This window comes from Epibacterium sp. ABZ3_068 (assembly GCF_056159265.1).
This window is the reverse complement of record NZ_JBSWUV010000001.1, coordinates 3,820,349-3,873,253: the sequence shown is the minus strand read 5'-3', so window position 1 is coordinate 3,873,253 and position 52,905 is coordinate 3,820,349. Positions and strand designations below refer to the sequence as shown.

General features: G+C 57.3%; 64 protein-coding genes and 2 tRNA genes (2 of these 66 only partly in view). 30 read left to right on the top strand and 36 right to left on the bottom strand.

From position 1 onward, the window contains the following. The 7 genes from ACXAEW_RS18715 to ACXAEW_RS18685 all read left to right on the top strand — a co-directional run. Positions 1–124, top strand: the 3' portion of a protein-coding gene (locus ACXAEW_RS18715; protein WP_014880597.1) for a hypothetical protein. The gene continues 80 nt to the left of window position 1, outside the view; the window shows 124 of its 204 coding nt (coding positions 81–204); its start codon lies beyond the left edge, outside the window; its stop codon occupies positions 122–124. Beyond that, complete coding sequence (locus ACXAEW_RS18710; protein WP_474942769.1) at positions 121–345, top strand: hypothetical protein; 225 nt, start codon at positions 121–123, stop codon at positions 343–345. Before ACXAEW_RS18715 ends, ACXAEW_RS18710 begins: the two co-directional genes overlap by 4 nt. Next, entirely contained in the window at positions 332–613 is a 282-nt protein-coding gene (locus ACXAEW_RS18705; RefSeq protein WP_474942768.1) for a hypothetical protein, read from the top strand. Before ACXAEW_RS18710 ends, ACXAEW_RS18705 begins: the two co-directional genes overlap by 14 nt. Positions 614–787: 174 nt before the next feature. After that, entirely contained in the window at positions 788–1,378 is a 591-nt protein-coding gene (locus tag ACXAEW_RS18700; protein WP_474942767.1) for a hypothetical protein, read from the top strand. Further along, positions 1,365–3,173 (top strand): relaxase/mobilization nuclease domain-containing protein, encoded by a 1,809-nt coding sequence (locus ACXAEW_RS18695; protein ID WP_474942766.1) that lies wholly within the window; start codon positions 1,365–1,367, stop codon positions 3,171–3,173. Before ACXAEW_RS18700 ends, ACXAEW_RS18695 begins: the two co-directional genes overlap by 14 nt. After that, positions 3,166–5,058 (top strand): type IV secretory system conjugative DNA transfer family protein, encoded by a 1,893-nt coding sequence (locus tag ACXAEW_RS18690; protein ID WP_474942765.1) that lies wholly within the window; start codon positions 3,166–3,168, stop codon positions 5,056–5,058. Before ACXAEW_RS18695 ends, ACXAEW_RS18690 begins: the two co-directional genes overlap by 8 nt. Before the next feature lie 258 nt (positions 5,059–5,316). Further along, the gene (locus ACXAEW_RS18685; protein ID WP_474942764.1) at positions 5,317–7,959 is read left to right on the top strand and encodes a TrlF family AAA-like ATPase; all 2,643 of its coding nucleotides are present in this window, start codon (positions 5,317–5,319) and stop codon (positions 7,957–7,959) included. 229 nt (positions 7,960–8,188) lie between these two features. Here ACXAEW_RS18685 and ACXAEW_RS18680 read toward each other — a convergent pair whose 3' ends face one another. The 15 genes from ACXAEW_RS18680 to ACXAEW_RS18610 form a co-directional block, all read right to left on the bottom strand. Next, positions 8,189–9,187, bottom strand: a complete 999-nt coding sequence (locus ACXAEW_RS18680) for a TrbL/VirB6 family protein (protein ID WP_474942763.1) — start codon at positions 9,185–9,187, stop codon at positions 8,189–8,191. A gap of 21 nt (positions 9,188–9,208) precedes the next feature. After that, positions 9,209–9,385: a DUF4177 domain-containing protein gene (locus ACXAEW_RS18675; RefSeq protein ID WP_257600370.1), complete on the bottom strand. Its 177-nt coding sequence runs from the start codon at positions 9,383–9,385 to the stop codon at positions 9,209–9,211. Continuing rightward, on the bottom strand, positions 9,378–10,373 hold the full coding sequence (locus ACXAEW_RS18670; RefSeq protein ID WP_474942762.1) for an ATPase, T2SS/T4P/T4SS family: 996 nt from the start codon (positions 10,371–10,373) through the stop codon (positions 9,378–9,380). Before ACXAEW_RS18670 ends, ACXAEW_RS18675 begins: the two co-directional genes overlap by 8 nt. 2 nt (positions 10,374–10,375) lie before the next feature. Further along, entirely contained in the window at positions 10,376–11,686 is a 1,311-nt protein-coding gene (locus ACXAEW_RS18665) for a TraB/TrbI/VirB10 family type IV secretion system protein (RefSeq protein WP_474942761.1), read from the bottom strand. Continuing rightward, positions 11,679–12,374: a TrbG/VirB9 family P-type conjugative transfer protein gene (locus ACXAEW_RS18660; RefSeq protein WP_474942760.1), complete on the bottom strand. Its 696-nt coding sequence runs from the start codon at positions 12,372–12,374 to the stop codon at positions 11,679–11,681. The genes ACXAEW_RS18665 and ACXAEW_RS18660 overlap by 8 nt, the downstream gene beginning before the upstream one ends. A gap of 3 nt (positions 12,375–12,377) precedes the next feature. Continuing rightward, complete coding sequence (locus ACXAEW_RS18655; protein ID WP_474942759.1) at positions 12,378–13,028, bottom strand: VirB8 family type IV secretion system protein; 651 nt, start codon at positions 13,026–13,028, stop codon at positions 12,378–12,380. A gap of 3 nt (positions 13,029–13,031) precedes the next feature. Next, complete coding sequence (locus tag ACXAEW_RS18650; RefSeq protein WP_474942758.1) at positions 13,032–13,811, bottom strand: type IV secretion system protein; 780 nt, start codon at positions 13,809–13,811, stop codon at positions 13,032–13,034. Then, positions 13,808–14,902: a lytic transglycosylase domain-containing protein gene (locus ACXAEW_RS18645; RefSeq protein WP_474942757.1), complete on the bottom strand. Its 1,095-nt coding sequence runs from the start codon at positions 14,900–14,902 to the stop codon at positions 13,808–13,810. Before ACXAEW_RS18645 ends, ACXAEW_RS18650 begins: the two co-directional genes overlap by 4 nt. 46 nt (positions 14,903–14,948) lie before the next feature. Then, positions 14,949–15,107 (bottom strand): hypothetical protein, encoded by a 159-nt coding sequence (locus ACXAEW_RS18640; protein ID WP_024096575.1) that lies wholly within the window; start codon positions 15,105–15,107, stop codon positions 14,949–14,951. Next, on the bottom strand, positions 15,100–17,466 hold the full coding sequence (locus tag ACXAEW_RS18635) for a VirB4 family type IV secretion/conjugal transfer ATPase (protein WP_474942756.1): 2,367 nt from the start codon (positions 17,464–17,466) through the stop codon (positions 15,100–15,102). Before ACXAEW_RS18635 ends, ACXAEW_RS18640 begins: the two co-directional genes overlap by 8 nt. Then, positions 17,456–17,734, bottom strand: coding sequence for a VirB3 family type IV secretion system protein (locus ACXAEW_RS18630; protein ID WP_024096577.1), 279 nt, complete (start codon positions 17,732–17,734; stop codon positions 17,456–17,458). The genes ACXAEW_RS18635 and ACXAEW_RS18630 overlap by 11 nt, the downstream gene beginning before the upstream one ends. Positions 17,735–17,741: 7 nt before the next feature. Next, complete coding sequence (locus ACXAEW_RS18625; RefSeq protein ID WP_114885057.1) at positions 17,742–18,032, bottom strand: TrbC/VirB2 family type IV secretion system protein; 291 nt, start codon at positions 18,030–18,032, stop codon at positions 17,742–17,744. Next, positions 18,032–18,610: a lytic transglycosylase domain-containing protein gene (locus ACXAEW_RS18620; protein WP_474942755.1), complete on the bottom strand. Its 579-nt coding sequence runs from the start codon at positions 18,608–18,610 to the stop codon at positions 18,032–18,034. The genes ACXAEW_RS18625 and ACXAEW_RS18620 overlap by 1 nt, the downstream gene beginning before the upstream one ends. 64 nt (positions 18,611–18,674) lie before the next feature. After that, the gene (locus ACXAEW_RS18615; RefSeq protein WP_050673810.1) at positions 18,675–19,001 is read right to left on the bottom strand and encodes a hypothetical protein; all 327 of its coding nucleotides are present in this window, start codon (positions 18,999–19,001) and stop codon (positions 18,675–18,677) included. Between the two features lie 489 nt (positions 19,002–19,490). Further along, the gene (locus ACXAEW_RS18610; protein ID WP_474942754.1) at positions 19,491–19,955 is read right to left on the bottom strand and encodes a hypothetical protein; all 465 of its coding nucleotides are present in this window, start codon (positions 19,953–19,955) and stop codon (positions 19,491–19,493) included. 185 nt (positions 19,956–20,140) lie between these two features. Here ACXAEW_RS18610 and ACXAEW_RS18605 point away from each other — a divergent pair, with 185 nt between their 5' ends. Next, entirely contained in the window at positions 20,141–20,665 is a 525-nt protein-coding gene (locus ACXAEW_RS18605) for a Crp/Fnr family transcriptional regulator (protein WP_474942753.1), read from the top strand. A gap of 30 nt (positions 20,666–20,695) precedes the next feature. Here the strand turns inward: ACXAEW_RS18605 and ACXAEW_RS18600 are convergent, their stop codons facing one another. From ACXAEW_RS18600 to ACXAEW_RS18570, 7 genes are all read right to left on the bottom strand, one after another. After that, on the bottom strand, positions 20,696–21,151 hold the full coding sequence (locus tag ACXAEW_RS18600; protein WP_474942752.1) for a YHS domain-containing (seleno)protein: 456 nt from the start codon (positions 21,149–21,151) through the stop codon (positions 20,696–20,698). Positions 21,152–21,253: 102 nt separating this feature from the next. Further along, positions 21,254–21,685 carry a c-type cytochrome gene (locus ACXAEW_RS18595; RefSeq protein ID WP_474942751.1) on the bottom strand — a complete coding sequence of 144 codons (432 nt, stop codon included), beginning with the start codon at positions 21,683–21,685 and terminating at the stop codon, positions 21,254–21,256. Beyond that, positions 21,682–22,977: a multicopper oxidase family protein gene (locus ACXAEW_RS18590; protein WP_474942750.1), complete on the bottom strand. Its 1,296-nt coding sequence runs from the start codon at positions 22,975–22,977 to the stop codon at positions 21,682–21,684. Before ACXAEW_RS18590 ends, ACXAEW_RS18595 begins: the two co-directional genes overlap by 4 nt. 8 nt (positions 22,978–22,985) lie before the next feature. Continuing rightward, a complete protein-coding gene (locus ACXAEW_RS18585; RefSeq protein ID WP_474942749.1) occupies positions 22,986–23,864 on the bottom strand; it encodes a copper resistance D family protein in 879 nt (292 codons plus the stop codon). Between the two features lie 2 nt (positions 23,865–23,866). Next, positions 23,867–24,208, bottom strand: coding sequence for a copper resistance CopC family protein (locus ACXAEW_RS18580; RefSeq protein ID WP_474942748.1), 342 nt, complete (start codon positions 24,206–24,208; stop codon positions 23,867–23,869). Positions 24,209–24,219: 11 nt separating this feature from the next. After that, the gene (locus ACXAEW_RS18575) at positions 24,220–24,675 is read right to left on the bottom strand and encodes a c-type cytochrome (RefSeq protein WP_474942747.1); all 456 of its coding nucleotides are present in this window, start codon (positions 24,673–24,675) and stop codon (positions 24,220–24,222) included. Between the two features lie 495 nt (positions 24,676–25,170). Next, positions 25,171–25,920 (bottom strand): MauE/DoxX family redox-associated membrane protein, encoded by a 750-nt coding sequence (locus ACXAEW_RS18570; RefSeq protein WP_474942746.1) that lies wholly within the window; start codon positions 25,918–25,920, stop codon positions 25,171–25,173. 96 nt (positions 25,921–26,016) lie between these two features. Here ACXAEW_RS18570 and cueR point away from each other — a divergent pair, with 96 nt between their 5' ends. After that, positions 26,017–26,400, top strand: coding sequence for a Cu(I)-responsive transcriptional regulator (cueR, locus tag ACXAEW_RS18565; protein ID WP_474942745.1), 384 nt, complete (start codon positions 26,017–26,019; stop codon positions 26,398–26,400). Between the two features lie 85 nt (positions 26,401–26,485). Here cueR and ACXAEW_RS18560 read toward each other — a convergent pair whose 3' ends face one another. After that, positions 26,486–26,917, bottom strand: coding sequence for a MerR family transcriptional regulator (locus ACXAEW_RS18560; RefSeq protein WP_259937980.1), 432 nt, complete (start codon positions 26,915–26,917; stop codon positions 26,486–26,488). Between the two features lie 72 nt (positions 26,918–26,989). On the opposite strand from ACXAEW_RS18560, the gene ACXAEW_RS18555 reads away from it, so the two are divergent. From ACXAEW_RS18555 to ACXAEW_RS18545, 3 genes are read left to right on the top strand one after another with little or no spacing between them, the layout of a single operon-like run. Further along, positions 26,990–27,760: a transglutaminase-like domain-containing protein gene (locus tag ACXAEW_RS18555; RefSeq protein ID WP_474942744.1), complete on the top strand. Its 771-nt coding sequence runs from the start codon at positions 26,990–26,992 to the stop codon at positions 27,758–27,760. Next, positions 27,760–28,395 carry a cation efflux transmembrane domain-containing protein gene (locus ACXAEW_RS18550; RefSeq protein WP_474942743.1) on the top strand — a complete coding sequence of 212 codons (636 nt, stop codon included), beginning with the start codon at positions 27,760–27,762 and terminating at the stop codon, positions 28,393–28,395. Before ACXAEW_RS18555 ends, ACXAEW_RS18550 begins: the two co-directional genes overlap by 1 nt. Next, the gene (locus tag ACXAEW_RS18545) at positions 28,392–28,943 is read left to right on the top strand and encodes a methyltransferase family protein (RefSeq protein ID WP_474942742.1); all 552 of its coding nucleotides are present in this window, start codon (positions 28,392–28,394) and stop codon (positions 28,941–28,943) included. Before ACXAEW_RS18550 ends, ACXAEW_RS18545 begins: the two co-directional genes overlap by 4 nt. 56 nt (positions 28,944–28,999) lie before the next feature. On the opposite strand, the gene ACXAEW_RS18540 is transcribed toward ACXAEW_RS18545, so the two are convergent. Then, complete coding sequence (locus ACXAEW_RS18540; protein ID WP_259937974.1) at positions 29,000–29,200, bottom strand: hypothetical protein; 201 nt, start codon at positions 29,198–29,200, stop codon at positions 29,000–29,002. 2 nt (positions 29,201–29,202) lie between these two features. Beyond that, positions 29,203–29,415, bottom strand: a complete 213-nt coding sequence (locus ACXAEW_RS18535; RefSeq protein WP_259937972.1) for a helix-turn-helix domain-containing protein — start codon at positions 29,413–29,415, stop codon at positions 29,203–29,205. Between the two features lie 157 nt (positions 29,416–29,572). Between ACXAEW_RS18535 and ACXAEW_RS18530 the strand changes: the two genes are divergently transcribed. After that, positions 29,573–30,214, top strand: coding sequence for a hypothetical protein (locus tag ACXAEW_RS18530; RefSeq protein ID WP_474942741.1), 642 nt, complete (start codon positions 29,573–29,575; stop codon positions 30,212–30,214). A 2-nt stretch (positions 30,215–30,216) separates the two neighbouring features. On the opposite strand, the gene ACXAEW_RS18525 is transcribed toward ACXAEW_RS18530, so the two are convergent. Further along, entirely contained in the window at positions 30,217–30,531 is a 315-nt protein-coding gene (locus tag ACXAEW_RS18525) for an Arc family DNA-binding protein (protein ID WP_259937969.1), read from the bottom strand. Between the two features lie 84 nt (positions 30,532–30,615). Between ACXAEW_RS18525 and ACXAEW_RS18520 the strand changes: the two genes are divergently transcribed. The 3 genes from ACXAEW_RS18520 to ACXAEW_RS18510 are packed head-to-tail and all read left to right on the top strand — an operon-like array spanning position 30,616 to position 32,053. Then, a complete protein-coding gene (locus tag ACXAEW_RS18520; protein ID WP_474942740.1) occupies positions 30,616–30,810 on the top strand; it encodes an Arc family DNA-binding protein in 195 nt (64 codons plus the stop codon). A 23-nt stretch (positions 30,811–30,833) separates the two neighbouring features. Beyond that, positions 30,834–31,025 (top strand): hypothetical protein, encoded by a 192-nt coding sequence (locus ACXAEW_RS18515; RefSeq protein ID WP_432691011.1) that lies wholly within the window; start codon positions 30,834–30,836, stop codon positions 31,023–31,025. Further along, a complete protein-coding gene (locus tag ACXAEW_RS18510) occupies positions 31,022–32,053 on the top strand; it encodes a site-specific integrase (protein WP_474942739.1) in 1,032 nt (343 codons plus the stop codon). The genes ACXAEW_RS18515 and ACXAEW_RS18510 overlap by 4 nt, the downstream gene beginning before the upstream one ends. Positions 32,054–32,121: 68 nt before the next feature. Here the strand turns inward: ACXAEW_RS18510 and ACXAEW_RS18505 are convergent. Together ACXAEW_RS18505 and ACXAEW_RS18500 are read right to left on the bottom strand one after the other, a co-directional pair. Further along, positions 32,122–32,195, bottom strand: a tRNA-Cys gene (locus ACXAEW_RS18505). Positions 32,196–32,300: 105 nt separating this feature from the next. Next, positions 32,301–32,987 carry a CbiX/SirB N-terminal domain-containing protein gene (locus ACXAEW_RS18500; RefSeq protein WP_474942738.1) on the bottom strand — a complete coding sequence of 229 codons (687 nt, stop codon included), beginning with the start codon at positions 32,985–32,987 and terminating at the stop codon, positions 32,301–32,303. Positions 32,988–33,197: 210 nt separating this feature from the next. On the opposite strand from ACXAEW_RS18500, the gene ACXAEW_RS18495 reads away from it, so the two are divergent. From ACXAEW_RS18495 to ACXAEW_RS18480, 4 genes are all read left to right on the top strand, one after another. Next, positions 33,198–33,271 (top strand) — tRNA-Gly (locus tag ACXAEW_RS18495). 179 nt (positions 33,272–33,450) lie between these two features. Next, complete coding sequence (locus ACXAEW_RS18490) at positions 33,451–35,250, top strand: ABC transporter transmembrane domain-containing protein (protein WP_474942737.1); 1,800 nt, start codon at positions 33,451–33,453, stop codon at positions 35,248–35,250. A gap of 173 nt (positions 35,251–35,423) precedes the next feature. Beyond that, positions 35,424–37,310, top strand: a complete 1,887-nt coding sequence (locus ACXAEW_RS18485) for an acyl-CoA synthetase (protein WP_474942736.1) — start codon at positions 35,424–35,426, stop codon at positions 37,308–37,310. A 72-nt stretch (positions 37,311–37,382) separates the two neighbouring features. Then, entirely contained in the window at positions 37,383–38,306 is a 924-nt protein-coding gene (locus tag ACXAEW_RS18480) for an alpha/beta hydrolase (RefSeq protein WP_474942735.1), read from the top strand. A gap of 13 nt (positions 38,307–38,319) precedes the next feature. Here the strand turns inward: ACXAEW_RS18480 and dtd are convergent, their stop codons facing one another. The 7 genes from dtd to ACXAEW_RS18445 form a co-directional block, all read right to left on the bottom strand. Then, positions 38,320–38,766, bottom strand: a complete 447-nt coding sequence (dtd, locus tag ACXAEW_RS18475) for a D-aminoacyl-tRNA deacylase (RefSeq protein ID WP_474942734.1) — start codon at positions 38,764–38,766, stop codon at positions 38,320–38,322. 11 nt (positions 38,767–38,777) lie between these two features. After that, a complete protein-coding gene (locus ACXAEW_RS18470) occupies positions 38,778–39,917 on the bottom strand; it encodes a primosomal protein N' (replication factor Y) - superfamily II helicase (protein WP_474942733.1) in 1,140 nt (379 codons plus the stop codon). Positions 39,918–39,990: 73 nt separating this feature from the next. Beyond that, complete coding sequence (locus ACXAEW_RS18465; RefSeq protein ID WP_474942732.1) at positions 39,991–41,166, bottom strand: SPFH domain-containing protein; 1,176 nt, start codon at positions 41,164–41,166, stop codon at positions 39,991–39,993. A gap of 40 nt (positions 41,167–41,206) precedes the next feature. After that, positions 41,207–42,208, bottom strand: a complete 1,002-nt coding sequence (locus tag ACXAEW_RS18460; RefSeq protein WP_474942731.1) for a DUF2927 domain-containing protein — start codon at positions 42,206–42,208, stop codon at positions 41,207–41,209. Then, complete coding sequence (locus tag ACXAEW_RS18455; RefSeq protein WP_474942730.1) at positions 42,168–43,358, bottom strand: toxic anion resistance protein; 1,191 nt, start codon at positions 43,356–43,358, stop codon at positions 42,168–42,170. Before ACXAEW_RS18455 ends, ACXAEW_RS18460 begins: the two co-directional genes overlap by 41 nt. A 33-nt stretch (positions 43,359–43,391) precedes the next feature. Beyond that, positions 43,392–44,288: a 5-bromo-4-chloroindolyl phosphate hydrolysis family protein gene (locus tag ACXAEW_RS18450; protein ID WP_474942729.1), complete on the bottom strand. Its 897-nt coding sequence runs from the start codon at positions 44,286–44,288 to the stop codon at positions 43,392–43,394. A 176-nt stretch (positions 44,289–44,464) separates the two neighbouring features. Continuing rightward, positions 44,465–45,493 carry a pseudouridine synthase gene (locus ACXAEW_RS18445; RefSeq protein ID WP_474942728.1) on the bottom strand — a complete coding sequence of 343 codons (1,029 nt, stop codon included), beginning with the start codon at positions 45,491–45,493 and terminating at the stop codon, positions 44,465–44,467. Between the two features lie 44 nt (positions 45,494–45,537). On the opposite strand from ACXAEW_RS18445, the gene ACXAEW_RS18440 reads away from it, so the two are divergent. The 5 genes from ACXAEW_RS18440 to ACXAEW_RS18420 all read left to right on the top strand — a co-directional run bounded on the left by ACXAEW_RS18440 (position 45,538) and on the right by ACXAEW_RS18420 (position 48,400). After that, on the top strand, positions 45,538–45,996 hold the full coding sequence (locus ACXAEW_RS18440) for a nucleoside deaminase (protein ID WP_474942727.1): 459 nt from the start codon (positions 45,538–45,540) through the stop codon (positions 45,994–45,996). Further along, entirely contained in the window at positions 45,993–46,829 is an 837-nt protein-coding gene (locus ACXAEW_RS18435; protein WP_474942726.1) for an aminoglycoside phosphotransferase family protein, read from the top strand. Before ACXAEW_RS18440 ends, ACXAEW_RS18435 begins: the two co-directional genes overlap by 4 nt. A 75-nt stretch (positions 46,830–46,904) precedes the next feature. Next, positions 46,905–47,486: a TetR/AcrR family transcriptional regulator gene (locus ACXAEW_RS18430; protein WP_474942725.1), complete on the top strand. Its 582-nt coding sequence runs from the start codon at positions 46,905–46,907 to the stop codon at positions 47,484–47,486. A 2-nt stretch (positions 47,487–47,488) separates the two neighbouring features. Then, entirely contained in the window at positions 47,489–47,779 is a 291-nt protein-coding gene (locus ACXAEW_RS18425) for a YciI family protein (protein WP_474942724.1), read from the top strand. A gap of 3 nt (positions 47,780–47,782) precedes the next feature. Beyond that, positions 47,783–48,400, top strand: a complete 618-nt coding sequence (locus ACXAEW_RS18420; protein ID WP_474942723.1) for a DNA-3-methyladenine glycosylase I — start codon at positions 47,783–47,785, stop codon at positions 48,398–48,400. Here ACXAEW_RS18420 and ACXAEW_RS18415 read toward each other — a convergent pair. Continuing rightward, positions 48,390–49,082 carry a metal-dependent hydrolase gene (locus tag ACXAEW_RS18415; RefSeq protein ID WP_474942722.1) on the bottom strand — a complete coding sequence of 231 codons (693 nt, stop codon included), beginning with the start codon at positions 49,080–49,082 and terminating at the stop codon, positions 48,390–48,392. The two genes, ACXAEW_RS18420 and ACXAEW_RS18415, sit on opposite strands and share 11 nt — an antisense overlap. A gap of 68 nt (positions 49,083–49,150) precedes the next feature. Here ACXAEW_RS18415 and ACXAEW_RS18410 point away from each other — a divergent pair, with 68 nt between their 5' ends. The 5 genes in view from ACXAEW_RS18410 to ACXAEW_RS18390 are tightly spaced (at most 55 nt apart) and all read left to right on the top strand, a layout consistent with a single transcriptional unit that may run on beyond the window. Beyond that, positions 49,151–49,846 carry a ceramidase domain-containing protein gene (locus ACXAEW_RS18410; RefSeq protein ID WP_474942721.1) on the top strand — a complete coding sequence of 232 codons (696 nt, stop codon included), beginning with the start codon at positions 49,151–49,153 and terminating at the stop codon, positions 49,844–49,846. A gap of 30 nt (positions 49,847–49,876) precedes the next feature. After that, entirely contained in the window at positions 49,877–50,164 is a 288-nt protein-coding gene (gene gatC / locus ACXAEW_RS18405) for an Asp-tRNA(Asn)/Glu-tRNA(Gln) amidotransferase subunit GatC (protein ID WP_474942720.1), read from the top strand. Positions 50,165–50,167: 3 nt separating this feature from the next. After that, a complete protein-coding gene (gene gatA / locus ACXAEW_RS18400) occupies positions 50,168–51,655 on the top strand; it encodes an Asp-tRNA(Asn)/Glu-tRNA(Gln) amidotransferase subunit GatA (RefSeq protein ID WP_474942719.1) in 1,488 nt (495 codons plus the stop codon). 55 nt (positions 51,656–51,710) lie between these two features. Then, positions 51,711–52,514, top strand: coding sequence for an excalibur calcium-binding domain-containing protein (locus ACXAEW_RS18395; RefSeq protein WP_474942718.1), 804 nt, complete (start codon positions 51,711–51,713; stop codon positions 52,512–52,514). After that, positions 52,462–52,905, top strand: the 5' portion of a protein-coding gene (locus tag ACXAEW_RS18390; protein WP_474942717.1) for an N-acetylmuramoyl-L-alanine amidase. Its footprint extends 273 nt past the window's final position; 444 of the gene's 717 nt are visible here — the first part of the coding sequence; the start codon lies at positions 52,462–52,464; the stop codon falls past the right edge of the window. Before ACXAEW_RS18395 ends, ACXAEW_RS18390 begins: the two co-directional genes overlap by 53 nt.

The window sequence follows — 52,905 nt, the reverse complement described above, 5'->3', positions numbered from 1 at the left end:
GGCGCGCGCCACGCTTTACGCGGTGTTGAACCGGCTGGAGCTGAACGATCTGGATGGCGAGGAGCAGCCCTATATCGACGATTGTCTTGGGGCTCTCGCAATCCTTGAGGAGGCGTTGCGATGACTTTGGACGAGATCAAAGCAGCAGTGGACGCGGGTAACCGCGTTCACTGGGTCAACAGCGGGTATGTGGTGACGTGTGATGAACTCGGGCAATACCTCATCACCTTCACGCGGAATGGGTCAGCTATCGGATTGACCAGTCGGGATGGCACCCGCCTGAACGGCAAGCCCGACGAATTTTTCATCGACGAAAGCGCCGAGGATTGCCATGAAGTATTCTGACATCAGGCAGGCGGCCCGAGAGGGCCGCGCCAGCGTGCATCTTCATGGGTTCTGCAATCTGCCCGATGGCGGGCAGGAGTATTGTGATGATCCAGAACTGATTGATGGCTGGGCGATCTATGTCCGAGTTGAGACCCCGGGCGACCAGCAACAGCCCTTTGATCTGCACGAGCTGCCCGATCATCAAACCTATGCCAGCGCTGAAGGCGCGGCCCGCGCAATAGCGCTGCGATTGCTTGGCGATGCTGAGGCGTGGAACCACGATTAGTGGTGCCATGCCTTGCGCATGTGGCCGGGCTTTGCCCAGCGGTCGCAGCCTGTGGCTGCTCCAAACGGAATACAGGCAGTTGATGCAATATTATAATATTGAATCAATTATGGCGAAATGCCATAACAGGGCTGCCTGTATGATGCTGGCAAGAAATAGGGGTGATTACTTCACATGGGCCGACCGCGCGCACCACGGCGCAAGCGACTGACGCAGAACCAGCGTTTTGCCATCGTGCGCAAGCGTGCCGAAGGAGTGCCAATCGAGGATCTGGCCCGCGAATTCGGCGTCACGACCCGAAGCATCTTCTACACGTTGAAGGCCGATCAAAGCCGCAAACTCAACGCGCGCGTGCGCTCCGAACTGGTAAATGTCCGGCTGACGCCAAAGGAGCTCGCGAGCTTCGATGCGGTGCTGACGCGGCATGATATCAACAGCCGCGCCGAGGGGCTGCGGCGGCTGATCTATGCGTCGAACGATCTCTTTGTTCCCGACGATGAACTGGCCAATCAGATGCAGGGTCTGTCGGCTTCTCTTAATCGCACCGGCAACAACGTTAATCAGATTGCGCAGCGCCTGAACGAGGCAAAGCGCCAGGGCAAGACGCCGCCCTATGGCAATTCTGCCCATGGCCAGGTGCGCGCTCTGGCCGGGCTGATCTTCGATATCGCCGACCAGGTGCAGGACATGGCGCAGCGCCGCCGCAGCGCGCTGTCTGGCGAAGTAGCCCGCGTTCTGGGAGGCTTCGCCGATGGTCCGGAATAGCGCCGTCGCTGCCGCGCAGGAGGCCTTCTTCGATCGCGACTGGAGCCGCATTCGCGGCAGCGTGCCGCGTACCCGTGCCAAGCAAATGGCCCGCGCCGCCATGGGGCATTCCCCCGCGATCTTCAAAGCCATTCGCGATGGCGGCACACACAACAAATCGCAGCTGCGCAACCAGCTGGAATACCTGACCACCAAGTCGAGCTTCATCATCGACAGCCGTGGCACCTATGACGGCCAAAGCGTCTTGTCCGCGAAAGAGATCGAGCAGGTCACGCGCCGATTTTCAGCGCAGTGGAATGAGGGGTTCCATCCCAAACTGGGGCATACCTCGCACCTCTTGATGGCCTTTCCGATTGGTACGCGCGGTGAGGATGTCGCCGAGATCACGCGCGAGATCTGCGAGCGGTTCTTTCAAGGCGAAGGCAGCCACTTTGACTATATCGCCGCCGTGCATGAGGACCGGGATCACCCGCACGCGCATATCGTTCTGAACCGGCGCAGCAAGGATGGTGAATTTTTCTTTCTGAAAGAAGGGCACCATTTCAACTACGACAGTTTTCGCGAGGCGATGGTGGAGGTGTCCGACCGCTATGGGCTGCGGCTAGAGGCGACCCGAAAGCTTGAGCGAGGCATCACGACGAAGAGGCCAAGCGATGTAGAACAGCGCCGCGCGGAAGACACGGGAAAGCAGCTAACCGAACGCGAGCGCGTAGGGCCAGAACTCGAACGCGCATTGGCTGAGGTGGCGCAGAACGCGCGGCTTTTTCGCGGCCTGGCTGCCGAGGCCTCGCGCGAGAACCAGCATGACATTGCAGCAGCTTTGGAAAAGGCCGCGACTCTCTTGGCGCAGGGCAAACCGATTGAAGCAGATGGAAAGGTATATGGCATGGCCGAAGAACAGCATTCGTTTGATGAGGTCGTGGATGCCTTCCACGACAAGATCAACCAAGCCGAACGCATTGTGGCGGACGCCCCGGTGGAGCGGCGTGCCGCGCTCGAGCATGAGCTGAACGACATTTATCGTTCTTTGTCACATCTGAGCCCAATGGGAACGCAGTCCCACACCTTGCTTGAGGATGCGTCCAAGAGTGGGATTTATTCGGCCGGGAATATTCAGGCTGAGGCCCAAGGTGCCTTGCGAGATCCAACGCTCGCCGAGCGTCTTGAACAGGCTTTGAAAGGCACCGGCATTGTGGTGCAAGAGGTGACGCGTCGCGTTGAAATTGGTGCAGGTAATGCCGCGCTGGAGCGGCAATGGCTTGGACAGGATTTGAAGGCGATTGCCGAGAAGGACGGCTTTGACTTGTCACGCGCTGATGAGCTCGAGAAAGCTATCGACCGTCTTGACCAGGTTCACAGCGATCTGGGCCGTGTGTTGGCCGAGACGCACGTTCTCAAAGACAGTGGGACGATGGAGACCGACCGGCAGGAAGCCATCATCGACCGGCTGCCTCCGACCACTGCTGAAATCCTGAGCCGTATGAGGGACGACCCAACGGCAGATCCATTCCGAAACGAACAGGAACGCGAGACCTTGCGCTCCGAGCTGGAGGAACTGGTCGGTGAAGAAAGCACCCCGGACTTGGCGATCGGCGATGAGACCGCGCTGGAGGAACATATCGAAGACCGCCTGGATCGGCTCTATGCGGCCAAAGCCTATCTGCAGAGCGATGCCGCTCTGGCGAGCAGCGTGGCGATGGAGCACGTCCTCGACGAGATCGCCAATGAAGAAATAGACGCCAAACGCGAGCGGTATGTCGATAGCGATGGCGAAAAGGGCGTGACGCATGGGTAAGGCGCGGATCGCACTCGGCGTCATGAGCTTTGCTCTTCTGGGCGCGGTGCTGGGGTATGTTCTGGCGTCGGCCTGTTTGACGTTCCGCTGGTTCGGGGTTGGGGCGGACATCGATTTCTTGATGCTGGCACGCAGCTATGGGGCTCTTCGAGCGACCAATCCGGCCGATATGAAGATCGTTCACTTGATCATCGGGATCAGCATGGGTGCTGGCGTTTTGCTCAGCGCTGTGTTGATGAACGACGCGCTGACCAAGTTCGGTGAAACCCACTGGCAGCACATGTCTGAGATGAAGCGCAACGGCTTTTTCGGCAAGCCCGGCCACGGCTTTGTCCTCGGCAAAATGGGAAAGCCTAAGAGTCGCAAACCCTTCGTGATGTCCAAGGTATTCCCCCATGCCTTGATCGTCGCCCCGACCGGACGTGGCAAGACCACGGGTTTCGTCATCCCGAACCTGCTTACCTATCAGGGCAGCGCGGTGGTGTTGGACGTTAAGGGCGAAAATTTCGAGGCAACAGCGCGCCACAGGGCAGCGCAGGGCGACCAGGTGTTCCGGTTTGCGCCCACTGATTGGAAGGATGGCCACTCGCACCGGTACAATCCCTTGCTGCGCATATCGGCGCTGGAAAACGTCGACCGTCAGCAGATGGAGCTGCAACTCCTGGCTTCGCTGTTCCTGCAAGCTGATAATGATCGGGTTCAGGGTCTTCTTGATGGCGGCATTGATTTGTTCGTGGCGGCGGGGCTTTTGGCGTTCGAGCGAAAGCGGCCGACCCTGGGCGAGATCTACCGCATCACCGCGTCTGGCGGGGACAAGCAGAAGGAATATCGCCGCCGCGCCGACGAGGTGGTGAATCCAGCCGCCAAGCTGATCTTCATGCGCATGGCCTCGACCAACAACGACACGCTGACCTCTTATCTGTCGCTCTTGATGACGTCCGGCGTTAAGCAGTGGTCAAACCCCGCCATCGACCGTGCGACCGCAACGTCAGACTTCGATTTCCGCGACATCCGAAAGTCGCCGTTTTCGGTTTATCTCGTGGTCGAACCGCTGATGGTAAAACCGCTCGCGCCGTTGATCCGCTTGTTCTTCTCGGATTTGCTGGCATCGCTTCAAGATCATGAACCCGGCAAGGACGAACCCTGGCCGGTGATGATCATGCTCGATGAGTTCAACCGCCTGGGCAAAATGCCGATCGTTCTGGACAGCATTGAAACCCTGCGATCGTACCGAGCCAATCTTGCGATCGTCACACAGACAATCCCGGCACTTGACGAGATCTATGGTGAAAACGCCCGCCGCGCCTTGCAGGGTAACGCGGGCATCAAGCTCTATCTGACGCCCTCGGATGAGAAGACCGTCGAAGAGCTTAGCAAAGCGGTAGGGAAAACCACAAAGCGCGTCGTGACCCGATCACGCTCCGTCGGCCGCAACCCATTTGCCGGGCGCAGCATGTCTGAACGGACCGAAGAAACCGCGCTGCTGCCCGAGGATGAAGCGCGGCGCATGGACCTTGATGACATCGTCTTGGTCGTCGACGCGCAAATGCCCGTGCGCGCCAAGCGGATAAAATACTATGAAGATCGGTTCTTTAAGCAGATCTTCGACAAGCAGAGTGGCGATCTGCCGTATCCTTCCGCCGGAGACCAAATGCGCGGGCTGCAAGGGCAGATCAAAGCGCTGGAGGCGAAGATTGGGGCGCTTGAGTCGTCTAAGGTGGTTTCAGGTAACGGCTCTGGAGGTGGTGGGAAACGGCGCGATGAGATTGAGGATTTGGCCAATGAAGAGCGGGGTCCGGCGTCAGGCGAAAAGCCTAGTTTGGGCGAGTATAAAGCAGGAGCTGCACGGGTGGAGAGATTTATTGAGGAGGCAGCTCGGGGATGAAGGGCGGGAAGCAGACATTTTCTGCAGGTGCGAAACAGTCACTGCCACGCTGATGTGCAGACATTCAGCAAGCCATTGCAGGCGGCTTGGCGATGTGCCACGGTTCAGATACAAGAGTTTACAAATTTTTGAGCACTAAAAAGCATTGAGAACGTTGCACGAAATTCAGTGACATCATTTTTGAAGAACTGGACAACGGACTTTAGCAGCGAATTCACAAACCATAGCAGGGTGAAACCCTGACGCGGAGAATAAGTTATGAGTGAAGCAGTGGGGGATTTCTTTGCGCACGGTACCAGATGGATTCGAGCCGATTTTCACTTACACACACGGGCAGATAAAGAGTTCAAATTTGACGGCGAGAGTGATCGCTTCGTCTCATCCTACGTTGAGGGGTTACAGGCATCGGGCATCGGTCTTGGGGTAATCACCAACCACAACAAATTCGATGTTGGAGAGTTTAAAGCGCTGCGTAAAAAGGCACGCAAAGCAGGCATCGGGCTGCTTCCTGGAGTCGAGTTGTCTGTCAATGATGGCTCGAACGGTGTCCATACTTTGATCGTGTTTTCAGATGAGTGGCTCGAAGGTGGAAACGACTATATCAATCAGTTTCTCGGGGTCGCATTTTCTGGCAAAGTTCCAAGTCAGTATGAGCAGGAGAACGGTCGCAGCAACGATGATCTTCTTGCGACACTGAAGAAGCTCGAAACCTATGGGCGTGATTTCTTCATTACTTTTGCCCACGTGGAGGCCAATAGCGGCCTGTGGAAGGAGATCAGTGGTGGTCGCATGGGTGAGCTTGCAGCTCACCCACTTATTCAAAAATACACTCTCGGTTTTCAAAAAGTCCGAACACACGACAAGGCTGATGCTGTTTGTCGGACAAAAGTTCAAGGCTGGTGGGGGGATCAGTATCCCGCTGAAGTTGAGGGGTCTGATCCCAAGGTGATCGAAGAAATTGGAAAGGGGCGGAAGAGCTATATCAAGGTTGGCGATCTAGGGTTTGATGCCGTCAAGTTTGCTCTTACCGATCACGAGTTTCGGGTTGCCCGTGAAGTGCCTACCGTCGAACACTCTCATATCAACGCTATCCGTTTTGAAGGTGGGCTTTTGGATGGCAAGCGAGTGACGTTCTCACCCCATCTAAACTGCTTGATCGGTATACAAGGCAGCGGAAAATCCTCGATCCTAGAAAGCCTACGCTATGCCCTAGACGTGCCTTTCGGCGATAAAGCCCAAGATCAGGAATACAAAAAGGGCCTTTTGCCTTTCATCTTGAAGAGTGGAGGCAAGATCGTTGTGGAGGCCACAGATCGCCACGGTACGCACTTCGAGATTAGACGCCTTTTCGGTCACGCGCATGAAGTCTACGTTGACGGTGTGCTCCGACCTGGCGTTTCTATCCGTGAAACCATCATCGCTAAGCCTCTCTACTTTGGCCAGAAAGACCTTTCTGCCGCCGGGAAAGGTTTTGGACACGATCTCGTCGAGAAGCTGATGGGTGATAGTTTGAAGGACGTGCGGCAGAAGATTGAGGAGCGCCGCGATCAGCTTGAGCAGGCCATCGAAGCTCTGAAGTCGGTGCATAGCGATGTAGAAGATAAGGAAACACTGGAAGAGGAGCTTAAGGATGTCGAATTTCGCCTAGAGCAATTCGACAAACATGGCGTCAAAGAAAAGCTGGATAAGCAAGTTGCCTTCAGTAGTGATTTGAGCTTCTGCGAGAGCGTCGATGAGATTGCCACAAAATGGCATGGATCGTTGAATGGGTTGGTCACTGAGGCCGAAGAGGAACTGGCCTCGATCGAAGAGCAGAAATCAGACTACAATGCAGAATTCTTCGAGCGATATGTCAAGAAGATCGAGGCGCTAAAGAAAAGCGTTGGCGATGCGCGTGTGATCGTCGGTTCCGTAGAGGCCGCTAGCGCCGAGCTTGTGGAACTCCGAGAAGAATTGTCGGGTGTGAAAGACGGCCTCAAAGAAGAGTTTGCCGAAGTTGAACGTGAGCTGGTTCAGGCTCTCGAGGAGCAGGGCGTAACGTCAATCGAGACTGATGCCTACATCACGCTGACAGATAGAAAGAACGAGCTGGTTTCCGGGATCTCTGATCTTGAGAAGAAGACCGCAAAAGCTCGCACTAGGCATGATGAGGTGCTGACAACACTCGCTTCGTTGAACGAAGCGTGGCACGAAGAATACAAGCTGATCTCGAAAGCCTTAGCGACCATAAATGAATCGCAAGACTCACTTAAAGTTCAGGGCGTCTTTAAGGGTGATAAGGCGGCATATAAGTCTCACATAGACGGTTTGTTCAAGGGGAGCGGTCAGCGCAAGGAAACTTATGATTTACTTGCGAAGAAGTACCCTGACTTTGGAGAGGTCTTTAAAGACCTAGAGGAAGCATCCAAGCACGCAAAGAGTAAGGCGTCTGCGTTCCGGGAGCTTTTCTTGGGCAGCATCAAGGAGCTTCTGACTTTCCAAATTCCTAACAGCTATGATGTGACATATCACGGTCGGCCTCTGCGGTTGCATTCACTTGGTCAGCGCGCCTCGGCGATGATGCTCTTCCTTTTAAGTCAGAAAGGAAATGACCTTTTGCTCATCGACCAGCCCGAGGACGATCTGGATAGCCAGACAGTTTATGAGGAAGTCGTCAAAATTGTCAGAGCCATTAAGCCGAACCGGCAGTTTATCTTTGCAACCCACAATGCCAATTTTCCGGTACTTGGCGATGCGGAGACCATTACAACCTGTAGCGCCACAGATGAAAAAATAGCGGTCACTGTCGGAAACATCGACGACCCAGCCTGTCAAGAGAAGGTCATCAAGATCATGGAAGGCGGTCCTGAGGCGTTCGAACGTCGAAAAACGATCTATCAAATCTGGAAGCCGCCTTCTTAACACTAAGAAAATTGAATAATTTTTGATATGTTTGGTTTGAACGCTCTGTTGCTCGAGAAAGTTCAGAAAGTACCCAGAGAACTAGCGTACCCCATCATGAATTAATAGCAGCTTCGTCAGCGTAGCTGACGACTACAAATCTCCTGATAACGTCATCACGGTGAAAGTCCGGTTTGACGGGCTGCACTGCAGCATTGAGGTAATTGTGTGGATGGCTGCTGTGGGCCGTTCATTCCAACCTCTTTGCCCGTTCAGCAACTCTCTGAACCATCGAAACAGTAGCTCCACCTGCCTGCCTTATCCCAGCTCCGGCGATCTCAGCATTCGATCTCGTGCCAAACCGTGCCCGCGCCCGTGACCCTTTGGTGCCAATCAAGCCCTTTGCGAACCCGCCGGGACCGGGAATGCTCGGCGGTCCGGCCATCATAAAATTGCCCGAGATGGAGCGGACGATCAGCGGGGTAGCGATGATCATGCCGCCTGCGAGGAACATCATCATGAAGAAGGGCACCAGCGCGCCGATGTTACTTGCACCGGATGGATCTCCGAGTTCGGTCATCAGCGAGCGCGACATGCCGACGACGGTGGAAAACACGCCTGCGATCACGAGGGGGTAGAGCGCGTAGGATACCGTGCTGGACAGCCAACGGTGGAAGTAGTCCTTGCTGGAGTCGAACAGCGAAAGCGCGATCATGATGGGGGCGATGCCAATCATGAAGGCCAGCATGATCTTCGCGAAGATCAGGACAAGGCCGCAGAGTGCGCCGATGACGCCCAAGAGGAATGCGCCGATTGCGCCGATCAGGGCACCGGCCATCCAATGCATGTTGTCTCCGGCCGCGTTCAAATAGTCGCCAAATTCTTCGATGAGATCATCGAAGGCCTCGGCAAAGTAGGATGCACCTGCGCCGCCGCCGCCAAGCCCGGCCACCATGCCGCCCGCGAGCTGGTCGAGCCCGTTGATGAGGGCGCTGGCCACCGCGTTGAATTGGACCCAGTTCATCGCAAAGAGGGAGATCAGCATGAGCTTGAGGGCGAACCAGAACGCGGTCCGCCCATCCATGGATTTGTACTGAAACACCATGTTGAGGAAGACGCCGATCACGGCGAGCGTCGAGGCCACGGCAATGACGCCGCCAAGCTGACTGGCGACGTTGCCAAAGGTGGTTTGAGCCGCATCGTCCAGAAAGTTGTCGGTGGTCTCTACCATCCAGGTGACGACGCCCATCGTGTCCTCCTCGGGTTGGCTTTAGGCGCTCGCGCCCGTGCGCCGCTTCAGGAAGGCCTTCAGAATATGTTCGCCGTCAAAATCCGGCACGACCGAGACCAACTCCCAGCCGTCTTGGCCAAGAGCCGTCAGCTGCGCTTCGATCTTCGGTGGCTTTGTCTTGGCAGTGTTGATCTGTTCAATCTTGTATTCAAACATGGGCTGTTTCCTTTGAATGGGCCGGATCAACCGGCAGGTAGAATTCGGTGATGCCGCGCGCGCCCTCATGGCGTCCGGCCTGGATAATCACATCGATCGAGCGAGTGATGTAGTCGTTCATGTCCTGGTAGGTCATGGGCACATCGGTTTTCAGGGCGGCGATGGCGAGACGCTGAGCCGCCAGCTGAGGGGTTTCAGCGTGAAGCGTGGTGAGTGAGCCGCCATGGCCGGTGTTGATCGCCTCGAGAAAGGTCATGGCCTCTTTGCCGCGTACTTCGCCCAGAACAATCCGGTCCGGCCGCATGCGCAGGGTGGAGGTCAGCAGCACATCAGCGCTGCGCGTGGCTTCGTCGCGGTCAGACGTGAGCGTAACGACATTTGGCTGCGTCGGGCGCAGTTCAGCGGCTTCTTCGATTGTGATGATGCGCTCGTCGCCGGGCACGAAGGAAAGGATTTTGCGTGCAGTGACAGTCTTGCCGGTTGAGGTGCCGCCGGACACGATCATGTTGAGCTTGTGCGTGACACAGAACTTGATCGCGGCGTCGATGTTGCCGGTGGCCACGACATCGCGCAGCTCGGCATTGCGCTTGCGTCGTGCGCCCTCGTTGCTGCGCTCTTTTCCGAAGAGATAGGACAGCTTGACCTGGTCCAATGGCAGGTCCGCGAAGAACCGCAGAGAAATCGCATAGCCGCCATCGACAGCAGGGGGCTGGATGACTTGCGCGCGGATGGGGCGGTCACGGTAGGTGATGCTGACCGACACAATCGGCTTGGTCCGGCTGAGCGTGGTGTTCGCGGCGGACGCGATCTGATTGCCCAAGTCCTTGATCTCGTTTTGCGAGAGCTGTCGATTGACGCGCTGCATAAAGTGATCCCCCTGAAACTCCGCCCACAGCGTGCCGTCAGGGTTGATGCAAAGCTCGATCAGCTTGGGGTCACGAACCTCGGAGATCTTGTCCATCGAGCTTTGCAGATAGCTGGCCGCCATGATCAGAAAATCTCCAGATCGCGGTCGACCATCACGGTGACGCGGGCACCCTGATCCACATAGATCACGGGCGAGACGGAGAGATATTCGCCAATCACGCTTTGCGCGCTGTCTTGCAGGTCTTCTCCAATGCCTTCCAGAACATCAGAGGTGATCTCATCTTCGGTGTTTTGAGCTGCAAGTGCAGGCAAGGCTCCGATCAGAGATATCAGGGCGGCGGACCCGAACCGCGTGCCAAAGCGGCTTTCGACAAAACCGGTCGTGCCGGAGCGTCCCAGTTCGTCGCCACCAAAAGCACTGATTTCAACGGTCTGATTGCTGGGCAGAATGATCCGGTCCCAGGCGACCGTCACGCGTTGCTGGGCGATATCGAGACCGGATTGATACCGCCCGATCAGACGCGCGCCGCGTGGGATCAGGATCCGCGAGCCGTCATATGCGTGGACATCTTCCGATACCATCGCGCGGACCTGACCAGCGAGCGAGCTGTCGATTGCGGTCTCAAGTACGGCCTGGATCATCGTGCCCTGAACAACCGTGTTTGACGGGTTCACGATCACTTGGGCCTGTGTCACCTCAGCAGGTTCAGCGCCATTGCGGACAAAGTCTGTTTCGCCATCCAGCCTTCGCTGCTGCGCGGCGGTTTCACCGCCGCCTCCGGTGCCGCCAAAGGCGATGATGGGGCTGGCGATACGGGCCTGCAGCTCCTCAAGCTCAGCTTGCCGCCGCCGCTCGAGCTCCTGAAGACGCAGCTCCTCAGCCGTGGGGCCTGTTGGTGCGGGCGTGCGCGGGGTTTCTAGGCGTGCAAGTTCCAGATCGTTCTGCAGTCGCTGGATTTGACGGGCGCGTTCTTCCAACTCTTCGCGCAAAGCAGCTTGTGTTGCTGCTGCCTCGCTGCGCAGGGCATCGATTTCTGCGCTCAGGCCATCGAGCGCTTCTGTGTCGACGGAAGGAGCCTCAGGTGCAGGTGCGTTGCGCAGGGCTTCAAGCTCTTCCCGCATAGCGCCCATTTGGGCGCGCAGCTCTTCTGTGTCGCTGGCCGGTTCCGGCTCCGGCAGTGGGGATGTGTCAATCGGTGCAGGCGTGGGCTCGAGCGCACCAAAGCCCGGTCCCGCCGCTTGGAACTCATCTGGAGAGGCGGTTTCCAGGCTGTCGGGTTCAGAGCTGCCAGAGAACAGCAGCATGAGACTACCAAGGGCCGCGATTGCCGCAATGCCCAGGGCGATCGTAACAACAGACGGACGTGCCTTCGAGTTTTGTGGTTTACCTTCAAGCACTTCGAGGCGCTTCTTGAGCTCAGCTGTTTCACTCATTCTGGCTTGCCTCGCTCATCTCTTGGACGCAGATCTCGCCCTCTCCGAGCCTGAGCACCCATCGATCGCTGACACCTGACACGCGGATCACGCCATCTGGCCGAGCGAGCGCATTCACGCTGCGCTCGTTGCCACCGGACCAGCGAAAGATCGCGGGCAGCGGCGCGTTTGCGGCAAAGCGGAAATAGGTGAAGGTGCCGTCGTCCCAAATCTCGCGCGGCGTGATCTCGGATCGCGCGCTGACGCCATAGGCGTGGTTTGCGGGCGCGTTCGCTGCGACACGCGATTGCCTAGGGGCCGCCTCAGGATAGGTGAAGCGGATGACGTAAAACGTCGGCGAGCTCGCCTCGGTCACATTGAAATAGTAACTGCGCCGGTTGGTATAGACGGTGATGTTGGTATGCGCGCCGCGCGAGACTGGCTTGATCGCAAAGGCCTGGCCTCCGGGCACGCCGTCCAAAAGGAAGCCCTCGGTATCGCCCGCAATGATCGAGCGGATGGTCTCGCCTTGGCCGAACTCAATGCTGGTCACGTGGGTCAGGCTGGTGCGGATGCGGTAGACTTGTCCATCCTGGTAGGTCGCCAGCCTGACGCGGGCATCATAGGGCCCCTGGCGCGGCTGAGTTTCGGCGAAAGCCGTGCCAGCAAGCGGAACCAGGAAGACGAGGATCAGTAACAAGCGGCGCATGGGTTACTCCAGACGATCCGAGCGGATCGCGTATTCGGTGACGGTGAAGCCAAAGGGGTTCTGCCAGACATCGTCGATCGACCGGCTATCCTCCGGCCGAAACTCAAACATCAGCGTTGCGGTGAAGAGCCCGTTTTGACTGCCGCGTGGCGAGTTAAGCCGCTTGCGCAGGCGCACCTGGGCACGATTGGCGCTGATATGAGTGATCGAGAGCACCTCGACCTCAAGCCGGGCATCTGTGCCGTAGCTGTCCGGCGGATAGGCCTCATGGCCACTTGTCCAAAGCGCGCGCAGCCCTGCAGCGGCCGCGCCGTCCGACTGGTCCAGGACCCGCCGCACCCGCACGTCATTGTCGAGCTGATCGTATGTCTCTCGATCAATGACATAGCGGTAGACCTGTGCCTCGATGATAGCGGGGCGTTCCGTGAGTGAGACCGCTTCAACCACGGCATTGGGGAGGGCCATGCCGGTTTCGCTATCAAAGGGCACGATCATGGGCGGCGGGTCCACGTCGAACAGGGCAACAAGGGCAGCTGCGAGGCAACCTGCCATGCCAAACGCCATGCCTGTCAGCCCCAGTTTCTGCCACATGAGCTCGCGTCGTCGTGCGCCGTAGACGAGCTCTTCTTCGATGATTTCTGCCTCGCTGTTCATGGGTCAGTCCGCGCGCAGGTCTGGCAGGGTGAAGTCCATGTAGCGGCGCTCTTCGGCCAGCGTGGCGGCATCCGCCACGCCAGATTGGCCAGCGCCGACGGTTTGAATGGCTTCGAGCTCCCACATGCGCGTCATGGCGATGGCCAGCTCGGCCGTGACGCGGGTGTTATGATCGACTGCTTCCTTGAGCGTTTCCATGTCCGGGATCAGTGAGACCAGCTGCTCGACGCGTTCGAGAGATTGCGCGGCCTCTTCATAGCTGTTTTCTGCCGCCGCTGACATAACGGCCCCGGCGCCTGCTTGGCTGGCAATGCGTTCCGCCCCCGGATTGCCGCTGCTGGCCATTTCAGAGAGGGTATCTTGGTCAAAACCTGCGTCCTCCAGGGCTTGCGTCATACGGCCTTCCATCTGAGGGGCCGCGTTGCCGATCAGGCCGCTGAAGTCGCCGTTTTGGATCTGCCGGATGGTGCCAAGAAGATCGCCGAATTCCTGATCGAGAAGCCCGTCGAGATCACCACCCATGGCCATCTCGATGATATCCGTCGCGCCGGTCAGGGCTGCGTAGGTCTCGTTGAGCGTGTCGAGTTGCTGTTGAACCAGGTCGAGTTGTTCGAGAAGCGTGTCGAGCTGGTCGGTCTGGATCCCGAAATCCTCCAGCATCTGCTGCAACTGGCGAATTTCCTGGGCGATGTTGCGGGTGTCGACCGTGGGGACACCTTGGGCAAATAGGGGTGAGGTAACCAACAGCGCGCAAGTGGCAACGGTCGTAAGAAAGCGGATCATCGGAGGGCCTCCAGATCGAATTGCATGAAGTCTTGTTCGCGGGCCTGCGCGGCCACCATGGCCAGCTCTGCCGCGCTGAGCGGGCGGGTATGAACGGCCTTGAGGCGCGTGCGGATCGCGATCAGGCGAGCGAGCTCGGCCCGAGCGTAGGTGTTGAGAGACATGGCCGCGTGAAAGTCGTCGGTTTCACCAATGCGGGTGATGATGTCCTGCACGCGCAGGGCGGCCGCTTGCACCGAGACCAGTGAGTAGTCGCCATAGACACCTGCGCCGAAGGAGGTCAGGCTCAATGTGGAGTTGGCGAGCAAAACCGGATCAATGGTGCCAAGCGCGTCGACGCCGCCCACGCGGGCAAGGTAGAGATTGTAGCGCTCGGGGATCACCTGAACGTAGTGCTGGGTTTCGGCAAAGGGCGGCACGCCGTTGTAGCGCTGCACGTTGCCGGGACCGGCATTGTAGGCGGCGAGCCCGTGTATGATGTTGCCGTCAAACATGGCCAGCATCTGCGCCAGATAGCGTGCGCCGCCCGTGACCTGGATGTAGGGGTTCTCGTAGTAGGCCGGATAAATCCCGAGATCCTGAGCCGTGCCGGGCATGATCTGGGTCAGACCGAACGCGCCGACAGGGGAGCGCGCGCCGATGGTGAAACGGCTTTCTTGCCAGATCAGCGCCTGCAACAGGCAGCGCCATTGCTTGGGCGAAAGGCCCGCCGTACGCACGCCCGACATGTGGTGCGTTTCCTGCGCGGCGCGAATGATCAGCTCTTCAATCGAGCCCGAGGCATCGCCGAACATCTGTGCCGCGCCGGGGTTTGGGTCGATCGGACCGTAGAGCGTCTCTGCGGCGCTCTCAGGCGATGAACCAGCTTCCAGGCTTGTGACCAGTGCGCCTGAGTTCCCACTGGCCAACGTTGTGGCATTGAGGATGTCTTCCAGTGCCTGCAGTTGTTCTTGTTCGAGCGCTTCAAGCTCTTCTTCTTTGGACAGCCGGTCCCGTTGCAGCACCAGATCCTGCTCGCCCTGTTGCAACACGCGCTCGCGCTGCAAGAACATGCCCGCATCGAAGGTCGGCACGCCTTGGGCATAGGCCATTGGCGCGGCGAACCACACCAAGCCCGCAAAGATATGCAGGCAGTGCCTACTCACCGAGACCACCAATCGGCCCAAGCAGCTCGAAATTACAGTTGCTGCGGCTGACTTCGGCAAAGGAGTTGAAGCATTCAGCTTCTGACGGCCGGTATTCCGCGCAGGCTGTCAGGGTCAAAAGGGTGAGGGTCAGCACGCAAAGTCTACGCATCAATCTGTCTCCAAAAATCGGGGTTTTGGCGGTAATCCGCGCCGACCAGCGCCTCGCCTTTTTCCATACCGCCAAGGATCGTGAGGTATGGGCCAAGGGCGCTCAGATCGGCATCGATCACGACCGAGCCTTGATCGTCACGCACCAGCGCCAAACGGGAGTTGCTGCCGGTGCTGAGCAAAACACTGAGCTCTTTCTCCGAAAGGCCCAGCATGGTGTAATCGCTTGCCGAGGCACGAATGTTGGGGAGCAGGAGCTGCGTCGGCACAGCCTCGACAATCGTCTTGCCGGTGCGGGTTTTCTCAAGCTGGCTTGCGTATTGGGTCATCATGACAACGACGGCGTTCTGTTTGCGCGCCGTGACCAGCCAGTTACTGAGCCGATCCGCGAAATACGGGTTATCCAGCGCCTTCCAGGCCTCATCGATGATGATCAGCGTCGGTTTGCGGTCCTCGATCACGCGCTCCACCCGCCGAAACAGGTATGACAGGACAGCCATGCGTTCCTTCTCGCTTTCGCTGTCGAGAATGCCGGTCAGGTCGAACCCCACGACCACACCATCGAGCGAAAATGTGTCGTCAGCGCTTTGCCCGAAGATCCAGCCGTAGCGGCCATCAGCTGTCCATTCCTGTATCCGTTCGAACAGATCCCCTTCATCTGCCCCCGCCACAAAGAGGGAGGCCAAATCCTGCCAGTTGCGCAGGGCGGCATCGCTCGCTCCGGCGTTCTGGCGTACCACTTCCTGAATGCGGTTGATCTGGACCGGGCTCAGGGGCTTGTCGGCGCGATGCAGCAGCGTGGCCAGCCAATCGGAAAGCCAGGCTTGCCCGCGCCCGTCGATTTCCGTGCGGAGCGGGTTGAGACCTGTGGCTTCACCCGCCTTGATGGCGCTGTAACGCCCGCCATTGGCCCGCACGGCCATTTCCATGCCAGCGCGATAGTCAAAGACAAAGACGCGTGCGTCGCAGCGACGGGCTTGGGTCATGAGAAAGGCTGACAAGACCGACTTGCCGGAACCAGGACGACCGAGGATCAAGGTATGCCCGCCGGTCGGTTCTTTGTCTGGCTGACCCGTCTCGTGGTAATTGAACAGGAAACCCGAGCGTTCAGGCGTTGGAAACAGGGTGATCGGTTTGCCCCAAGGCACTTTGTGGCCAGGTTTGCCCAGTTGACCGCGATGCAGTGCTGCGAGGTCGGCAAAGTTCGTGTTCGTGATGGCGGCCTTGCGGCTGCGCATTTGCCCATTGCCCGGATGCTGCGCGAAATAATGTGTGCGCGCCGCGAAGCTTTCGTTCACCAGATTGACGCCTTCACTGGCAGCTATATTGCGGACCTCGGCGGCGATTGCTTCCAGCTTTTCCTCGGTCTCGGCGAAAACCGTGACCGTCATATGATGATCACCAAAGCTGAGCCGCTTGGATTCCAGATCGTCGAGCGCGTCGACCAGTTCTTCTGCGAGAGAAATCGCACCATCATCACTGGCCTTCATCAGACGCTGTTGGCGCTTGATTCGGCTGGCCATGATGTTGCTATTGATAGGCGTAAAGGAATGCGTGACCACCATGTCGACAGGCAAGTTCAGCTCATCAAACATGGTGCAGTTGGTTTTGGCGGGATAGGTCTTGATCGCAAAACTGGTGCCAAACCGCTTGCCCGCCGTCCCGTCGTCGAGCGCAAAACCTCGCCCCTGAAACGTGACGCGGGTGTTGGCTATATCTTCGGCAATGACGCTAAAGCGGGATTTTGCGAAGAGCGGCAGTTCCTGGCCGATGTTGAGTGCCCCGAGGAACCCGAGTAGCTCGCCGGATTCAGCCCCAAGAAGGCGCGGGTTCATTTCGGCAAAGGACGACAGCAGAAACCCAACGACCTCCTCGAGCTTGCGCAGCTGCTTGGCTGTCTGGTCTTTCATCTGTGCGATTGAGTCTGAACGTTTCAGGCGCAGCCGCGCGCCGAGGGGCGGACGTTTCAGCACCGTGAGTGTGAGCGTCTTGTCCCGAAGGCCCGCCTGCGCTATGGCCGCTTGCCAGCGGTTGTCTAGCGTCTGGGCAAACCCCTCATTGGACACTGGTGGCAAGGCGGTCTCGATCGCTTTTGAAACCTTGTGGACGTAGAAACTGTACTCTGGCCCAATCTGCGCGATGATCGCCGCGAAGAGCGCGTGGATCTTCTCCAAATGCGCGTCATCGCTAGTCATGCTGTTGACGCCTTCAAGGCGGATACACTGGAACAGGGCATTGCCGCGCGTGCGGATCGTCACATCATTCACGAGGCTGACATAGGGCAGCATGCAGGCCATGGGCCGCTCTTTACCTGCCCAGTCTGGCAGCGTTGCAAGATCATCCGAGGGGTCATGGAGCATAGCTGTCCCCCGAATGGATCTTGCGGTTCGGGGTGGGCGGCGTTTCCTGGAGGGCGGTGACCATCACTTCAAGAAAGGCCGGATCCCAATCCGCTGCTTTCCACAGCGCGGGATAGGCCAGAGCGGCGATAATGATCACCGGCCAGCTCTGGACCCAAAGAAATAGCAACACAAATCCGAAGAGCCAGACCATGGCGTACATGATCGGCAAGCCGATGAGCTTCGGTGGCCGGATCAGGCCCAGGAAGAGGCGGGTTTGCGTTGCCATACCGAACTTACGCGCCCCAGATGGCGGTCACGATGGTCGGTGCAGCCGCGATGCCTGCAATGGCGACCAACACCCAGAGGGCTTGGCGGAAGTCGAGAATGCCGAAGAGCCAGGAGAGGAACACGCCGATCAGGGCCAAGGTGCCGATCACAATGCCCAAGGGGCCGGTGATCGTGTCGACGATGCCCTGCAAAAGGTTCTGCACCGGCGAGAGGTCGATGCTTTGCGCGAGTGCGGGATTGGCAATCATCAAGCTGGCCAGAGCCAGCGACAGGATCGTGCGGAATTGAATGTGCATCAGGAGGCTCCAGTCAGTCGATCACGCACGGCAATGACGCGGCGCACGTGATTTTGGGTTTCTTGGTAGGGAGGGATGCCGCCAAAACGCGCGACCGCGTCGGGCCCTGCGTTGTAGGCGGCAAGCGCGAGTTCGGGCGTGCCAAACTGCGCCAACATCATCAGGAGGTAACGAGCAGAGCCATCGAGGTTGGCCTGCCAGTCATGCGGGTCAACGCCGAGCTGCGCGGCCGTCGCGGGCATCAACTGTCCCAGGCCGATCGCGCCTGCGGAACTGAGCGCATTCGGGCGGTAGGCACTTTCGATCTCAATATTGGCTTGGAAGAGGGCCTGCCATTCTGTCACCGACAGACCGGCGCGGCGCAACGCCGGGTGCCCGCCATAGCGATGCGCAGTGCTTTCAAGCGCTGCGAGGATTTCGGGGCGGGGAACTGCGCGGTCGGGTGCAGGAGGCGGACCTTCAGGCTCAGGCGCGGTAAAAACGATCAGCTCTGGCGGGTTGGCACCAATCCCGTCGACGTAGCTTTGTGCAAAACCTGATTGGGGGGCTTTAGATTCTAGCTGGCCATCGGCCCGCATGGAAAGAACGAAGCCTTCAGAATAGGCGGGTGCAGCAATGCATACTGCCAGGACGGCAAGTGTCTTAGCCCGCGTCGTCCAGCTTGTGAGAGGCGATTTTGCCTTCGAGCATAGGGATCGAGACGATCGAAACGCCAAGCCCGGCGAGGAAGCTGGATAAACCGTTAATTGTCTTGAATTCCCGAGCTGCCATGTTGTTTCGAGCAGTGACGAGCAGGCGGCGCGTCTCGCCATCTGGCGAGACGCAATGCACGGTCCAAACTCCGGACCACTGAGCACCTGTACGTTTGGGCGTAACCCGACACACAACATCCGCCGAATGACCCTCGGCAAGCAGCGTGCGCAGCCCGTCTTCACTGACAACATTGGGGGCGTCTTGCATCAAATTCATAGGATCGAGCCTTGCAGAATTATGCATTAGCCCGGCAGTCCCTCATGGACTACCGAACCGATACAATATTATAATCTTGCAATCAATGGGTGCATTTTGCGTTATTGCACCTTTCATGCGTTGAAACAAATTTACTGCAACGGAGTGACTGAGCCAAGATAATATGGCGCTTTTGAAACAAATATGGGCGGTTATGGTCGTTCTGAGCTGGGGTTCTGCCGCGATCGCGGGCAGTTGTGTGCCACCTACGCCGCCCTGGATACCAACGGAGCCCGCCTTAGCGGAGCGGTATGTAGAAATCCTGAAACGGGATGCGGAGACGTATTTCTCATCTGTAGAATATTACTTCAGATGCATTGATGATCAGCGGCGTCAAGTTTTTGAAGAGGCCCGTCTGATCAACGCGAAGTTTGTCCTTGTGCTTAGCGCAAGTTACGGCGCGCAGTAGCGTCTGGTTGACTGCGCGCCCAGTGCAGATCGGAACAAAATTCAGTGGTGAGGGGCTTGCCCAACGGCGATCTGCAAATGATGCGCTTGATGGTGTGCACCAATGGCCATCACGCCAAAGAAGCCAAGCCCAATTACCCTTGCCAGATCGGTCTCGGTGCTAACAGTGATACGCATAACCGCACTGGACGTGGTGGGTTCGACATCTATGTCCCACGTTGTTTCAGCCGCGAGCATCGGTGCGTGCGCCGCAGTCATGCGTTGAATAGCACCCAGCGTTTCGCCTTCGCCTGACACAGTGAAGGTCACGGTCATTCCGTTCGTTTCCGTGGTGGTCTTGGCTCTGGTCGTCACAAGGTCCATGTCCACTAGGTGACTTTGCAATGCGTCGATATTGACCTTGTTCCAATCTGTATCTGGATCATCGTCCAAGATCTGCACGATTTCGGAGAGGGCGGCGAAGGCTGATTGTCCGACCTCGGTTGGGCCATTTGATCCGTGATGCATGTGTTGAGCAAATACTGGAGAGGTTGCGAATGTGAGAAAGGCGCAAAGCATTGTTCTGAACATGGAAAGACCGTTTTTTTGTTGAGGTTCAGTCTTTGATAGATTGATCCCGCAAAATCAAATATGATTGAAATCATATGTTACCCGCGCCATTTGATCTTTTGAATGATGATGCACGCAAGTGTATGACCTTGGCAAAAGGCGATCACGTCTTTCATCAGGGTGATCAGACGCGTGGTCTGTTTTTTGTTGCTTCAGGGGCAATTTGTCTGACCAGACTGACCGAAGCAGGAGCGCTGGTGACCCTTCACAATGCCGTCGCTGGCGGCATGTTTGCGGAGGCATCGCTTTACTCCGATCACTACCATTGTGATGCAATAGCGGTTGCACCTTCGAGGGTTATTCGCGTGTCTAGGAGCGCTATTTTGCTGCGGCAGCGTGAGGACGCCGTCTTCTCAGAAGGGATCACAAGGCTTTTGGCCTCACAGGTGCAGGATTATCGTCAGCTCTTGACGCTCCATGCCGTGAAAACCGCGAATGAGCGGGTATTTCAGGCTGTCGCCAGTGGACGATTGAGGGGGTCAGTTACCCAGCTCGCGAGTCAAATAGGCCTCACCAAAGAGGCTTGCTATCGAGCGCTGAAGGAGCTGACGGATCAGGGCTTGCTGAGCAAAACCGGGCGCGGTGAATACGTTCTGCGCCAGCCATAGTTAGCACAGGCAATCCTGCGCGGACGGGTGTTAGCCCAGGATCCCCGGCCAATTACCGAGCCCTGCGGCAATGTTGCCGGGAATGTCTTGCCGCCATAACTCTTGCGCCCGCAGGCTCGCATTCAGGTAGAGCTTGCCTTCATATATCGTCCAGGCTTCAGGTATGGTCGGCGCAAGATATCCTCGCGATGCCGCAAAGGCGCAGTAGCCTCCGAACTCAGGAGCATAAGCTTCTGGGTTTGCCGCGAATTTGTCGGCGTTGCGCCGATTGGCAAAATGCCATTCAGCGCCGTTCCAGAGTTGCGCGTGCGCCGCTGCACCAGATACGGGCCTTTCCTGATCGAAGTAGCCAACTGGATCGACCGCATTTATCGCAATCGGATTTTGAAAGACCTCCGGTTCGCGCGCCAAGGCGACGGAAGGAAGCAGCACGATTGCGGCAGGTGTTGCAGTCAGAAGTCGGAGTGTTTTGCGGCGTGTCAGCATGGTGGGTGTTCCTTGTCCTTGCATCGTTTATACACTGGCAATCCGCGCATTTCAGCGTGCATGACCTGATTGTGAGCCAGCCGTGAACAGGCACAACACGGGTTAGTCATGAGGTGGATTCCGCGCGGCTTGGATGTCCTGAATGCGTTTCGGCCAGGTCGAGCGGATGTAGGCGAGAATGTCCCAAATCTCCTCATCCGTCAGTGTTTCACCGAAGCCCGGCATACCGCTGGCAAACCCCGTAACACCGCGTGCCTCAAGCGCAGCTGCCCCGCCCAGCTTTGTGTATTCAAACAAAAGTTGATTGTCGTGGTGCCAAGTATGCCCAGTTTGATCGTGCGGCGGTGCAGGCAATACGCCATTTTCATCCGGCGTTCGCCACTCAGGCTGCCCCTCGAGGTTTGCACCGTGGCATGCCGCGCATTGCTCTGCATAAAGGGCCTGCCCGTTTGCCAAATCACGGTTGTCCAACTCATGATCCGCGAAAGCTGCTGTTGCGGCAAAGCAGGAAATGGAGATCAGAAAATTCTTCATAACACGTCAACCCATGTCTTCATGCCACCGGCCTGATGGCTTAACATATGGCAGTGAAGCATCCATTTGCCGGGATTGTCGAACACGCAGAGGATATCTTGCGTCTCACCGGCCTGTACCAGGCTCGTGTCTCGCAAATCCCCAAGGCTGCCGTCCCTTTGGATCTCGTAAAAATGATGCCCGTGCAGGTGAATGCCATGCGGGAAGCTCGTGTCATTCACCAATCGGATCCGCACGGTCTCGCCGCGCTGGAAACGGCCAAAAGGTGCGGATTGCAGGTCAGAGAGGTCGTTGAAGGCCCAGATATTGTCACCGCCATGTCTACCGCCCATGGCTCCACCCTGCATGGCCAAAGTCAGCTCTTGCGTGACCTCGCCGGGGCGCGGAACATCGTTTGACGGCAGCGCGGGGATTTCGCTGCTGCGGGGCTCCACGTCGCCTTCAGTCGCCAACTGCCCGAGTGAATAATTCCCGCTTCGGGTCGCCATGAAAATCTCCATCGTGCCTTCGACATCTGCGATGACGTCAACGCGCTGCGCCGGTGCCAATTCGATGGTCTCAAATTCCCTTGGCTGTCCGAGAGGCATGCCGTCAAAGGCAACAATCCTGCCCTTAAGCCCTGTCAAAGTGAGCGGGAAAACTCTGTCGGCGGCGGCGTTGATCATCCGAAGGCGGATGCGCGCGCCTTTCTTCAAAAGCAGGTCAGGCAAAAACGCACGCGCGAAATTCCCCATTCGCCCCGCATGAGCGACGTCATGCATCGTGGCGAAATCGTCAGTCAGTTGGCCGGTTTTATCCAGTCGCCAATCTGCCAGAATGGCCGTGATGTCATGATCCACGTCCGGCGGGTTGGCCTCTTCTACGATCAACGGCCCCATGAGGCCACGTGCAACCTGTTCGTGCGACAGGTAGTGCGAGTGATACCAGAATGTGCCTGCATCGGGGGGCGTGAATTGATAGGTATGTGTGCTGCCCGGATTAACAATGTCCTGCGTTAGGATCGGCACACCGTCCATCGCGTTTTGCAAGCGTATGCCGTGCCAATGCACCGCCGTGCCTTCATCAAGCTTATTGTGCAAAAGCACGTCTAGGCGCTGGCCTTGCTGCACCCTGATTTCCGGCCCCGGCAATCCGCCATTAAAGCCGAAGGCGCGCGTCGCAGAATATTCTCCGGCGGGCAGTATCTGCGCCTCCACCGCTTCTGCAAAAAGGTCAAACTGGCTCCCTGCGCTCGAAACATTGGGGAGGAGCGCTGCTGCACTCGCGGTCAAAAGAAAGTCTCGTCTGTTCATAACGTGTCTCAGTTCGGCAGTGTCAGTACGCTGGTCAGTGCTGCTGTCGTCGCATGCACCGCCAAGATAACTGCTGTTTCTATTTGAATGGATCGTGCCAGATGGCGCGCCGCAGCTGTGTTTCCAGCTTGCATCGCGGGCACGAAGCGAAGTTTGTTTGCCGCAGCGAGCGTCAGGACCACAGCGACGAAAGCAAGTTTTGCAAGGAGAGCCTGACCATACCCCGAGCCGAACAAAGCCGACGGGGTGCCAGTCAACACCCAGCCCATGATAAGCCCTGCGATGATGAGAGCAGGCACAATGATCGTCGCTGCTATGCCAAATTGATGCCCGAGCTGTGCCGCTTGGTTCAACCGATCGTCCCTGCGTGACAGATGATGCAAAGGTGGCAAGACACCGATCCAGAAGGCAACGCCAGCAAGGTGCAGCAACAGAAGAAGACGCAGGCCCAATTGCCCCTTGTCCGGTATGTGACCGATCTGGGCAAACGACCAAAGCAGCAGTAAGGCACCGACAGGTGCGAGCCATTGTCCAATGCGGAGCCCCGCGCGCGATATCAACACCCCGGCAATGATCATGGCGGCCCCTGACACACGATACAAAAGCGCGTCGCCAACTGGGGTCTGCCACAATAGGCCCAAGATTTCGGGGTCTGTCATGCCATCTGAGCCTCCGGTCAGCGCGGCACCGCGTAGCATGAAACCCAGAAGAGAGGCCGCCAGCGCAAGCACCGCGAGAGCAATCGACTGGTTGTGCATCCGCTTGGTCAGAGCGTCCGTCGTACTAGCAAATGCCAGCTGAGCGATCACCAATCCGGCCGCGCCTAGGGCTCCGATATACAACAGCAGTTTCGCCAGAATTGCGGCCTGACCCCAAATATCCGGCATGCTCATTCTACCGTGAACGAGAATTCGCCCTGCATCGCATGGCCGTCGATCCCAAGCCCGCGCCATTCGATGCGATAGATGCCAGCCCCCATGCCTTCCAGAGGAAGCGTAAAGGATCGATCAAAGCTCTTCTGGTCACCGAGATCGAGTTGCACAGACGGGTGATCCGCATGGGTCATCTTCACCCGCGTCAGGCGAATATCATTGACGAAACTGAAACTGATATCGGCGGGGACGTCCGCAATCACAGCGCCATTTTCAGGCGTGGTCGTGTCGACACGGGAGTGGGCAAACGCACCAGACGCAAGAGATGCGAGCAAAACAAAAAGGGCAAAGTGTTTCATGGTCGTATTCCTTAGTTAATCCCGTTGGCGCGTTGGATGGCGCGAATGTAATCGATCACCATGGCGACGTCGCCACGCGTGAGGCCTTCGACCGGCGGCATATCTCCAAACCGCCAATGGTGGGCGCGAACGCCATTGGCAACAGCGCGTTGAAAGCTTTCGTCGCCATGATGACTGGGTTCATAGATTTTGTGAATGAGCGGTGGTCCGGCCTCTGCGTTGCCACCCCCCTGCGCGCCATGACAGGCCGCACAGATGCTTTCAAAGATGTTCTGGCCGATCGCCGCATTGCCGCTGATCTGAGGCATGGTGATCGCCACCATAGCCGTATCGGTGGCCGTGACTGTTGCAGTTTGGGTGGCTGGATCGCCTTGAGTGACGTCCTGCGGTGGTTCTGAGCGAAGGAAGCCAAAGACGGCGATTACGGCAGCGGCGCTCGCGCCAAGGAATAGATATTTCGTGTTCACGTAGATGTCCTAACATGCTGATAGAGGTGCCGATCGCCCCAGAGGGCGCGACAGGTCACGCTTTGCCCGAATGCTTCGGGCAAAACTCGATAGGCGTGATCAGCTATTAGGTGGTCGTTCGGGAGTGCGGGGCCTGTTCACAGCAGCAAACTGGCCGATCTGTCCCCATGAGGTCGAGCGAAGTCCGATTGGGTGATCCAGTGTCGGGAAATCGGACAAAGTTACCGCTTGGCAAAATATCTGGTCGCAACATTCGTGTGCCACCTGATCGTTTTCAGAGACGTCATGTGAGTGGTGCGTGGCGCTGGCAACATCGCTTGGCGCATGTTCGTGGCAATGCTCGCCAATGCAATCCGGGGTTCCCGCATGCGCAGCGCTCTCGATCATGTTCCCGATCAAGAGCATGCCAATCAAAGCGATTGCGATTATGCCACGAATAATTTTCACTTCAAAAGCCTAGCCCAAGAGGTTGAATGTTACAACTGCGACAGGTGTTCACAGTTTCGCCAACATCCAAACGGCCATTCCAACCATCATCAGGTTTTCAGTGAGTGAGATGAACCCAAGCGGCACCTTGCTGTCACCGCCAACACAGGCGCATTTAAGCTCGCGTTTGTCGATATAAACGGCCTTGAAGACGCTGACCGCGCCGATGCCCGCGACAATCAGGGCCGCCGGGGCCGACACCCATGTCAGAACGCCCGCCGTCATCAAAAGCCCCGCACCTGTTTCGACAAAGGGGTAGATATATCCGTAGCGTACCCAGCGTTGCGCAAGCAGATCGTAATTCAAAAACATCGTCGCAAAGCGCTCAACATCTTGCAATTTTTGCAGCCCGAGAAGGACCATGGAGATCGAGATGAAGAGCTCAATCGTTCGGCCTGCGAAGGCGGTTCCAAGGCTCAGCCAGGTAACGACGATGGCCAGCAGGGCGGCGATGGAAAACAATGCGATGACCGGCTGGTAGGTCGTGCCGTCTTTTGCTTTGGCAGGTTTTCCAAGATGCGTGCTGAGATCATCGAACCCGCCGATACGTTCGTCGCCAATAAAAATCTGCGGTGTCGTCTTTACCCCGTGTTGCGCCTTAAAGGCATCGACCTCTTCACGGCTCTTGAGGTGTCGGTCATCGACGACAAAGCCGTTGCGCTCCAGAAGGTCTTTTGCCTTCAGTCCGTAGGGGCACATGTGGTCGGTCATCACCATTCTGTAGAGCGTTGCATGTTTTTGTGTGGTGTCTTTAGGCATTGGCTGCATCCTCGAGAAATCCGCGAAAGGCGGTCTTGTAATTGCGTCAATGCAAACCTAATCTTTCCAGTTACTGGAAGGTCAAGGAGAGTCGTGATGAATATTTCATCTGCCGCGAAGGCCGCTGGATTGCCTGTGAAAACAGTGCGTTACTATGCCGACATTGGCTTGGTTGATGCGCCTTCACGGTCTGAAGCGGGTTACAGAACCTATGACGATGCCTCGGTGCGAAAGCTGGCCTTTGTTCGAAGGTCTCGGGAATTTGGCTTTAGCATTGAGGAGTGCCGCGAACTCTTGAGCCTCTACCAAGACAGGGATCGTACGAGCGCCGAAGTGAAACGAATTGCTTCAAAAAAGCTGCAGGACATTGAAGAGAAACAGAGGGAGCTCCAATCACTCCATGATGAGCTCGAGCACCTTGTAAAGTCATGTCGAGGCGATCAGCGGCCGGATTGCCCAATCATTGACTATTTGGGTTAAGGTCGAGATTTTTCGTAATCACAAACCTAATCTCAGTATTCGCATGGATTGCAGTTTATTGGCGTCATTTTGGAGTTATGCTGCTTCAATCTGACCTCAGAGAATGATCCTGCTCGCACAGATCGTGATTGGCCAAGGACGCCAGTACATAGCAGTCCTCTGTGACCCCTTCACCGTCGCACCCCTTTGAAATTCGCGTAAGCTCCTTCTCGAGAGCCCGGAGACGTTTGATCTTAGCTCTGACATCTGAAAGTTGCGAGGTGGCGATGTCATTTGCCGCCTGACACGATCGATCCGGGTGGCCCTGAAGCTCGATCAATTCAGATATGGCTTCAATTGTGAAACCAAGATCCCGCGCGTGTTTTATGAAGCTCAAGCGCTCTAAACCTTTAGCGTCATATCTGCGTTGATTGCCTTCCGTCCGTTCCGGAGCGTTCAAGAGCCCTTGCTCCTCGTAATAACGGATCGTCGGAACCTTGACCTTGGTACGTTTTGAAAGCTCTCCGATAGAAAACATGAAATTACCTCTTGAACCTCTAGTCACTAGAGATTGTATATGAGGTGGGACGAAGAAACTAGAGTGCATTCCATGTCCCAGAAATACCTCGCAGTAACCGCCATCCTCGATTTTCGATCCGGTAGCATTCAAGCCTTGATTGCTGAAAGGGGCTGGTCTTCCCTCGAACCCAAGGCGCGAATTGGCGCGGCCTACGATTTCGTGCGCAACGAAATCCTGTTCGGCTATAACAGTGACGATGCGCTGCCAGCCTCTCACGTGCTGGCTGACGGATACGGCCAATGCAACACCAAGGGAACGCTCCTGATGGCGCTGCTGCGCGCTTTGGATATTCCCTGCCGTTTCCACGGTTTCACCATCGACAAGGGATTGCAGCGCGGTGTTGTGCCGGAGCTGGTTTATCCGCTTGCGCCAAGTAACATCATCCATTCCTGGGTCGAGATCTTGATTGATGGCACCTGGATCAATCTTGAAGGCTTCATCCTCGATCGAGATGTTCTGAGCGCGCTTCAAAAAACTTTTCCGGGGCGAACGTCGCTATGCGCCTATGGCGCGGGAACGGACTGTCTGCAAGCACCCCCTGTAGAGTGGGTTGGCACAAGCACCTACATCCAGAAGACAGGTATCAATCACGACTTCGGTGTGTTCGACAGCCCTGATGACTTTTTTGCGAAACATCGCCAGCTTTCGGGATTGCGTGGACTCCTTTATCGCCTGATCGTCCGGCATTGGATGAACCGGCGCGTTGCGCGGATCAGGCAAGGCCATGTGCCTGACATCCCCGGTGGCGAAAGCAGTCTTGTTCCCGCCCAAGAGCTTATCGAATTGAAGGAGGGTGTGTGATGTCAGGATGTTGCGGACATGACGCCAAGTTCGAAGGCGTCTCAGACGACTACAAGCGGCGGCTTTGGATTGTCATTGCGCTGAATGCGACCATGTTCGGTGTCGAGATGACTGCCGGTCACGTCGCAAAGTCCCAGGCGCTTCAGGCCGATGCTCTAGATTTTTTAGGGGACGCGTTGACCTACGGTATCTCTCTTGCCGTGATCGGTGCTTCGATCCGAGCACGCACCAATGCAGCGCTGGCAAAGGGGTTGAGTTTACTTCTGATGGGGCTGTGGGTGTTCGGGGCGACCGTCTACCGCGTTTTTTATGTCGGTGTCCCTGAAGCGGAAATCATGGGGCTTGTCGGGTTCTTTGCATTGCTCACCAATCTCGCAAGCGTCCTGCTGCTTGTGAGGTACAAGGATGGAGACGCCAATGTGCGCTCTGTTTGGCTCTGCTCCCGCAATGACGCCATCGGCAACGTGGCCGTCATGTTCGCGGCTTTGGGGGTTTGGGGCACGGCGACCGGCTGGCCAGACCTGATCGTCGCAACCATCATGGCTGGCCTGTTTTTGTCGTCTTCATTTCAAATTGTGCGACAGGCTTTGGCGGAGCGCCGCGAAGTCGACAGGCTCGGGCACGCAGAAACATGATCGAGACCGCTTTGACCATCGTGGGATTGGGGATCTCGGCCGCAACGCTCGCTGCGATCCTGTGGTCCATCGCGCGGCCCACGCAGCGGCTATGGCCTCCCGCCAGATATTCGTCCTTAACCCCGATTTTGGTATGGGTGCCGACTTTTTCGCTCTTTGGCGCATTGTTGGCTCTGGGGATTTTGGGATGGGGCGACCTCGCGCTGCCGCAATGGCTCCGGTATGGCGTAGGCATACCGCTGATCGTCATTGGGAACGTCGTGGTCTGGAGTGCCGTAGCAGGCTTTGGCATTCACAAGACTGGCGGTGCGACCGGCGGTTTGCAAACGAGCGGTTTGTACCGTTTCTCGCGCAACCCTCAGTATGTTGCTGACATTGGAATGATACTTGGCTGGATGATGCTTTCAGCCGCGCCGCTGGCTTTTCTCGTGGGTGTTTCGGCCATCATTGTTCTAGTTGCTGCTCCTTTTTCCGAAGAGCCATGGCTGCGCGCGCACTACGGCAGTGACTTCGATAGATACGCCAATCGCGTGCGTCGCTTTTTGTGAAGAAGCCGACCTTAGCCAACCCTCAGCACATGCTAGATCTGTACTCCGTCCGTCCGTTAGCTGCGTTCTACGCCAAGGTCTGGTTCAGCGGGATGATCTGAGCGATGTGGTGTTTTAGGATGGCAGTCATCGTACAACGCTGCCTGCGTCTCGCCGTTATCCCACTGATATAGAACGCCGATTTCTTCACCTGTTTTGATGCACGAAATGCGGCCGATGGCTTCGGCCGTTGTGCGAACATTTTCAAGTTTGGGCAAACCTAGCCCCTTTTACTAAGTAACTCTTGTGGATCGACGTCAAATGCGACCGCAATCTTTTCAAGAATATCCACCGATGCCGCAGAGTGAGCGAGTTCAAGCTCGCTGATGTAGCTGCGGTCAATACCTGCCGTATGCGCCAAGTCTTCTTGGCTCATTCTTTTGGAACTTCTTAGATTCCGGATGTTTAGCCCTATGCGTTCCCTCAAATTCATGGCCTGTCTTCGGCCAAACAACGAGGCTCACTCTACGGAATATATTCCACAAAACGCGCGAGAGCTGTCCTCGGCGGTTGCCCGCATATGGTGTGAAAGCTGAAAATGAGAGAATGTTGCAATACTATCCTTATGCTAACAAAAGGAGTTGTGGGGCATGTCCCATAAGTTGTTGAAAAGCTGGTGCTGTGGATTGACCGTGGCTGTCTTAGCAAGCTGGGTTCCGCAGACCGCGAAAGCCTATCAGGTTGACTGCGCCATTCTGCTTTGCCTGGCTGGTGGGTGGCCCGCGTCAGCAGAATGTGCCCATGCCCGCGCTGTGTTTATCCGTCGGATCACGCCTTGGCCGATTGAGCCGCCGTTGCAAATTTGGCGCTGCCCGATGGGTGTTTCTAAGCGCGCGCCTTTGCAAAGCAGGGCCCCGAAAATCTGGGAGGCCAGCGACCAATCAGGTCGGACGCTTGGTCAGGTCATTCTGGCGCAAGTGGTCGAAGGTGGTGCCGATATAGACATTAGTGGTCTGGAATTCGATTTCGTGCGCTCGATCCGTGTCTGGGATGTTCGGCACTACAGTCATCGCGAACGCGGTCGCGACGATGATTGCTCTGAGAGTTATAACATGCGCCTCGGGACCTACGGCACGCAGGGAGAATTCGGTTGGCATCGCACGACTCCAGCGGCCGCCCCGCAATGGGTGCTGCCGTCGCGACGCTGTTCGTCATCAAACTGGCGGCGTGGAGTCGGTGTCGAATGGGAAGATCACGAGGGCAACCACGGATATGAGTGGGTGACCTACTAAGGCTATTCGCCGATGTCCTTCATACGTTCCGCGATATCGCCCGCAATGCGCTCATACAGGGCGGCTTGCTTATCTCTGGGAGTTCCGGGCTTCGGGTTCCTTCGGCGGATGCGTTTGGCAAGCCAGAAGAGCAACCTCGCGGCGGGGTCATCCAGTTTTTCCGGTACAGGAACTGGATAGTTTTCTTCGAGGAGGGCGACGACCTCAGCATTCATGCTGCGATGGTTGGCCTCGGCCGCGAGGCGTATTCGATCGCGCAGGCCGTCGGGTAGCCGCACGATGAATTTGTCCTGATTCTGAGAGCTTTGTTCTGGCATAGTGGCACTGTGCCATAAAAAGCGATTGACGCAATAGTGGCTAAGTGCCACTAACGGGGTGTGATTTCAACCTGGAGGCGTTTCATGAACAGTCGTAAACCAATGCAACTTCGGCTTCCGCAAGAGCTCAAAGAGTGGATCAAGGCGGAGTCTGATCGCAATGGAAATTCCCAAAATTCGGAAGTGATTCGCGCCATTCGCGCGGCGAAAGACAGGCGGTCCACGTTCGGATCAGTTGGAAATATAACTATAGATCAGAGTGATAACGCGCGTTGTTAACAAGTAAGAGAGGTGCCGATACGATGACTAAAGCAAGTATACAGACAAAAGCGAAACAGGCAGCCTCCGCCTTCATCCGCGAGGCGCGGGAGGCAGGTTGGCAGCGCGCAAAATTTGAGATCAAGCCTGATGGCAGTGTCATCGTCGATGCCAACATGGTCGCGCCAGAGGCGGCAGACGACTTTCTCAACAGTGACCTGAGAATGGGCGAATGACTCGCAAAAGCTTGCCCAAATACGTCTACAATGACCGGGGGTATCTCCGGTTTATCCGGCGTTCACGCGGTATCTCGGTCATGATGCACGAGGAAGCGGGCACCCCGGAATTTTGGGAACACTACAATCGCCTGCTGAAGGGGAAGCCAGCGCCAGCGCCGGTGAAGCGAAATTTTGAGGCGTTGATTCTCAGTTACTACGAGAGCGACGCCTATAAGAAACTGAAGCCTCGGACGAGATCCGATTATCGGCGGTACATCAGCCACATTCGTGAGATCTGGGCCGACAAAGACCCGGCCAGGATTGAAACCCATCACATCTATGAATTGCACCGCGCAAATGCGGATCATTGGCGGCAAGCCAACTATCTTGTTCAGGTCATGGTCGTATTGATGAACCACGCACGATTGATTGGCTTCATCAAGAAGGAGCACGGCAATCCGGCGAAAGGCATTCCGCTATTCAAGCAGCAGAGCGACGGCTGGGAGCCGTGGCCAGATGATGTTCGGGCTGAGTTCGAAGCGCTGGCTTCAAAGAGGGCGCGGCTGGTTTACGAGCTTTGCGTTGGTACAGGCCAACGAATTGGCGATGTCGTGAAGATGAAATGGGAGCACTTTTCCGATGAAGGTTTCGATTTTACGCAAGGCAAAACCGACAAACCGCTGTGGATCCCGTTAACCGACCGCTTGAAAGTCCATCTCGACGGGCTCGCACGAACGGACGGCACTGTTGTGGCCGACGCCAAGGGTCGACCAGTGAGCTACCGGATCGTTGCGGAGGAAATGCGCACCATCAAAAAGAAGATGAAGCACAAGAAGGCGAGCTACTACAAAACGCACGGGCTGAGGAAAAATGCGACGATCGAGCTCTATCTGGCTGGATGTGATGACGAGATGGTCAAGGCTGTCACCGGTCACTCAGGCGTCGAGATGCTGAAAAAATACGGTGGGCCGATCCGGCAAAGGGAGCTCGCGAAGCGCGCTCAAGAGGCAAGAAATCAAATGGAACGAAGCAAGACCGAAACGTGAAAGTTTCAACGGTTGTTTCAAAAATGGCAGTGAAGGAGAGTGAGGATGACGCAAGTCATTGATTTTATTGGAGGCGAGTACCGGAATCGAACCGGTGTACACGGATTTGCAATCCGCTGCGTCACCACTCCGCCAACTCGCCTTACCGGTGGTGTGATGCGTGATTAACCACATGCGCCGGTGGGGTGCAAGAGGGGTTTTTTGACTTTATTTGAGAAAGCTCGATTTTCTTTACTGATAGATGGGCTTAGCCGAGGGCCGCTCGTTCAAGCGCCTGGGCGATCAATCGGGCCGCACCTGGCAGAGCTCCAATCACGGGAAGGGTCTTTCCTGCAAACTTGGCCTTTTTCAGCGCGTCGGGGACGTCATCGCGTACGTGATCTCCGGCCTGGGCGAAGAAGGGAAGGCAAATGCTTTCTTTGGGAAGTAAAGCGGCCGCGGCGTGGATACTAGGGGCTTGCTCGACAAAACCGCAGCTAATGCGGGGGCCGGGGAGGGCCTGCGCAAGCGCTTTTGCAAAAATGAACGCTGCTGCGGCGGCATAGGGGCCGCGGGCGGATCCATGAGCGGCCAACAGAATATTCATGTCCCTCATTGCCCAGCCCTGAGCCAGGGCTTCGGTACGCATGGCTTTGGCGGCCAATGGCGCAAGACCTGTGTCCAGACCAAAAGGTGAGGTTATCTTGACGCGGCGACCGTCCAGCCGCTTTGGTAAAACTTTTGTGGTGAAATAGCCCTTGGACATGAAAAACGGATAGACCACGGCACCGTCTTCTACTTGCTGTTCTAATCGGCCCGGAGAGGACAGCGTAGCAGATCGAATGTCCCAGTTCGGTAGGCACTCAGCCACCTGCGATGCGAGGTCAGCGAGGGCAGATTCGGGTGCTTCAGGGGCCGAGGGTTGTCCGTGAGCGGTCAAAATAGCAATTGGCACGTTTACGATCCTTGATTGCGCGAATTGCGTGAACCGCACCTGAACGCGGGCCACGATCCGCCGTATGTGGCAAGTCGGCCGTCCGGTTGCAACGCTTGCTCTCCCTGTGTTTCCGGGGCGTGGATCATAAAAATGCGCAGAGCAGAAAAAACAGGCAAATTAGTTGGTTGACCTTCGTCAAAGCTTCACATACATCACAGCCACATCAGAGCGGGTATGGTGAAATGGTATCATAAGAGCCTTCCAAGCTTAAGGTGCGGGTTCGATTCCCGCTACCCGCTCCAAGATTTTCTCATACGAAATTTCATGTCCGAAACCGTGGCAGGCTACGTTGATTTGACGCAGATGCTACGCCAAAGGTCGTGCGCGGCACTTGGCCGCTTGACCTTGGAGGGTGAGATGGCCATGAAACCCAAGTCTTTTACGGGCCTCTTGTGGCCTGCCAGAGAAAAAGGGAGCCATCATGGCAAGACGACAGGCCGCCCCGGGTGCACAGGAAGAGCGTGAGCGCTCCAAAAAAATAAGTGTGCTGCGCGCGCTTTGGCCGTTTATGAAGCCATACCGCTTGTTGATCATGGGAGCGCTGGCAGCCCTGGTTCTGACGGCAGGCGTGTCACTGACCCTGCCGCTGGCTGTTCGCCGGGTAGTGGACAACTTCCGTTTCTCCGAAACCGCACTGTTGAACCAGTATTTTCTTGCGGCCCTGGGTATTGCGGCGCTTTTGGCTGTGGGCACCGGTCTGCGTTATGCGCTTGTGACGCGCTTAGGCGAACGGGTGGTTGCTGATATTCGCAAGTCCGTCTTTGACCGCGTTATCGAGATGAGCCCGGCATTTTTTGAAAACATTCTGACAGGTGAGGTTCTGAGCAGGATCACAACGGACACAACGTTGATCCAGTCCGTTCTCGGATCGTCGGCATCGATTGCGCTGCGCAACTTTCTTATTTTCATTGGTGGTTTGGTCCTGATGCTGCTGACATCTGCCAAGCTGACGCTGCTGGTTTTGTTGATTGTTCCTGCCGTGGTGGTGCCAATCTTGACATTGGGCCGCCGTTTGCGCGCGATCAGCCGTGAAAATCAGGATTGGATTGCGGCCTCTTCCGGTAACGCAGGCGAAGCTTTGGGGGCCGTGCAAACCGTGCAGGCTTTCACCCACGAAACCATCAGCCGTAAACAATTCGCCGACCTCACGGAGACCGCATACGACAGTTCGCAACGTCGTATACGTACGCGTGCGTTCTTGACCGTGATTGTGATCTTTCTGGTGTTTTCTGGGGTTGTCGGCGTGCTTTGGATCGGCGCGAATGACGTGCGCGCCGGTACAATGACCGAAGGCTCGCTGGTGCAGTTTGTGATTTATGCCGTTCTGGTTGCAGGTTCCGTTGCGGCCCTGTCTGAGATCTGGAGCGAGCTGCAGCGCGCGGCTGGAGCCACTGAACGTTTGGTGGAGCTTCTGGAGGCCGAGGATCTGGTGGTTGATCCCTCCAACCCTCGTCCGCTACCCGCGCCGGTTCAGGGGCGAATTGAGTTTGACGATGTTACGTTCCGCTATCCGGCACGTCCTGACACCATTGCGCTGGATGAGATTTCCCTGACAGTGGAGCCGGGCGAAACGGTGGCCTTTGTTGGCCCGTCCGGAGCGGGCAAAACAACGATTATACAGCTTTTGCAGCGCTATTATGATCCGAACGTGGGGCAGGTGCGACTGGATGGGGTGGCGCTTGATCATATGCAGCGCGATGTCTTCCGGCAGTCCATTGCTCTGGTACCACAAAGCCCGATTATCTTTGCGGCCTCCGCGCGTGAAAATATCCGCTTTGGTCGTCCTGATGCCACGGATGCAGAGATCGAAGCCGCTGCACAAGCCGCCGCAGCGCATGATTTTATCTCTGCTCTCCCTGAAGGATATGACAGTTTCTTGGGCGAACGGGGCGTTATGCTTTCTGGCGGGCAGAAACAGCGGATTGCTATCGCACGCGCCATTTTGCGGGACGCGCCAGTGTTGTTGCTGGATGAGGCCACATCGGCTTTGGACGCTGAAAGCGAACGTCTGGTTCAGGCTGCGGTGGATGAGCTGAGCCAGGGACGGACCACGTTGGTTGTCGCTCACCGTCTTGCAACCGTTAAAAAAGCGGATCGGATTGTGGTCATGGACGGGGGCAAGATCGTTGCGACAGGCACCCATGAGCAGCTTGTCGCCGAGGGCGGGCTTTATGCCCGTTTGGCGCGTTTGCAGTTCACGGATGGGCTTGCGGCAGAGTAGGCCGCACAGAATGGCTGTTTGTGACGCCGCGTTTTCTGGCGGTCTTCTATCGGCTTACGCTGCGCCGTGCCTTGCTGGCGCAGCAAAACTTTCGCATTTATGATCTAAACGAGCCCGGATGTGCCATATGGTCGGCGCATCTTGTTTCGTGTCATGAGGGAGGAGAGGACGAGATGGGATTTGCCACCGCTCAAGAGTGCGCCCAATTTGCAAGTGAGATGCCTTATAAAGACCGCGGCATGCCGGCCACGCTTTATGGGCTTTTGTCGCGCACCGCAGGGAAGTTTCCAAATCACAAGGCGGTGAGCTACCAGCTGTTGTCCGGCCCGAAAGATCCGGCAGAGACGATCAACTGGCGAGATTTCCATGCCCGTGTCACGCAGGCGGCCAATCTGTTTCGCGCGCTTGGCGTGGAAGAAGGGGACACGATTGCCTATGTGCTGCCGAACTGTCACGAAGCGCTTTATACTTTTCTGGGCGGTGCGGTTGCGGGAATTGTAAATCCGATCAACCCGCTGTTGGAGCCGGAACAGATCGCATCCATCCTGCGTGAAACCGGGGCCAAGGTTGTAGTGACGCTGAAACCCTTCCCCAAGACGGATGTCCCGCAAAAGGTGGCCGAAGCCGTGCGCCATGCGCCCACGGTGAATACTGTTCTTGAGGTCGACCTGAACCGCTACCTCACCCCACCCAAATCCTGGATTGTGCCTTTCCTGAGGCCCAAGATGAGAGATAAAGAACATCTTGCCCATTCGGATTACCTTTGTTTCAACAAGGAATTGCGCAAGCAGCCGACGTTGTTGGCATTTGAGGACAGCGCAGGTGACCGGGTGGCGTGCTATTTCCATACAGGCGGTACCACCGGCATGCCAAAGGTGGCGCAACACAAATATTCAGGTCTCAATTATAACGGATGGATTGGCGCTACTTTGTTGTTCACCGAGAATGACAACATCATGTGCCCTCTGCCAATGTTTCATGTTTTTGCTTGCCACGTGATCATGATGTCCGCGCTGGCGTCCGGTGCGCATGTGGTTTTCCCAACCCCACAGGGATACCGCGGCGAAGGGGTTTTTGATAATTTCTGGAAACTGATCGAACGCTGGAAAATCTCCTTTATTATCACGGTACCAACTGCGGTATCCGCGTTGATGCAGCGCCCCGTGGATGCGGATGTGTCCTCGGTTAAAACCGCGTTTTCGGGTTCGGCTCCGATGCCCTTGGAGCTGTTCAACCGGTTCCAGTCCTCTTCAGGCGTCAAAGTTATCGAAGGCTATGGCTTGACCGAGGCAACATGCCTTGTGTCCTGCAACCCGATCGAAGGCGAAAAACAGGTGGGATCGGTTGGTATTCCCTTCCCTTATACAGACGTGAAAATTGTCCAGTCCACGACGAACGGCCTTCAGGAAGCGGCGGTTGGTGAGGTGGGAGAAATCTGCATCTCAAGCCCCGGTGTCTTCCCCGGTAACACCTATACCGAGGCCGCAAAAAACGCCGATCTCTATTATCAGGACATATACCTGCGCACCGGCGATCTGGGCCGGATGGGGGCGGACGGCTATCTCTGGATCACCGGGCGCGCCAAGGATTTGATCATTCGCGGCGGCCATAACATTGACCCGGCTGAGATCGAAGAAGCCGTTCTGGGCCACGAGGCGGTTGCTTTTGCGGGAGCGATTGGTCAACCCGATGCCCATTCCGGCGAATTGCCCTGTGTCTATGTGGAGCTTGTCGATGGCGCCGTTGTCAGTGAGGCAGAGCTGCTTGAACATTGTAAGGTCCACGTGCACGAGCGCGCCGCGATCCCCAAGCATCTGACCATCCTGGACGCCCTGCCCAAAACGGCGGTCGGCAAGGTTTTCAAACCGGATCTGCGCAAATTGGCAATCACGCGGGTCTACAACGCGGCCCTTGAAAAGGCCGAACTGGCGGCGCGGGTTGATGGCGTGATTGATGACAAACATCGCGGCCTGGTTGCCCAGGTTCAGATGAATGGCAGCGAATCTGAGACGGTTGGTCATGTGCTGGGCGCATTTACCCGCCCGTGGGACGCGCTCTGAGGGCCGCAAAGACCTCTTTTCACCGCGCAGACTCTGTCCTAACCTGAAGGACAGCCAGATGGAGAGCGCGCGGTGAACTACGAAAAACTCATCGACGAAGAAACATGGGCCTTTATTCGGCGCACAGATGAACTGTGTCCAAATGAGGACCCTCCGGTGCCTTTGGCTGAACGCCGCCGCATGTTTGATGATTGGAGCCGCGCGTTTCGTGCTCGTCGCCCCGCCGGGGTGAGCAGTCAGGATCTTGATGCGGATGGTGTGCCGGTCCGTGTCTACGAGCTGGGCAATCCGACCTGCACGGTGCTGTTTTGCCATGGGGGTGGGTTCATTCTTGGCAATCTCGACAGCCATGATGACATCTGCTCAGAGATCTGCGCGCAGACCGGATACCGCGTTGTGGCTGTGGATTATCGCCTGGCCCCCGAACATCCCCACCCAGCCGCCTTTGAGGACGTCTGGGCCGCGCTCAAATGGGTCAAAGGGAGGTATGAGGGCGATGTCGTGCTTCTGGGCGATAGTGCCGGTGCCAATCTCTGTGCGGCGATTGTGCATCAGGCCCGTCGCAAGGTGAGCGGCATTCTCGGGCAGGTTCTGGTCTATCCGCTTTTGGGGCAGGCAACAGACACCCCGTCATACCTTGAACATATGTCAGCGCCCATGCTGACGCGCGATGATCTGATTGGCATGATGCAGCTGCGCAGTAACGGAGTGGCGACAGAAGGTGATGTTACCATCGCGCCGCTTGAAGACACGGATTTCAAGGATCTGCCACCAACGGTGGCCTTCTCAGCCGATTGCGACCCGTTGCGTGATGACGCGCGGCTTTACGTGGAAAAAATTCAGACCGCCGGGGGGCAGGCTCATTGGGTCAACGAAACCGGCCTGGTTCATTCCTACTTACGGGCCCGCCACTCGGTTCGCCGGGCACGCGAGAGTTTCGAACGGATCGCCATCGCTGTGGAAGCGCTGGGGCAGGGCATCTGGTCCTGGGATTAAACAGCGGTGTGGCTCAATCCTGATCGCTATCGATCCAGATTGTCACGGGTCCGTCGTTGACCAGAGAGACCTTCATATCTGCGCCAAATTCTCCGGTCGCAACGGTCAGCCCGGCCTCCCGCAGGCGCTGGACAAAATCAAGGTAAAGCCTTTTGCCGTGTTCCGGAGACGCCGCACTGGAGAAACCGGGCCTGTTGCCGCTGCGGGTATCGCCGGCTAGGGTAAATTGGCTCACCACCAGAACCGAACCCGCCTCATCCAGAACAGACCGGTTCATCTTCCCGGCCTCATCCCGAAAGATCCGCATCTTGGAGATCTTTCGGGCCAGGTAGGCGCCTTGTGTTTCGCTGTCACCGTCCATGGCACAGACGAGAACCAGAAGACCTGGCCCGATTTCTCCGACGATTTTTCCGTCAACCCGAACGGCGGCCTCGGTTACACGTTGTATCAATGCGCGCATATCAGCTGTCCTTATTTTGCGCCTGCAACGAGTGCGACACCGCCCAATAAGATCAGGCCAAGCACTACGGCGATGGCGATCTTCCACGCGGAATAGGGGCGTTCCCCCTGTACGCGGCCTGATTGTCCATTGACTACAAACCGGTACGTCTTGCCTCTGTATTTATAAGCGGCAAGCCAGACCGGCAGCAGCACGTGTTTAAAGGTCACATCCCGTACCTCGGTGCGAAGACTGTCAATACGCTGGCGGTCACCGCCAATATCGAAACGCACATCGCGTTCGATGACCCGGTCCATCTTGGCGCGCGCTTCGGCAAAGCCCGCTTCCAGATCCACCGCATAAGCCTCGGCCCGGAACCCAGCCAGATACTGCGGCTGGTAGGGTTCCAGCTGCGACAGATCCCAGGGCTCCAACCCTTCGGTGTTGCGCTTTGGCAAAGATTTGGAGGCCAGCACCAGAACGTCGTCAAAAAACCGCTTTACCCGGCCCGAAACACCTGTCCAGCGCACCTTGGCCACGCGGCGGGTCTCTGATTTCCCATCTACAACCACTTTTTGTTCGACATAATACACGGTGCCCCGCTGACCGCGATATTGGGTTTCTGTGTCGGCATCATAGGTCCAGAACGGCACATAGATCCCGTCCATTTTACGCCCCTTGCGCGCATATTCCTGCAGCCCGTTAGGTGCGAACCACAGCCGCCCCAACCACGCGGTCATTGCCTTCTGCGCACTACGTTCATCCACGATAAATGGCACCACGCCTTTGGGCTTGATATGGCGGTTCGGGCCGGTGTCCGCGACCACGGGTGTTGCGCAAAACGGGCATTCGCGGGCGTGGGTTGTTGGGTCAAACTCCACCTGTGCCGCACAATTGGGGCACGAGGTGACACGTGTTACCTCCATCTCGGTCTCAGGCAACGCCTTGGCGACAGCTGCCTTGAAATCCAGTTCTTCCATCGCAGTGTTTTTGCCGCCCCAGGGGCCACTTGCTGCGGTGTTCCGGATCTGAGTGGTGTGCCCGCAATGGTCACAGGTCAGCGTGCTGTTTTGTGGGTGGTAACGATAGTCTGCTCCACATTGTTCGCAGGGAAAACGGTGCGTTTCCTCGGCTTCTTTTGCGGGCGGCGGCGGGGGAGGTGTCTGGCTCATGGTCGGTCTCACGGTCAGAGAAAGGGCGGCGATTGCAAGTCGCCGCCGTCAATGCGCAGGTTCGGATTACGGGTTATCCGGCGGGTGGAGGCGGCGGCGGCGGGGGAGGCAAGATGGTGAAGAGCTGTGCGAGCTCAGCCACATCTCCTGCAGCTTTCCAGCCGTCCTGGCCTGGCGTCCACACCAATGTTTCCCGCGTCAGGGTCCCGTCCTGCGCCATCCGCCCCATCCGGGCCTTGGAAAACGGACCGGTGGTGACGCCGTTTTCTGCGATATGCCACACATGCTCTACCGGTGGGGGGGGCGGAGGCGGCGCCATATGTCCGCTTGCCACGGGCGCGGCGGCTTGTGCCGCAGCGGGGGCGGGACGCGCGCCCCATGGTCCAGGCTGCTGACCCGCTGCCATATTGCCCATCTGGTTCGCCATCGCCATTCCCATACCCATGCCGATACCTGCGCCCATGCCGCTGTTTGGTGTCTGCGCTGCTGCAGTCATCGCTTCTGCCGCCGAAAACTGTGTATAGGCGCCAAGATCTCCCACAATCCCCATCTGGGTTCGCTTGTCCATTGCCGCTTCTACAGCAGGCGGCAAAGAGATGTTTTCGATATAGAGTTCAGGAATGGACAAGCCATATTCGGCAATCGTGCCGGAAATCTCCGTTGCAACCAGCTTGCCCAGATCTGCCGTATTTGCGGCCATGTCCAAAACCGGAATGCCGGATCCGGCAACCACGCGGCTGAACTCCTGCACGATAATATTGCGCACCTGAAAGGAGATCTCATCCATGGTGAACTCACCATCGGTGCCCACGATTTCGGTCAGGAAACGCGCCGGGTCTGCCACTCTTACGCTATAGGTGCCAAAGGCGCGCAGACGTACGGGGCCGAACTCGGGATCGCGGCAGATAATCGGGTTCTTCGTGCCCCACTTCAGATCATTAAACCGCGTCGTGTTGACAAAATAGATCTCTGACTTGAACGGCGACTGGAACGCATGGTCCCAGTGCTGCAGCGTTGTCATGATCGGCATGTTGTTGGTTTCAAGCATATAGAGACCGGGCGTAAACACGTCTGCCAGTTGCCCCTCATGGACAAAGACCGCCGATTGCCCCTCGCGCACGGTCAGCTTGGCACCGTATTTGATTTCATGGCCTTCGCGTTCAAAGCGCCAGACCATCGTGTCCCGTGTGTCATCCACCCAATGGATGACATCGATAAACTCGCCCTTTAGGAAGTCGAAAATACCCATGGTCTGATCCTCTTCATCATGCTCCTCAGCCGTGTTGGCGTCAGAGCGTTTCTCCAGTCAATTCATATGCGATTTCAGTCACCAAAGGATGGGCTTCTTCGGTGGTCATACCCGGCGACAGCCGGTTGTCATAAAGCATCTTCAGCAAAAGCTCATCATGGCTTGTCAGACGTGCAAATTCATCATCGTCGTTAAAGATCGACGGGCGCGCTTTGGGGCTGTCATTCCTGAGGCCAAGCCCTTGGGCGACTTCTTCATGCAGGCAGGCGCGGCGGGTCAGGGCGGGGTGCTCGGCCCGGATCAGCGCCACCCCTTGGGTATAGGCAAAAGGCGAACTAAGAGGACCGCCCGCGACCACCAGACAGAAGTAGATCTCTGGCGTGTTCACCAGCGTGTCCAGCTGGCTTGCGTTGATCCGGGGCAGTTGGCGCAGAACTTCTGTACGAATGAACGATTTGTCGTCCACCCCGGCATAGATCACTTTGAAATTGCCGCCTTTGCTGACTGCGGTCACAGGATGTCCGGTGATACGGGCCAGGCGCACGGCGTAATCTTCCAGCTCGCGCCGGTCGCTAACGCGTTGCTTGGCGGACACCGTCGGGGCAAAAACCGCCTCAAGCCGAACCGGTTCTTCCCATCGGCTCAGCGCGCCTTTGGATCCGATGCCCTGGCGGAAATGTTCGTCAAAAAAGGCGATCGCTTCGAAATTTCGGATCAGGTCGTCAGCATCATAGGGGGTATCTGGACCGCCGCCATCCTCGCGTAACAGACCGCGCGTCAATAGATCCTGCTGTAAGGCACTGTAAAAATTGGCGAGTTTTTCGCTTTGCGCTGATGGAACCGGGGCTTCCAGCGATGCAGGGCGCGACGGGGGTACCAGGGAAATGCGTTCACCGGTTTGGATGCATCCCGACACGGCCAAAGCCGTGAGGGCCGCACTTGCGCGTACGGCCCAACGGATCAAATTGTTCAAAGGAAGCGGCATCAAAGGTTGGATCCGATCAGGCAGGAACAGCTGTTCCGGCATTGTCGCCAACACCATCCTTGCGCGCCTTGGCTGCGGCCAGCGTGTCGCGCAATTCTGCTTCCATCTTCTTCAGATCTTCTTCGGCGGCGGCCCGTTTGGCCTTACCCTCATCCGCGATTTGCAGGCTTTCCTGAATTGTGCCGATCAGATCCGCATTGGCCTGTTTGACCGCTTCGATATCAAATACACCGCGCTCCATCTCCTGGCGGATCACCTTGTTGCTGTCGCGCAGATTGGCCGCGTTGGAGGTCAGCAGCTCATTGGTCAGGTCATTGGCATCACGCACGGCCGCTGCCGCTTCGGCTGATCGCTGGATGGTCACCGCCTGTGCCAGCTGGGTTTCCCACAAAGGCACCGTGTTCACCAAGGTAGAGTTGATCTTGGTCACCAGCGATTTGTCATTTTCCTGCACCAACCGGATCGAGGGCAGGGACTGCATTGTCACCTGGCGCGTCAGCTTCAGGTCATGCACCCGGCGTTCCAGATCATCGCGGGCGGCCCGCAGGTCCCGCAGTTCCTGTGCTTTCATGACCTGATCATCTTCGGGTGCGGCCTGAACTTCGGCCTCTTTTGCGGGGATCTCTTTGCTGTCGAGCTCCTCCAGCTTGGCCTCTCCAGCTGCAATATAGAGCGCCAGTTCATCATAGAAGTTCAGGGTCTTATCGTAAAGAAGATCCAGGGACTTGATGTCTTTCAGCAGCGTGTGTTCATGCGCCAGAAGGTCATCGGTGATCTTGTCGATCTGCCCCTGAACCATTTCATACTTGGCCGTAAACTTGGCAAAGGGGGCTGCCCGGCCCAGGATACGTTCAAAGAACGTGGGCTTGCGGCGCACATCCAGCTCCGAGACGGAGAAGCCACGGATGGTGGTCACAATTCCGCGCAGGCTGTCCCCCGCAGGGCCAACGTCCTTGTTGCGGACATCCTGCAGCATCGCCTGGCTGATGGTTTGCAATTCGGCCTGTGCGCCCGAGCCAAAGGCGATGATCGAATTGGTGTTGGTCATGTCGATCTCGTCCATCCGCTTGCGGATCGCGTCCGAGGTGGGGGCGTCCGCCTCGACCAACGGCTGTATGGTTTCCACCGGAGCGGCCAGTTCTACGCCGGTTACTTCTTTGACCATGACTTCCGCTTCTGCGGCTTTCTTCTGGATCGTCTCGGACATGAGCGGTTCCTCGTTCTGTCACCAAATTCGAATTTAAGTCTCGTCCAGCCGGACGCCTTCGCGCTGCAGCCGTTCGCGCAGCACGTCAATTTCCACGGTCAGATCGCTGCGATCTTCCAACAGCATCTTGCGGTTGCGGGCCGCGAAATTCTGTTCCAGGTCATCCAGTAACGCCATGTAGTCGCTCCGGGCCTGGGCGTCCTGACTGCGGCCGTAAATCTCGGAAAACTTCACGGTGGCATCGCGTGCCCCCAGCAAATAGACTGTCAGATACTTGCGCGCGGCGGTCAGATCACGTGGGTCTTCTTCCACCGTGCGAAACAGGTCGCGTACCACCGATTGAAACTGATCCACCCGCGCCTCAACGCGCCGGTCTTGGGCCCGCAGAACCGCATCGCGCATGGCTTTTAGATGGGTTTCCGCCTCATCGATCACGCGGGCGACGCGGTTTTGCTGGAACTCGTCGACCCCTTCGATGCCTTTGTCCGACAGGGGGTCGATGCCAAAGGACGCCAGATGCAGACCTGCAGCTGCCATCGCGTAGATCGCGGCAATCGCCGCTCCGGGTTCAGCCTTCCAGGCAGCAAAACCCGCACCGATGCCAACCAGAAGCGCAGCCAGGATTTTACGCGGCAGGGCCGGACGTTTGGCAACGCGGCGGTCGTCAAAGGCGGCTTCCGCGCGCAATCCTTCGCGCAGCATAAACCATCCAGAAGCCCAGGCGGCTACTCCGGCAAGTCCCATCGCCATTCCGCTTGCGCCACTAAAAAGGGAGACCAACAAAAGCAGGGCAACCGGTACCGCCATCAGATTGGCGCGCAGGCCAATGGGATTTACGCGGGCGTTTTTGAACGGTCCGCGCGCAGGCTTATTGGGGGCGCCTTGCGGCGCGCCATTGGGGCTGAACTTTCCACCAAATCTTTGTGACACGCGATCAGACACCCACGATCCAACCGGTGCTGAGACCCAGCATTAACAAAATTAGCGCGACAAACGCGAGATTACGCACGAAACGTCACTCCCCACCTGCAATCACATGCATTCCTTGCGGCAAAAGGTAGGGGATGATGACCGGTCTTACTAGGGGGAAGCGACACGCAAATGTCTCAGCGGCGTGGGTTTTTGCCGATCGGACGACCCTTTGAGGGTCCTTTGCCTGGTCCCTTTGCGCCGCTTCGAGAGGCATTTGGGCGTGCGCCCGGTTTTCCGGGTTTACCCCGCAAGCTGGCGGAAGGGTCCACAGCCTTGCGCCCCTTTGGCGCAGGTGCGCCGGGTTTGCCGCCTGTGCTCAGGGGTTTTCTCTTTCCAGGCAAGGGTTTGCGGTTTCTGGTTGGACGCAGTTCAGCCGGTTCCTCCGGGCTTTGCAGCCCCAGTTGGTCGCGCATCACCTTGCGGCGGACTTCTTCCACTTGGCCGGGTTTCAGATCCCCCAGCTGGAAGGGGCCATAAGAAATCCGCAACAGCCGGTTTACGTGAAAGCCAATATCCTCCATCGCGCGGCGGATTTCTCGGTTCTTTCCCTCACGTAATCCAACTGTTACCCAGGCGTTTGCCCCCTGTTGGCGATCCAGTGTCACCTGCATGGGCTGGAAACGTTCTCCATCAATGACCAACCCCTTGCGCAAGGGCTCGAAATCCGTGTCCTTGGGGCGGCCGTTGATGCGCACGCGGTAGCGCCGCAACCAGCCGGTTTCCGGCAGTTCCAGCTTGCGCTTGATGCCCCCGTCGTTGGTCAGCAGCAAAAGCCCTTCAGAATTGAGGTCCAGACGCCCCACCGTCATCACGCGCGGCAGATCTTCGGGCAGTTCGTCAAAAATTGTCGTGCGGCCTTTTTCGTCCGAATTTGTGGTCACCAAACCGTTGGGTTTGTAATAGAGCCACAGCCGCTCTTCTTCGGCTTCGGGCAAGGGGGTTCCATCAACGGTGATCCGGTCCCGCTCCGTGACATTCAGCGCCGGGCTGTCGATCTTCTTCCCGTTCACCTTTACCCGGCCTTCGGCAATCATCCGCTCCGCCTCCCGGCGTGAGGCCACGCCAGCACGTGACAGTACTTTGGCGATACGATCGCCTTCGGGGGAATTGGATTTCGGGTCGGACGAAGCTGGTTTCTGTGTCATGCCTCCGCCATAGAGCATTCCCGCGCCTTGCGAAAGTATCCATTCTGGGGCAGGGAAGGGATATGCAGTTCACCTCTCATATGGACCAGGCGCTGGAAGAGGCGCGCCGTGCCGCAACGCGGGGCGAAGTTCCGGTCGGCGCAGTTCTGGTTGCGCCAGATGGGCAGGTTGTCGCTGCGGCGGGCAACCGAACGCGTGAATTGAATGACCCAACAGCCCATGCGGAAATACTGGTCATCCGAGCGGGCTGTGCATCAGCCGGTTCAGAGCGCCTTTTGGGGCATGATCTTTATGTGACTCTGGAACCCTGTGCCATGTGTGCAGCCGCCATTGCCGCTGCCCGTATCCGTCGCGTCTATTATGGTGCCTCTGATCCGAAATCGGGCGGTGTTGCCCATGGGGCCTGCGTCTTTGAACATCCGCAATCGCACCATGCGCCCGAAGTTTATGACGGGCTGGCAGAACGAGAGGCGGCCCAATTGCTGCGGGAGTTTTTTGCGCGGAAACGGTCCGCCGAATGACGCTATCTGCGCCCGTTATCGCTGCGGCGCAGGCCTTTGATGTTCGACCTCTTGTCTGTTTGCAAGAAAGCAGAGTTTCTGACGTTTGGCGCGTCTGTCGACGAGACGGAACCACTGCTGTTTTGAAACTGTATCACCAAGGCATGGGGAATGAGGCAGCAGGCTTCGCCTATCTGAAACAGTTCCAGGGCAATCGGGCAGTTCTGGTTCATTCGGTTGATGGGAATGCCGTGCTGATGGAGAATTTGCCGGGACCGTCGCTTGGTGATTTTGCGCGCAGCGGCAAGGATCGGGAAGCTGCCGAGATTCTGGGAGATCTCGCATGTTTTCTAAGCCAGAATGGCAAGGAGACGCCGGGACTTTTACCCCTGTCACAGGTGTTTGAACCCATGTTGGAGGCTCCGGTTCCCGCGGGTTTTTCTGACCGCCAGGTTGCCCTTTACCAAGAGGGACGAACCCTTGCCCACAGCCTTTTGGCGCATCAAACTGTCCAGGCCCCCCTTCATGGAGATCTGCACCACGATAACGTCCTTTTCGGTGCGCGCGGCTATTGCGCCTTTGATGCGAAGGGTATGATCGGGGACCCGGCTTATGAGTTGGCAAATGCCTTCCGCCATCCGCGCGGTCGACCGGACTGGACCACCGATGTGACGCGCAGCTGCCGTCACGCTCGGATCTGGGCCGAGGCATTGAAGACCACGCAAGACCATCTTCTATCCTGGGCTATGGCCAAGGCCGCAATGTCAATCTTCTGGCAGTCGCGGTCCGGAGCCGTCAAACCCGTCGAATTTCAGCATCTGGAGACCTTCTCTCGAGCACGAGATCAGGTCTGAAATTTCTGTCTTGTGCGGTTTAGGGCAATTGTCCTAAGTTGTCTCTAGGTCAAACGTCCTAGGATTCGCCAGATCATGTCTACACGTGACACAATTGCCGCCGCAGCTGATGACCTCTTTTATGAAAAGGGGTTTGAGGCGACGTCTTTTGCGGATATTGCCCATGCGGTCGGCATTTCGCGCGGCAATTTCTATCATCATTTCAAAACCAAAGATGCGATTCTGGATGCGGTCATTGATCGCCGCATTGCCAAGACCAAAGGGATGATGGAAACCTGGGATGCGCAGGGGCAAACGCCACTGGACCGGATCGGCTGCTTTATCCGCATTCTGATCCGCAACCGGGCCAAGATCACACAGTTTGGTTGCCCCGTGGGATCGCTGGTGTCCGAATTGGGCAAGTTGAACCACGTGAGCCAAAGCCGTGCCAATGCGCTGTTTTCCATGTTTGGTGATTGGCTGGCAGAACAGTTCCAAGAAATGGGCTGTGATGCGCCCACTGCTTTGCGGCACGCGCGCCATTTGCTGGCCCGCAGCCAGGGCGTGGCGACGCTGTCACAGGCCCTGCAAGATGATGAGTTTATCGATGGTGAAGTTGTTTTGATGCTCGACTACGCCGCTGCTGCGGCGTCTGAATTTACGCAAGAAGGAAATTGATCATGTTTAACGTTGTTCTGCGCCTCTCTGACAATCGCGCTGCCGCTGCGGACCATATGGAGGCCCATCGCGCCTGGATCGCCCAAGGTTTCGAACGTGGGCTGTTTCTGGCCGTGGGGACACTGGCTGACAAACAGGGCGGTGGCATCTGGGCTTACAACTGCACCGCTGCGGAGCTGGCAGATTTCGTGAACCAAGACCCCTTTGTGATCCACGGTGTTGCGGTGCCGGAAATCGTTGAAATGATCCCCGCCCGCACCGATGCGCGGCTGAATTTTCTGAAAGACGCATAACACATGACAGACCTCTATCGTGCCCCGGACGGCGAAGATCGCTGCAAATGGGCGGGCGGTGCGCCGGGATTTCTCGAATATCACGACGACGAATGGGGCTATCCCGTGGGCGATGACATTCGCCTGTTTGAGAAAGTCTGCCTCGAAAGCTTTCAGTCGGGCCTGAGTTGGCGCACCATCTTGGATAAACGCGAAAACTTCCGTGCAGCGTTTCATGGATTTGATTACCGCAAGGTGGCCCGGTTCACCGAGGCCGACATTGACGCTCTGTTGCAGAATGCGGGCATCGTACGTCACCGGGGTAAGATCAACGCGGTGATCAACAATGCCGCCCGCGCGATTGAGCTGGAAGAGGAGGCGGGAAGCCTTGCAGCGTTTTTCTGGTCGTTTGAGCCGGATCCCAAAACCCTGCCGCCGCCGCAGACCCAGACCACCAGCCCGGCCTCTGTGGCGCTTTCCAAGGCGCTGAAGAAGCGCGGCTGGAAGTTTGTCGGTCCCACCACCTGCTTTGCCTTTATGCAGGCGATGGGGTTGATCAATGATCACGCGACCGGCTGTAGCTGCCGTGCCAAGGCCGAAGCCGCACGCGCTGCATTTACCCGCCCAGAGCTTAAAGCGTGATGGGTTTCAAAACCTCTGGTTCCACCACATTCACGTCAGGTAGTGCGGTGGCCAGTTCATCGGCGCTCTGCTCAAGAAGGGGGAAAGTCTTGTAATGGCAGGGGATCAGCGTCTTGAAATTGAAATACCGCTTGGCTGCATAGGCGGCACCTTTCATCCCCATGGTGAAGTGCCCACCTGCCGATAGGATGCCAATCTCGGGCTTATAGAAATCGCCCATCCATTCCATATCCGCCATGATATCAGTGTCACCCGAGACATAGACGGTCTTGCCCTCCGCCTCGATCATAAAGCCGACTTCTGATCCGGCGGCTTTTGGTCCGTCCGGTGAACCAAAGGTTGAGCTGTGTGAGGCCGTCACCATCGAGACCTTGATACCGTCCAGATCAACGGTCCCACCCTTGTTAAAGCCGATGGTTTCGATTCCCTCGGATTCTCCCCAGAAGTTCATCAGATCATATTGGCCAACCACCGGCACACCGAAAGTCTTTGCCAAGGTCAAAATATCTGCGGAATGATCAAAATGCGCATGGGTCAAAAGGATATGTGTAGCGCCATCCGTCGCGGCGCTGTGCTGATCCTCGCTCAGCATCGGATTGCCGGTCAGCCAGGGGTCGATCAACAGCACCTTGCCGTTGCTCTCCAGCCGAAAACTCGCATGTCCCAACCAGATAATATTCATAGAATCTTTCTCCTTTTTGGACCTAGGATGATCCCAAGTTTGCCCAGGTCACCTATGCGGAGAACTCTATGGAGCTGAACAGATATGTCGATGCCTATTGTGAGCGTCTAGCGCCGCATTACTGGGCAGAACCTGTTAACGCAGTAACCAATCTCGCCTTTGTGATCGTTGCACTTCTGGTGTGGCGCCTTGAAAAGAAGCGCCGCGCGCCGCTCACGCTCGCTCTCTGCCTCATCGAGGCAGGTGTCGGCGTGGGGTCCTATCTGTTCCACACTCATGCGGTTGTTTGGGCCATGTGGGCGGATATTTTACCTATCGCGCTCTTTGTGCTGGTCTTTGTCTTTGCAATCAACCGCGACATTCTGCGTTTGCGCGGCCCATCTGCAATTGGTCTTACGGCGCTGTTCTTTCCCTATTATGCGATGACCTTGCCACTGTTCCAAATGCTTCCGGGGCTTGGAGGGTCGGCTGTCTATGGCCCCGTTCCCTTGCTGATTGTGCTCTATGCGCTTGTGTTCTGGGGTAAACACCCGGTGATGGCACGAGGCTTCATTTATGGATCGGCAATTTTGATCTTGTCACTCACGCTGCGCACCCTGGATGAGCCGCTGTGTCAGCTCTTCCCGCTGGGAACCCATTTTATGTGGCATATCCTTAATGGGGTGATGTTGGGATTGATGATTGTGACCTATGGGCGTGCTTGGCGGGCCCAAAGCGGCGATCAGGCGTCAGCAACCCTTGCGGGGGAGGCGCGAGAGGGGTAAATGCCGGGTAACAAAAGATGAGGGTAATCCATGTCGATTGACCAAAATACCGCCGCCAAAGTGGCGAAACTGGCCCGGATCAAGGTTGAAGACGACGCGCTTCCGGCGCTCGCGAACGAGTTCAACAATATCCTGGGCTTTATCGAGCAGCTGAACGAAGTGGATGTCGAAGGTGTCGAGCCGATGACTTCGGTCACGCCCCAGCGTCTGAAACGTCGTGAAGATGTGGTCAATGACGGCAACCAGCAGGACAAGGTTCTGGCCAATGCGCCGGACGCGCGCGAGGGGTTCTTTGCGGTCCCGAAGGTGGTGGAGTAAGACATGACTGAACTGAATAAACTTGGCCTGGCTGAGGCCCGTGACCTTCTGCGCAAGGGTGAGACGACATCGGTTGAACTGACCGAGGCCTGCATTGCCGCTGCTGACTCTGCCGACGCGCTGAACGCCTTTGTCCACAAAACACCCGAGATCGCGCTGGACCGTGCCAAGGCTGCGGATGAGCGCCTGAAAGCAGGCGACGCGCCGGCCATGTGCGGCCTGCCAATTGGCATCAAGGACGTGTTCTGCACCGAAGGTGTCAACAGCCAGGCAGGGTCCAATATCCTCAAAGGGTTCATGCCGCAGTATGAATCGACCGTAACCCAAAACCTGCGCGATGCAGGCGCGGTCATGCTGGGCAAGCTGAACATGGATGAATTCGCCATGGGTTCGTCAAACGAGACCTCGTGTTATGGTCCCGCGGTAAACCCGTGGAAACGCGACGGAGACGACAGCCTGCTGACACCGGGCGGCTCCTCTGGTGGTTCTTCGGCGGCTGTGGCGGCGGACCTCTGTCTGGCGGCAACCGGCACCGACACAGGCGGCTCGATCCGTCAGCCTGCAGCCTTTACCGGCACCGTTGGCATCAAGCCCACCTATGGCCGCTGCTCGCGCTGGGGTGTGGTGGCTTTTGCCTCCTCTCTGGATCAAGCGGGACCGATGACCAAAACCGTGCGCGACGCTGCGATCATGCTGGGCGCCATGGCCGGTCACGACCCCAAAGACAGCACTTCGGCGGATCTGGCTGTCCCGGATTTCGAGGCGCTGCTGACCGGGGACATCCGGGGCAAGAAAATCGGCCTGCCCAAGGAATACCGCGTTGATGGAATGCCTGCTTCCATTGAAAAACTGTGGAACGAAGGCGCCGACAAGCTCAAAGCTGCCGGTGCGGAGATCGTTGATATCTCCCTGCCGCACACCAAATACGCGCTGCCAGCTTACTATGTGATTGCTCCGGCAGAAGCTTCGTCAAACCTCGCCCGGTATGACGGTGTGCGCTATGGCCAGCGTGCCACGCTGGATGCGGGGGATGGCATCACCGAGATGTACGAAAAGACCCGCGCCGCAGGTTTTGGCCCTGAAACACAGCGCCGGATTATGGTTGGAACTTATGTGCTGTCGGCCGGTTTCTATGACGCCTATTACAACCGCGCCCGCCGCGTGCGCACCCTGATCAAAAAGGACTTCGAGGACGCCTTTGCGGCTGGCATCGACGCGATTCTCGCGCCGGTCACACCGTCTGCGGCCTTTGGCCTGGGGGAAATGGCCTCGGCTGACCCGGTGGAAATGTACCTCCAGGACGTCTTCTCGGTCACGCTGAACCTCGCTGGCCTGCCCGGTGTGGCAGTACCTGCGGGTCTCAACAGCCAAGGCCTGCCGCTTGGGCTGCAGCTCATCGGGAAGCCATGGGAAGAAGGGGACCTGCTGAACACCGCTTACGCGCTGGAACAGGCCACCGGATTTGTGGCCAAACCGTCCAAGTGGTGGTAAAACACCAAAAAAGCTGAGCAGAACCAACAGAGCCTTCCAACCACAGGTCCCTCCCATGCGTGCAATTGCCTTCCCGCTTGTCGTCACTTCGATCCTTGCCCTCGCGGCTTGCGAACCGACGGTGCCTGACAGCGGGGCAGGGGTGATTGATCCCTTTGCGCGCCCGGCACCGGGGGAGACCATTACAGGGGAGCCTTTGGTGCCTCCCGCCCGCATTTCGACCGAGCCGCTGCCATCAGCAGCAGGGCGCCCGGCGCAATCTGTTGGAGACTTTGGCTCCAGCACTTCGGCGCCAACCCCTTATGTGCCGCCCAATCAGCGCAGTACAACAACGACAACCTCGGCCTCCAGCGACGATATTGCCCGGGAAGCGGCGGCTGCGCTGGGTGCAGTGCGCAGCAATTCTGGCGTTGCCCCGGTTGAGGCAAGCCCATCCAATCCGGCGCCGCAGTTGATCGACAATCCCGGTATCTCGGACGAGAACGACTTTGGCGCGGTGGCCTCGCGTCAGTCGATCGAAAGTGACGCGGAGCGTTTGAAACGCAATCGCGCACAATTTGAACAAGTTGCCCCGACCACTTTGCCGCAACGCGATGGCAACAGCGATCCCAATATTGTGCGCTTTGCCCTCAGCACGTCGCACCCGGTTGGTACACGTGTGTACAGCCGCGCAGGTATAAATCTTCAGGCACGCTCCCAGCGTAATTGCGCGCAGTTCCGTTCTGGTGATGAGGCCCAAACGGAATTCCTACGTCAGGGCGGCCCACAGCGCGACCGCAAATCCCTTGATCCGGATGGAGATGGTTATGCCTGCGGTTGGGATCCAAGCCCTTTCCGGCAGGCCGTCGGCAACCGCTGATCCAGTGGCGACTCTTGTCCCCATCCAGCATCCAAGCCCGAATTTCGGGCCACGGCGCGAGGGGCTGAAACCGCATTTGATTGTCATCCATTACACGGCCATGACCAGCGCAGACGCCGCTCTGAAGCGTCTGTGTGATCCCGTATTCGAGGTCTCTGCCCATTACCTCATCAGCCGCACAGGAACCCTGTGGCAGCTTGTCGACGAAGAGATGCGGGCCTGGCATGCCGGCGCGGGGGAATGGGCCGGGCAAGGAGACATCAATTCTCGCTCCATTGGGATTGAATTGGATAACAGCGGCGACCACCCGTTTCCTGAACCACAGATGCACCAGCTGGAGACGCTTCTGGCAGGGATCCAAAGTCGCTGGTCCATTCCTGCCAGCGGTATT

Bases quoted from the DNA above. Each gene is read 5' to 3' on its own strand.
- ACXAEW_RS18670 (WP_474942762.1), bottom strand. From the start codon at position 10,373: ATGGCGGCCAGCTATCTGCAAAGCTCGATGGACAAGATCTCCGAGGTT.
- gatC (WP_474942720.1), top strand. From the start codon at position 49,877: ATGTCGATTGACCAAAATACCGCCGCCAAAGTGGCGAAACTGGCCCGG.
- ACXAEW_RS18680 (WP_474942763.1), bottom strand. From the start codon at position 9,187: ATGGGCGTCGTCACCTGGATGGTAGAGACCACCGACAACTTTCTGGAC.
- ACXAEW_RS18445 (WP_474942728.1), bottom strand. From the start codon at position 45,493: ATGCTCTATGGCGGAGGCATGACACAGAAACCAGCTTCGTCCGACCCG.
- ACXAEW_RS18555 (WP_474942744.1), top strand. From the start codon at position 26,990: ATGTCCCAGAAATACCTCGCAGTAACCGCCATCCTCGATTTTCGATCC.
- ACXAEW_RS18420 (WP_474942723.1), top strand. From the start codon at position 47,783: ATGACAGACCTCTATCGTGCCCCGGACGGCGAAGATCGCTGCAAATGG.
- ACXAEW_RS18570 (WP_474942746.1), bottom strand. From the start codon at position 25,920: ATGCCTAAAGACACCACACAAAAACATGCAACGCTCTACAGAATGGTG.
- cueR (WP_474942745.1), top strand. From the start codon at position 26,017: ATGAATATTTCATCTGCCGCGAAGGCCGCTGGATTGCCTGTGAAAACA.
- ACXAEW_RS18580 (WP_474942748.1), bottom strand. From the start codon at position 24,208: ATGAAACACTTTGCCCTTTTTGTTTTGCTCGCATCTCTTGCGTCTGGT.
- ACXAEW_RS18485 (WP_474942736.1), top strand. From the start codon at position 35,424: ATGGGATTTGCCACCGCTCAAGAGTGCGCCCAATTTGCAAGTGAGATG.
- ACXAEW_RS18645 (WP_474942757.1), bottom strand. From the start codon at position 14,902: ATGGCCTATGCCCAAGGCGTGCCGACCTTCGATGCGGGCATGTTCTTG.
- gatA (WP_474942719.1), top strand. From the start codon at position 50,168: ATGACTGAACTGAATAAACTTGGCCTGGCTGAGGCCCGTGACCTTCTG.
- ACXAEW_RS18610 (WP_474942754.1), bottom strand. From the start codon at position 19,955: ATGCATCACGGATCAAATGGCCCAACCGAGGTCGGACAATCAGCCTTC.
- ACXAEW_RS18705 (WP_474942768.1), top strand. From the start codon at position 332: ATGAAGTATTCTGACATCAGGCAGGCGGCCCGAGAGGGCCGCGCCAGC.
- ACXAEW_RS18525 (WP_259937969.1), bottom strand. From the start codon at position 30,531: ATGCCAGAACAAAGCTCTCAGAATCAGGACAAATTCATCGTGCGGCTA.
- ACXAEW_RS18560 (WP_259937980.1), bottom strand. From the start codon at position 26,917: ATGTTTTCTATCGGAGAGCTTTCAAAACGTACCAAGGTCAAGGTTCCG.
- ACXAEW_RS18625 (WP_114885057.1), bottom strand. From the start codon at position 18,032: ATGCACATTCAATTCCGCACGATCCTGTCGCTGGCTCTGGCCAGCTTG.
- ACXAEW_RS18535 (WP_259937972.1), bottom strand. From the start codon at position 29,415: ATGAATTTGAGGGAACGCATAGGGCTAAACATCCGGAATCTAAGAAGT.
- ACXAEW_RS18465 (WP_474942732.1), bottom strand. From the start codon at position 41,166: ATGGGTATTTTCGACTTCCTAAAGGGCGAGTTTATCGATGTCATCCAT.
- ACXAEW_RS18435 (WP_474942726.1), top strand. From the start codon at position 45,993: ATGACGCTATCTGCGCCCGTTATCGCTGCGGCGCAGGCCTTTGATGTT.
- ACXAEW_RS18700 (WP_474942767.1), top strand. From the start codon at position 788: ATGGGCCGACCGCGCGCACCACGGCGCAAGCGACTGACGCAGAACCAG.
- ACXAEW_RS18665 (WP_474942761.1), bottom strand. From the start codon at position 11,686: ATGAGTGAAACAGCTGAGCTCAAGAAGCGCCTCGAAGTGCTTGAAGGT.
- ACXAEW_RS18460 (WP_474942731.1), bottom strand. From the start codon at position 42,208: ATGGTGTTGGCGACAATGCCGGAACAGCTGTTCCTGCCTGATCGGATC.
- ACXAEW_RS18430 (WP_474942725.1), top strand. From the start codon at position 46,905: ATGTCTACACGTGACACAATTGCCGCCGCAGCTGATGACCTCTTTTAT.
- ACXAEW_RS18685 (WP_474942764.1), top strand. From the start codon at position 5,317: ATGAGTGAAGCAGTGGGGGATTTCTTTGCGCACGGTACCAGATGGATT.
- ACXAEW_RS18490 (WP_474942737.1), top strand. From the start codon at position 33,451: ATGGCAAGACGACAGGCCGCCCCGGGTGCACAGGAAGAGCGTGAGCGC.
- ACXAEW_RS18635 (WP_474942756.1), bottom strand. From the start codon at position 17,466: ATGCTCCATGACCCCTCGGATGATCTTGCAACGCTGCCAGACTGGGCA.
- ACXAEW_RS18605 (WP_474942753.1), top strand. From the start codon at position 20,141: ATGACCTTGGCAAAAGGCGATCACGTCTTTCATCAGGGTGATCAGACG.
- ACXAEW_RS18515 (WP_432691011.1), top strand. From the start codon at position 30,834: ATGACTAAAGCAAGTATACAGACAAAAGCGAAACAGGCAGCCTCCGCC.
- ACXAEW_RS18690 (WP_474942765.1), top strand. From the start codon at position 3,166: ATGGGTAAGGCGCGGATCGCACTCGGCGTCATGAGCTTTGCTCTTCTG.
- ACXAEW_RS18415 (WP_474942722.1), bottom strand. From the start codon at position 49,082: ATGAATATTATCTGGTTGGGACATGCGAGTTTTCGGCTGGAGAGCAAC.
- ACXAEW_RS18655 (WP_474942759.1), bottom strand. From the start codon at position 13,028: ATGAACAGCGAGGCAGAAATCATCGAAGAAGAGCTCGTCTACGGCGCA.
- ACXAEW_RS18550 (WP_474942743.1), top strand. From the start codon at position 27,760: ATGTCAGGATGTTGCGGACATGACGCCAAGTTCGAAGGCGTCTCAGAC.
- ACXAEW_RS18630 (WP_024096577.1), bottom strand. From the start codon at position 17,734: ATGGCAACGCAAACCCGCCTCTTCCTGGGCCTGATCCGGCCACCGAAG.
- ACXAEW_RS18695 (WP_474942766.1), top strand. From the start codon at position 1,365: ATGGTCCGGAATAGCGCCGTCGCTGCCGCGCAGGAGGCCTTCTTCGAT.
- ACXAEW_RS18600 (WP_474942752.1), bottom strand. From the start codon at position 21,151: ATGCTGACACGCCGCAAAACACTCCGACTTCTGACTGCAACACCTGCC.
- ACXAEW_RS18640 (WP_024096575.1), bottom strand. From the start codon at position 15,107: ATGCGTAGACTTTGCGTGCTGACCCTCACCCTTTTGACCCTGACAGCC.
- ACXAEW_RS18710 (WP_474942769.1), top strand. From the start codon at position 121: ATGACTTTGGACGAGATCAAAGCAGCAGTGGACGCGGGTAACCGCGTT.
- ACXAEW_RS18470 (WP_474942733.1), bottom strand. From the start codon at position 39,917: ATGAGCCAGACACCTCCCCCGCCGCCGCCCGCAAAAGAAGCCGAGGAA.
- dtd (WP_474942734.1), bottom strand. From the start codon at position 38,766: ATGCGCGCATTGATACAACGTGTAACCGAGGCCGCCGTTCGGGTTGAC.
- ACXAEW_RS18590 (WP_474942750.1), bottom strand. From the start codon at position 22,977: ATGAACAGACGAGACTTTCTTTTGACCGCGAGTGCAGCAGCGCTCCTC.
- ACXAEW_RS18440 (WP_474942727.1), top strand. From the start codon at position 45,538: ATGCAGTTCACCTCTCATATGGACCAGGCGCTGGAAGAGGCGCGCCGT.
- ACXAEW_RS18530 (WP_474942741.1), top strand. From the start codon at position 29,573: ATGTCCCATAAGTTGTTGAAAAGCTGGTGCTGTGGATTGACCGTGGCT.
- ACXAEW_RS18595 (WP_474942751.1), bottom strand. From the start codon at position 21,685: ATGAAGAATTTTCTGATCTCCATTTCCTGCTTTGCCGCAACAGCAGCT.
- ACXAEW_RS18585 (WP_474942749.1), bottom strand. From the start codon at position 23,864: ATGCCGGATATTTGGGGTCAGGCCGCAATTCTGGCGAAACTGCTGTTG.
- ACXAEW_RS18615 (WP_050673810.1), bottom strand. From the start codon at position 19,001: ATGAATTTGATGCAAGACGCCCCCAATGTTGTCAGTGAAGACGGGCTG.
- ACXAEW_RS18520 (WP_474942740.1), top strand. From the start codon at position 30,616: ATGAACAGTCGTAAACCAATGCAACTTCGGCTTCCGCAAGAGCTCAAA.
- ACXAEW_RS18660 (WP_474942760.1), bottom strand. From the start codon at position 12,374: ATGCGCCGCTTGTTACTGATCCTCGTCTTCCTGGTTCCGCTTGCTGGC.
- ACXAEW_RS18620 (WP_474942755.1), bottom strand. From the start codon at position 18,610: ATGCGGGCCGATGGCCAGCTAGAATCTAAAGCCCCCCAATCAGGTTTT.
- ACXAEW_RS18455 (WP_474942730.1), bottom strand. From the start codon at position 43,358: ATGTCCGAGACGATCCAGAAGAAAGCCGCAGAAGCGGAAGTCATGGTC.
- ACXAEW_RS18545 (WP_474942742.1), top strand. From the start codon at position 28,392: ATGATCGAGACCGCTTTGACCATCGTGGGATTGGGGATCTCGGCCGCA.
- ACXAEW_RS18425 (WP_474942724.1), top strand. From the start codon at position 47,489: ATGTTTAACGTTGTTCTGCGCCTCTCTGACAATCGCGCTGCCGCTGCG.
- ACXAEW_RS18410 (WP_474942721.1), top strand. From the start codon at position 49,151: ATGGAGCTGAACAGATATGTCGATGCCTATTGTGAGCGTCTAGCGCCG.
- ACXAEW_RS18675 (WP_257600370.1), bottom strand. From the start codon at position 9,385: ATGTTTGAATACAAGATTGAACAGATCAACACTGCCAAGACAAAGCCA.
- ACXAEW_RS18650 (WP_474942758.1), bottom strand. From the start codon at position 13,811: ATGATCCGCTTTCTTACGACCGTTGCCACTTGCGCGCTGTTGGTTACC.
- ACXAEW_RS18510 (WP_474942739.1), top strand. From the start codon at position 31,022: ATGACTCGCAAAAGCTTGCCCAAATACGTCTACAATGACCGGGGGTAT.
- ACXAEW_RS18395 (WP_474942718.1), top strand. From the start codon at position 51,711: ATGCGTGCAATTGCCTTCCCGCTTGTCGTCACTTCGATCCTTGCCCTC.